Raw genomic sequence first — 40386 nt, 5'->3', positions numbered from 1 at the left:
CAGACTCGTAAGAAACAAATAACTCTGGAACCGGCGCCAGATTGCTAAGCATCGTCATGTCAAATTTCTCGCTGTACAAAATATATTTAGATTAGGGACCAGAACTGAAAGCCGTTCAAAGGCTACAGTCCTGAAAACATTGCAAACGCCTTTTTGAAGTCGCTTGAATTAGTTGTAGTACCCGCCGTATTTATACCCCTGTTGGGTGCCTTCGTAGAAGTTCAAAGTACTAACCAAGTTTGCTTCCGGCTTTAGAGCTCCTGCCAAGTGGTGATAAGCCGCCCGAAGTTCCATCTGGCTGGTTTCTCCGAAACGGACACATAAAACAGCTACATCAGCGAGGGGAGCGATGTATCGTGTGTCGACCACTGGAAGTAAGGGCGCAGAGTCTATGACAACGGCATCAAATGTCGCACGAGATTCAGCTATCAGATCATGAAACCTCTTACTCTGCAGCGGCGCATCAGTCGGAGAATTGGCGCGATGGCTACCAAGGATCAGACCCAGCTTACTAATATGATCGAGGACGTAGAACTCTCCAACGGCGTCTGGGTTCTCGCCGGATTGCATTTCTTTGGAGAAACCATGATTTTTATCTGTTCCTCCATGCATCAGATAATCCATCAAGCCATATTCAGGTTTTTCGCCCAGAAATTTCTGAATACTTGGATTACGTAGATCTGCGTCGATCAGTAGGGTTCTTTTCCCTGCCTGGGCATAGGTGCGCGCAAGTGCAAGAGCGGTTGTAGATTTTCCTTCCGCAGGCACTGCGGATGTTACCAAGATCACCTGCGCCTCGCCTGACTGCGTCACAACTCCATGATCAACACTGGCACGAAGTTTACGGAACGCCTCTGAAAATTCAGACATAGGTTCTTTGACGACCCGGTCAGCGATAGAATTGGTGCCGTTTTGGGTGCCTACCTTTGGAACAGCTGTGCTAACTTGAAGCGGCACGATATTGCTCAGTTGCGACGAAGACGTCACGCCACCAAAATAAAACTCCTTTAACAAGGCGACACCTGTTCCAAGTGCGAGCGCGCCTAAGATAGCGACGGCCAAAACCAGTTTCTCGTTCGGAAAAGAAGCTTTGGAAGGTACAATAGCTTCTGAAACCAGACGGCTGCTGGCCATCTGCAAAACAGCCTGGGCCTCAACATCCCGAATTCGGCTTATCAACTGATCATACTGGCGCTGAGCGATTTGGGCCTCTTGTTGAAGTTCGTAAACATCGGCGAGCGTTTGGGCACTCAGTTCGCCTTGGAACACCTCTCCCTGAATGGATTCGATGATTTTTCTACGGGAGTCCTGCGCGAGCGAAACCTCACTTTGCAGATTTGCGACGGCAATTTGACCTCTGTCTTTGATTTGCAAATTAATGGCCGCCAGGCCTTCCGCCAAATCAAACGCCTCGCTTCCACCTTCTGAAGCACCGTTTAAACGCGTTGTGAGCGCGGACCTCTGTTCCAGTAGAGATTGCAAAGCTGTATCACCCAAATTGTCAGCCAGCGTTGACCAATCGTTTTGTTCAATGCCAAAGCGGACGAGCGCTAGACTGTCTTCTCCAGATCCAAGCGATAGTGTTGCCGCCCTAAGTTGGTCTGCCAAATTGGAAAGTTCACCTGAACCTGCCTCGGAGGCAAGGCGGTCAGCGTTTTCCTCAATGTAAACTTGAAGTGCCTGATTGTTCAGGGTCAAGCTCTGGCGGGCTTGTTTGAGTTGCGACTGAAGGATGTCGCGGGCCGCCAAAGATGAATCAACACGGTCCGTAATCTGCGCCTGAATGTAGGATCGTGCATGTTGGTTTGCGACACTTGCGGATAAGTCGGGACTTTCAGTGGTGAATTGGATGGCCACTAAGAAAGTTAGCCCTTTTCGACGAACCGTCAGCGCATTGCTGAACTTGGTGAGTGTCTGCGCGAGCAATTCATCACTGGAAGGTGCCGGTGGCATTTCAACCCCAAATGCAGCCCGAAATTGATCAACAATTCCAACGCTTGGTCCGAATTCGACACTCTCCTGTAGGTCCGCTTGGGCGATCGTTTTCAACGCCAAACTCGGGGATTTGAGGATCTCTACCTCTGTCTCAATTCTTGTTGATTCATTTGACGAACTCATGAGGTTCGACATTGTTGGGTCCAGCAAATTTGTTTCTTGCGGGTCAACACGGACAAGCGCAGTAGCAGTGTATAGCGGGGTTGTTTGCACTATAAAAAGAAAGGCACAGGACATCACGACAAAGCCGAGAAGCAAAATCAACCGAGCCTGTCTTTTCAGAATCGCAAAGAAAGCTGGCAAATCAAAAAAATCATCGACCACTTGGTTCATAAAATCGTGTTCCTATTACTCATATTACTGTCTTGTTTGTCTTAAACGATGTGCAAAAATAAAATTTTTGGCCTTCAGCTGCCATAAATGGCATGAAACGTTCAGTTGCAAGCTGCCTTGTTTGTGAGTCACCTACATTTCGGCTGATCCGTGTTCGCAAAACATCAGCGATACCGAGCCTCATGCTCATCAATGGTTAGGGTTACCCCTGGGTGGTGCCACAGTCTTCGGTTGAGTCACAATTTGTGGGTGAATGGATTGAGAAGCCACAACTTGCCGCCAGAAACAGCACTAAGTGCCTTTACATAAAATTTGTCTCCTATTAAATAAGCGTAACTATCTGGATTTCACGAATCTATTTGTACATCATCCTGCGCATTGGTTCGCAATAAGGGGTGAATATTGGAGAGTTTAAAATGCGAATTTTGCAAACCGCGACCGTTGTCACCGCACTCGCGCTGAGCTCAGGCTTTGCTAGTGCACAGACCAGCAACATTGTAGATTTCGACAGCTTGCTCACAACGTGTTCTAACAGCGGTCCGACATGTGTCTCTCAGCTTCAAGCTGCTTTGGCGACAATTAACGCGGCGAAAGCCACGCTTTCACCTGCTGCAGTGGATGGTTTGCTCGGTTCATTGGCAACCGTTGCGGTTTCTGCTGCGCGCACGCACACTGCAGTCGCCACTGAATTGGCCGGTGTTTTAGAAAGCGCCGCAAGTTCGGCGTCGCCCACTCGACAGGCTGCACTATCAAATATTGCTAACCAAGTTAGCTCCGGGGCTGCCAACGAGGTAGACCTATCTGGTGTTGCGGGCAGCCAAACCGGGTAACTCGCCTAGACACATTGTGATACCCCGAGGGCGATCAATTGGTCGCCCTTAATTGTTATCAGGTCCGTCGAATGGCGCGCAGAGTTCATAAACCAATTGCGTAGCGGTCGCGGATAATGATTTGCCATAACCTGAGACCATTTTTCGAACTGTGATGGCAGCATCGTCAGCCCCTTAGTTGCGATTTGCGGTCCGTGAAATCCAAATCGTGCGCCCGGCGAAACACAGGTGTTTGGCAAGCCCAGGTAGAGAGTACAGGCCGAGTTACAATAGCCCACCCTGATTTCAACCTTTTGGCCCCGGCTTCTAATGCTTTCAATTTCACTGACGCGCGCCGCAATACTGCCGCCGCCATCATTGGATATGCGGATCGTCGTAGAGGCCGAAGCAGCTGGGGTAAATGCCAGTAAGGACATGGCAGCAAAGGCAAAAAGGTTTCCCAGGCGGCTGCGGACTAAACCGCGCCGTCCGAAACCGCGCAGACGGTATCGTTTCATAGCAGACTCACAAAAATGACGACCCAAAGGCCGATGTTTCGGTCGATTTTCAATTGATGAGCGCTGGAATTCTTCTTCAGCGAGGGGCAAGTAGGCCCCGAGGCCGGTTCACCTCAGCGGGTGTGTCCGTGCCCTAATGGCTACAGAGAGTTTGGGGCGGAGAAGGTTTAGAATTGTGCAACCATTGTGACCAAAGGGTAAAATTCTAAGCAACCATTTGAATCGTCAATTGGTTGCTTTTTGGATGGAAAGTCGTATTAAACTTACCGAATTACTCCAAATTGTATTGCGACTTATGATCAAACCAAACCTCTTCTGGATAATGGTTGCTGTGCCTTCGATCCTGATGGCCGCAATGTCACTGTATCTGGTCAGCCCGGAAATGCAGGCGCGTAGCGACATTGAGACTGCGCCAGCATCAGTCCTGCTAAGCACCAATCTCAAAGAACCTGAATTTGTGGCGCGGACATCTTTAACCGCTCAAATTCGACAGCTCAGCAAATGTGATGATATCTTGTCCTCCATTCTCGCAAGAGCCGCTGGAGTTCAACCTGTCGCCAAACTTGCAAAGGCCTGTGAGGACCTCGCGAACCATGTTCTGCGCGGAACTCCGACACTTTCAATTGCGCATCTTGTTCGCGCACGGGGATTGCAAAAAACGGGCTTTTTGCAGCAAGCAGAGGAAAGCTTTCTGTCGGCTCATCTTACGGGAACAAATGAGGGATGGCTTGCATCACGGCGGCTGCGATTTTTCTTTGAAATAGGGCTTTCAGACACCTTGGATGTTCAACATGCGGCAGCGAAAGATGCGTTAACTGTGCTTCAAGATGAGAACTATCACATTCTGCTACCCCGTCTGTATTCAGATTTTCCGGACTTTCGAGACTGGCTATCAACCGCTGTACAAGACGGTGAAGTTCGTTATCTCAAGCGTTTCGTTCGGTTGACCAAAGAAAGACTGGCAATGACGGTAGGGGTGGCGGAATGATTGACTTTGCAAAACTTGAACCTCGGCTAATCGGCCAAGCCCAGACTAAACAGCCGGTTCAAAAAGTGACGCCCTCAACGGTTTCAAATGAACTGGTGTTCGAGACCATCACTATTCAGGAAAGCGGTCTTAGGAGATCAGCTAACGCCGCCGCAAAGCTGAATGATATTGCCGCTGTTTTTGTCGTCGTATTCCTCTTGGTTGGTCCCGTCCCGATAGGAGCAAACCACCCATTGGCATGGCTGGGGTTCGCTGCCGCAATTTCTGTTTTTGTCGGACTATATGCTTTATCGATGTTTTACATTGATCCGGGTCGTCTCTCCCGCACAGGTCGCTATCGCGCCATTGTCGGCCTCGGGGTAGGGCTGATCTTGTTCTGCGCCGCACAGCTCTTACCCTTCAGCTTCAGCAGTTTGGCCGAACTCCCAGAGCGATTGCTGCCAGACAGGTTAACGGTTTCTGCACCTGCTACAGCACTGGGGGTGATACGAATATTTTCCTACGCTCTCCTATTTGTTCTGGTGCTTGAGATCTCCGCGAATACCAATCGGGCGGCCTGGCTACTGAAGTGCATGTTTTATATCATCGTTGTGCACGCTGCCTGGTCGTTGATTTCGCTTTCTCTCTTAGGCGACACGCTGCTGCTGTCACCTAAAACCGCCTATGAAGGGTTTGCTACCGGGTTTTTTGTGAACCGAAACTCGTTTGCTACATACTTGTCTATGGGATTGATGATCGGGTTCGGGAAAATGTTATTCCTTTTACTTGGCCCTACTGCTCGATCGGCAAAAAGACCAACATTGATACGTCGCCTTTCAATGGACTTTTTCATCCAAGCCTCGCTTTCAGGCGTTATCCTGGCGGCTCTTCTGGCAACGGGATCCCGGCTAGGTGTTTTCTCAGCACTTTTGGGGGGACTTTTTCTATTCTCGTCAATGCTATTGAAGGCGAATTCATTGCCACGTTGGAAGGTTGCTGCGGTGCTGCTTTCAACTGCTGTCGTCGCTTGTTTTGCAATTGTGATGGCAGCCCCAAATCTTGCATCTAGATTGGTTTTCTTTGAACACAGCATCGGGCTTAGGGTCGAACTCTACCGGCAAACTTTGGAAATGATCTTTCATCGACCTTGGTTTGGCTACGGGTTAGATAGTTTTGCAGCAGCTTTCGAGTTGTTCCACAAACCGAGCTTGCTGACCGGGTTTATTTGGGACAGACCGCACAGCACTTACTTGACGTTATGGGCTGAATTGGGGGTGGTCGCTGGTAGTATTCCGTTGGTGATTTTAGGTCTGTGTTTCGTTCGGATGCTGTCCCAGATCCGTGTGAGAAAAAACACCTATTTGCCTGCAACGGTCGCATCAGCAGTTGTTGTTGTATGTGCTGTACATTCCTTAGGGGATTTCAGCTTGGAGATGGCGGCCAACGCCTATCTGTTTATTGTGCTGACCGGTGTCGGGATTTCTGAAAGAGTTTGAGATGAAGCTATTTCGTCGACGCCCAAAGAATATTGTAGATCAAGCACGGGTGCTAAGTCTGGCGCAGTTTCCAACCGCGATTTACGCCATTGGCGATCTTCATGGTTGCCTGTCTCTCTATGATCAAATGGAAGAGAAAATCGTTAGGGACTCCGAAGGTTTGGAGGGTCAGAAACTAATTCTTTGCCTTGGTGACGTGGTTGATCGAGGCCCGGAAACGGCCAATTTGGTTGACCGTCTGATCGGGCCGGCCCCAGACGGTTTCCAGCGGCTTGTTTTGCGCGGAAACCATGAAGAAATGATGCTGCGATTTCTCGATGCCCCCAGCAGGAATCAAAACTGGCTGTCCTTCGGTGGCGCGGAAACATTGCGTTCCTATGGAATCTCTCCTGAAGGCGAGGGTGGTTTCGAGGGCGATGGCTTCCTTTTGCCGCCCAAACTCCAACTGGCAATTCCCGAAGCCCATCGAAAATTCCTAGGAGGACTGCCGCATGCGCTGGCCTGTGGCAGATTTCGTTTTGCCCATGCGGGATATGAGCTTGAATTACCCGCAAAGCAGCAAACTTGTGAGCGGATGATCTGGGGGCCGCCTGAAAGGTCTGACAGTTATGTGGGGGAAAACACTCTGGTGCATGGGCATGTTATTGTACCAGACGTTGAAGTATCGCGCGCACGTATAAACTTGGATTTGGGTGCCTACGAAACAGGACGGCTTGCCGCGATGCGTTTCTCGCGTTCTGATCCTGAAACCAAAATTTTGTGCGTTGGTTGAATCGCGCCTTATGTGGCGACTAAGCCAATGTACTTGGTTTAGTACACGGAACAAGCGATCAACTCGTCACTAGAAGAACCCAAACACCATGCCCATTTAGTTGGGCGGTTGCCCGCCACATTGATAGCATTTGGCTTCGCCTGCTTGTCTTCAAATTGAAGAGGGGCTTAATCAAGCGTTAATGATTTGTGTGCGACGTTAATCATTAGAGCTCTACACTGGTTGGGAGGGTAGTAATGGTTGTTGGCATTTTGGCTTTAGCGGTGATTTTCGGTGGCACAGCAGGAATTGTTGCTCTTGTCGCCGGGCACACGCTTTTTACTGCTCTTTTGATTTACACCGGTTTCGGATGTTTCAGTGTTCTCCTGATCGCAAGCTTGATTGTTGCAGATTGTGCTCTCCGGAGTTCTCGATTGGGCAGCCCTAATTAGGTAGAACCTTTCCAGTCAGTACCCGTTGTCCCCACCGTGTCCTGGGATGAAGGAGTACCTAGCGGTCCGACCACCTCAGCCGTGACCCATGCAGTTCTATCCCTTTTGCCGATCACCCAGTGATGGACGGGCCAACTTGGATGCCAGAGATCGCAGTTTTTGGGGGCCTTAAAATCATCAGACGACGATGGTTGGGTCTGGGATTGTGCTCACTTAAGGGGACGCTTTCGGAAGCTCGACCCATCCTTTTGCACGGATCCAAATCCAGCATCAGTCTTTGATGAGTGCACACCCGCGTAAGCGGAGGCGAAACTCTAAAAACTCAGCAACAGATTGTTTCTCCAGTCTGGACAATTCAAGTAAAATTCGATATTCACTCTTCCATTGGTGGAATTCTTTGGAACAGTCTGATGAGTACCTTTTCTTTATATAGTGCCCTCTATTTGATTATTGCCGTCTATGCTCTTATAATGACCTATTTGGAGCAGAAGCGACACGCAGATACCAATCCCGTTTTTGTTTTTGCTGGATTCGGCCTCTGCTTGGCTTGGCCCTTGCTGATTGTGGCGGTCATTTATTCTTTGATCGGATCAGAGGCCGACGAAAGTCGAAATTGGTTGGAATAAGCTACTTAGCGTTGCAGCGATGGTTTCGTGTATTCCTGAAACCTTATCGCGCGCTCGATAGCCTGTTCTTCGCACGTCCATTTTGAATGACCTTGCAGCTGCAGGCGCGTGCTACTGTTTGCTGGTTCGTTTGTTCTAAGCAGACGGGTGGGGCTATGTTTTGGTCAAGAACCGATTACGATCCAAATTAAGATAGCTTACATCAACACTCGCAGTTCAATACACAGGTATTGGAGATGATGTAACTGTAGCAATTGTGCGTTTACTCAACAGTTTTCTCAAGCGAGCACCCGTTGGCAACAACTATGTGGGCCACTGTCTCGCTTTCTAAATGCTGAGCTTGCTTCGTGCTTTAGAAAAGTTTGTCGGTGCTCAGTCTCAATCAATTGGCTGCACTTTGATTTAGCAGTGCCAACATATGGAGAGTGACATTCCAAGTTGTGACCGAGGCAGGGCAGGGACAGCGTGCGCTAAGAAGGTGTTTCCAAATCCCTGCATCAGGATTTTCAAAGTTTCCCCTCCGATGTTTAGCTTTCCATAACGCCAAATGGTCCAGGCAGGGCACATAACTGTGCCTCCACCAGACCAAAAGAAAGATACTAAACTGGGTAGTTTCCGCAGCTATCTACGAACAGCTACATATCCCGAAAAGGTAACCTTTTCAGTGATTAGCAGCCAGTTCCCTTCAGCACAACTTGCACTGTTTTACGAAGAAGGCCCAGGTCATTTAGAAACGAGATTTCGCGATTATAGTCGGCGTCAAATTTGGCCCGGTCGGCGAAAGTTGATTCATTGCGTGAAGACACTTGCCACTTGCCTGTGATGCCTGGACGCAGTTCGTAATAGTCTGTTCCTGGGTATTGTTCTTTTTGCGAAGGCATCATCGGACGCGGGCCGACAAGGCTCATATCCCCAATGAGAACATTCCATAGCTGCGGAAGTTCATCCAGCGACGTCTTCCGAATAAAGTGGCCGAATCGAGTGATGCGAGGGTCATTGGTCAGTTTTTGTTTGCTGGTCCATTCAGCCAAAGCTTCGCTGTTTGTCGCCAAATATTCCTCAAGAAGACTATCCGCATTAAAAACCATCGAGCGCAGTTTCCACATTTTATAGTGGCGGCCATTTTTGCCTACTCGTTCCTGCACATAAAATGGATTGCCCCCATCTAGCGCCACCAAGGCAGCAAGAATCCCGATGATTGGTAAGGCAACAAGGGCCGAAATCAGGACTAAGGAACAATCAAAAAATCTTTTGAGAGTGTTTCTATAAAGGCCACCCTGGAAGTCGTTTGCAGCGTAGTAACTGTCAAATGGCTTACGGGTTTCAACATTTTCAGTATCAAAAGAACTCATAGGTATCATACCTCGGTAAGCATTATTCAAAATAGTTCTGTCGTGCAGTGCAAAACGCAAAGCAAAAAAATTGTTTTATAAAGAGGGTGATTCGCAGCAGACCCTATCGGTCTTAAATCAAACTTTACTTAACTTGGCTAGGGTTTGTGTTTCTATCACGGTATAGATCTGCGCTAATTGAGTACCAATTCAATTTTTTGGGTGATCATGGCGGTCACCAAAAAGCTCGCTTCGGTTCACTCTGTGGTAGATCTATCTAAGGTTGTTGTTCACATTGCAGGCGGGCTGCTGTTTTGGCGAGAACTTTGAAAGTGGGACTGCTGCACTAATCTGGCTAAGTTTGCTTTTTGGTGGGTGGAAAAAAATTGGACCGGAATTAGCCAAGCATACGAAAAGAATCTCCGTTGCGTGGGCGCATCAAAACTAACCATGCGCTAACTTTCAACTTGGAATGTACAAGTAGGGCTGGTCAAAACGATCTTATTCTCGATGCGGGGTCATTGTTCCCCGCGCGTCGTGTCTGGTCTATTTTGAACTTGTGAACCGGGTCACCCTGAACACTGCTGGCGGCGTGTTGTTACAACATCGCCAAGCCTTTTGATGTAGGAAAGGCTGTTCCCCAAGCGAGAAATATTGCGCGACTAACCGTCGCGCAACTTGTTAACTGATGCCAAATTAGATTGGGCTATTGCGGAAGAATTTCCACCTCAATGGCCGTAATTGTTATAGCCTGTCCAGTGGCTTCGGGGTCGGGCAACACGCCGACGAAATCGTCATTGCCGTTTTTTAACTTCGGTACTGCATAGTTAAAGCTCAACGAGCTTTCACCCTTTTGAAATTGCATGCTCTGCCAACCTGAGTTGCCAACATCGGATGTGCTGTAAGCAGCGCTGAATAGTCCTGGATTTTCAGCTTCGATTGTAACCGTTACTTTAACCGTATCTCCACTGGCTGCTTCTTCAAATTTCTTGCCAAGAGCGACAAAAATACCTGGGCGACCTCCAGGGGAGACCTGTTCAGGAGCCCCGCTGATTTTTGCGCCGTTATCCATCGGGGAGATGGTAAAACCTGTGTTGTCCGCTGAGAGAGCTTTAGAAAGGTCAGCTCCAGCAAGCTGTCGTGACACACCATCGAAGTCCGACTGTTCAGCGCCAGGCATTACCAAAACCATACCAGGGAAGATTAAATCGCAGGTAGCGATCACAGCAGTGTTTAGGTCGCAGATTTCCTGCCATTTTCCAGAGTTGCCGAGCTGCACGGCCGAAATCGCACGAAGAGTGTCTCCATCCTTAACTGTGTATTCTTGTGCAGTCGTCATGGAAGCGTAGGTCAGGCAAACCAGCCCAAAGGTGAGCTTTTTCATAGAAATATTCCTTTTTTTGGAACAATTGCTGTGGAACAGTCTTTTCCAAAATTGAGTATTTTTCGGGTAAGGGTACCCGTATATATTTCACGTTCAAAGGTCCATTCAAAAAAATTGAAGCTAACCTTTTCCGTACATTTCGGAAGGTGGTTCGTTGAATTGGTCGAAGGACTGCGTTTTAGTCTGCCGTAAAGCTGTACGATCAGTTCCGCGATCGTACAAACTATGTATGCAAAGCCGTTCGTGGCAATTTTGAGCTTCATCAGCTTCGCCTTTGAACATTGCATAAAGACTGCATCAATAGCCAAACAAAGCAAAGTCCAAGCCCTGCAAAATGAGAGGTGTTTTGATTTTACGCCGGGCATGTTCAAAAAAGGCCATCGTCATGGCATAGGCCACAATGATCCAAGATAGCGCGATGTATAGAAATTGTGCTCAATGGACTAAATCAACTCAATCTACCAATGGCAGAGTTGATAAAGAAGTCCGCAGGGCTTGTCCAGACTATCGAAACAATCCGTTTCGATTGTAGGCATAGTAAGGTCTTTGACCCGGCTACATGAAACCTTACGCTCCTCAGCCGCTCTTTACGTTTTGCGCGCGTCCGGGCGCTCAGTAGACCCCCTCATATGCCGCACAGCGTTCACTCTCATCCATATCTTGTATCACGCTCAATTCGCCCTTCTTGTGGGCGACATAGACTGGCGCGAACTCCTTGGGGAACCAACCACAGACAGTTTCATTGCCTTCAAACCGTTCCAGCGCTTCTTCCAGTGATTGCGGCAGGCGAACGTATCCTTTGGCCGCGAGTGTACTGGGGGACAGCAAAGATAGATCTTCCTGAGTAACGGTAGGGGCGGGCAGGTTGTCTTCTATCCCTTGGCAACCGGCATGAATAATTGCAGCAAGCGCTAGATAGGGTGAGGCAGCCGCATCTGCTGCGCGATATTCAAAGTTATACTGACGGGCAATTTTTTCCGGATCATCAGAGGTGACCGGGCAAATGCGAACCGAGGCTTCGCGATCGCGAAACCCTAGATTGTTGTAAGCCGCGCTCCAGCGATGGGGCGTCAGGCGCAGGTAGGACACTGCCGAAGGCGCAGTTAGCGCGATGATACTGTCGAGGTATTTCAACACCCCCGCAACAAAAGAGGCTGACAGAGCTGACATGCCTGACGGACCGTCGGCGTCCCATGTGGCGGGCGCACCGTCGCCATCAAGAAAGCTCATGTGAATATGTACACCGTTGCCCACACCGGCGGGATCACGGATCGGCGTGAAGGTGATGCTTTCACCGTGGTGGCGTGCGGTCATTCGGGTCACTTCGCGCAGGATTACAGCATCATCCGCAACACGCACCCCTTTAGATGGGCCGTTGGTGACTTCGTATTGGTTGGTGCCGTATTCCTTCATGAAGGTATCATTTTCCAAGCCACCCTGTTCAAGACCGGACATCAGTGTCTCGCCAAAAGCCCGACGTTGGGAAAACCCATTGAGGGAATATCCTTGTGGACCGGGTGGCACCTCACCGTGAAACTGAAACTCATGTTCGAAGGCGCCAAGCAGGCTGACGCCGCCAACCTGTTGCAACCGGTCCAATGCCGCCTTGAGCAGTGAGCGCGTACAGAGATCCCAAGGGGTGCCAGCCAGATCGGTGATGTCACCCAGAACAAAGCGTTCAACAGGTGCGTTATCGTCAAATTCCAGATCCACGGCGGTAGTGGCGTCGGGGACTAACAGCAGATCCCCTAGTGACCCATACGGACTGGGAGCGATGTGATCAAAGCAGGTGATCATGACGTTTGTTGGGGTCCAGCCAACGCCCTTTTTCATGCGGCTGTCCAGCTTGGACAGGGGAAAGGCTTTGCCTCGGGTGATGCCAGCAAGGTCCGATGTCGCAGCAAATACAAGCGGGTCAGTTTTCTTCATTGGTATCTCCAAACTCAATCCGAGAGGCGTCCCATGCTTCGATGCGCCCCTTTGTTTGATCCCAGTTGTTTTCCGCGACCCGCGTGACAATCGCCTCCATCAACGCCAGTGCGCCGGTGTAGCTGTCCCAGAGCGTTCCGCTATCAATGGGCACAGTCAAAACTTCGTTGGCATTTTTTGCAACCGGCGATAGCCATGGATCTGTCATCAAAACGATTTGCGCATGTCGCTCACGATGGGCCTTGTTTGCAAGCTTCGCGAGGCTGACCTGATAGCGGCGAAAATCGACCACCAACAGGATATCGCGAGGGCGCATTCGCAGCAGATATTCGGGCCAGACTTCGGGGTCGGGTGGAAGCTGGAAAACTTTGACACGGACTTGGCGCAGATGGCGGGAAATGTACGACGCAATCGTGTCGCTCATCCGCCCGCCAATAATGTAGATGCTGCGTTTTGGGTCGCTGAGTAGGCCGCAGACCTTTTCAAACTGAACTTCTGTGACCGAAGCCTTTGTTGTTTCCAGAATGTCCTCGGCGCGATCAAGAAATCCGGCCAGAAAGGCGCCCTGCACCGGGGCGCTGGTCTTCTGAAGATCAACTGGCGACCGCTGCCCCTCCTTCAACTCTTCAATGAGTTGACGCTGGAATTCTTGAAAGCCCGAGAACCCCAGTTTTGAGACAAACCGCGAAACTGTTGGAGGAGAGGTCTTGGTGTTCGAAGCCAGTTCCTGAATCGGGAGTAATCCGGCAAATGGATAGTCCATCAACAACAGCGCACTCAGGCGTCGTTCTGTTGCCGTGAATTCGGGTGACATGTTTTCGAGGCGGGTTTTGACGTCCATGATCTCTCCTTATCCATCATTTGGCCGCTTTGAAAGTTTTTTGTCAACAATGAAAAAAATGTTGACTGTGAAAATATTTCATCAATGCTGGGATCATCCAGAAAGTGGGATTCTTGATGATAACGTCACCGCCGAAACACATAGTAGCCTCTATCCTTGGCATTGTTGCCCTTTGCATTGGGGCAGCTTTGGTTGCAAGCGCACTTGGTTCAGCAAGTGAGCGTATTCTGACGGTCTTTTTCATATCTTTGATCGCAGTTGTGGGCATGGGTGTTTATTCTGGAAATAGCGGCATTCTGAGTTTTGGGCATCTGTCGTTTATGGGGATTGGCGCTTATGCTTCGGCGCTGTTGACACTACCTGTGCAAATGAAGGTTGCAACCCTGCCCAAATTGCCCGAATGGCTGGCAGGGACCGAGACCGGGCTGCTCACAGCTATCACTGTGGCAATACTGTTCACGTCAATTGTTGCCTTCATAATTGGGCTCGCTCTGAACCGGCTTGAAGGATCGGCAGCAACAATTGCGACGCTTGGACTGCTCATTATTGTGCATGGGATTACCATCGGCTGGCGGGATGTAACGCGTGGATCACAGTCGTTCTTTGGCGTGCCGCGCGACACCACGCTCTGGTCGGCAGCGATTTTCTGTATTCTGGCGCTGATTGTGGCGCGGCTATATCGAGATTCTGTTTCCGGCCTAAGGCTGCGGGCAGGGCGTGAAAATGCCATTGCTGCAAGTGCGGTTGGTGTACATATCCGTCGTGAACGTCTGATCGCTTGGGTTCTGAGTGCTGCCATCATGGCGCTATCCGGGGCCTTGATGGCGCATTTTCTGGGCGCATTCAGCCCCAAGAAATTCTATTTCACGGATACGTTTCTTTTGCTAGCGATGCTCATTGTTGGTGGCATGACCACCGTAACGGGGGCGATTACCGGGGCGCTGACAATCACTATTGTGACCGAAGTTTTGCGCCGGTTTGAAGGTGGGTTTTCTGTCGCAGGTATGGAGGTCCCGGCTGTCTTCGGCACCACTCAAATAGGTATTGGCCTGATCATTCTTTTTGCGATGTTCCGCAAACCCGAGGGGCTTGCCGGTTTGAAGGAACTGGAAGAGCGCTTCCTGACTGGACACAGTGTTAAACCCAAAAGCAAAGACACACATGTGACCGTTGCCTCCGCAGACCCCACACCGCTAACAGGGGATAATCTGACAATGCGTTTTGGGGGGCTGGTCGCCGTCAACGGTGTATCAATTGAGGTTAAACCTAGCGAGATTGTCGGACTGATTGGGCCAAATGGGTCCGGTAAAACAACATTACTGAATATGCTGTCGGGGGTGTTGACGCCAACTGAGGGCAGCGTTCAGCGAGGGGACATGGTTTTAACCAACGCAGCGCCGCATGATGTTGCCAACCATGGCATAGCCCGAACCTTTCAGAACATTCGCTTGTTCAATGAACTGACTGTCTATCAAAATGTGCTGACGGCGGCGCTGTCGACCCTTGACGGCAAACGCGCAATCGAACGCTGTGAGGCTGCGATTGTTGCAATGGGTGTTGCACAATTTGCAGAAAATGACGCCAACACTCTGTCTTACGGCGATCAGCGACGGGTTGAAATTGCCCGGGCATTGGCCTGCGAACCTTCACTGGTGTTTTTGGATGAACCTGCCGCAGGCATGAACCGCGAAGAGACCGATGAGTTGATGAAAACCCTGCAGACCCTGACCAGTGAGCTAGGGCTGGGTGTTTTGATCGTCGACCATGATTTGAAACTGATCAACCAGCTATGTGACCGCATCATCGTCCTGAATGAGGGCATGCTGATTGCCCAGGGAACACCCGCTGAAATCCGAAAAAACCCGGCCGTTATAGAAGCCTATCTAGGTCATTCATGACCCAACCAACCGACCAATGGGAGATTAAGATGAAACGATTTTTGACATTGACCGCCATAGGCGCGCTGCTGGCAGCACCGGTCATGGCTGACACCCTGCGCGTAGGTCTGGCGACCGCGCAAACAGGTGGTCTTGCGACCTATGATTCACCGGTGATCGACGGAGTCCACATCGCAGTGAACGAAATCAATGCCGCAGGTGGCATTGGCGGAACAACCATGATCGAGCTGATTGAAAAAGATGTCCGCTCTGACGCTGCGCAAACCTCTATTGCTGCGCAGGAACTGGTAGATGCGGGCGTTTCTGTCCTGGTGCTGCCCTGTGATGCAGATCCATCCCTGGCAGCGATTGGTATCGTTTCTTCGGCACAGATCCCGGCGATATCAACTTGTGCCTCATCGCCGACACTGCCGATGATTGGTGGGGATTACATGTTTGCCAACTTCCCGGGCGATAACGTTCAGGCAACGGTTTCGGCCGCTTGGGCGCGCGAGCAAGGCCATGACAGTACCTACATCATCTATTCACCTGACAGCCAGTACACGACTATGCCGCTGTATTTTGCAGAAGTCTTTGAGAAATCTGGCGGCACAGTTTTGGGCCAAGATACTCACTCTATCGGCCAGCAGGACTTTTCAGCGATTGCCACCAGAATTGCATCTTTGGAAGATCAGCCCGATGTGATTATGACCTCAGCATATGAGCCCGACTTCCCATCTATGCTCAAGGCGCTGCGGGCCGCTGGTGTTACCAGCCAGATCATCGGCTCAGATGGCATCGACAGCCCGACGACATTTTCGTTGGGTGATGCGGGCGAAGGTGTGGTCTTTACCACGGCTGGCCATGCGCTGGATGGCAACCCACTGGCTGATTTCAACACCAAGTTTGAAGCAGCAACAGGCAACAAATCCGAAACTGTATTCAACGCAGTTGGTTATGACCTGATCAAAGTTGTTGAAGCCGCGGTTCTTGTCACTGAGGGTTCAACTGACCCGCAAAAAATCCGCGATGCGATTGCAAATCTTGAAGGTATTCAGGGTGCGACCAGCACAATCACCTACAAAGGCACCAATGGTATGCCAGTGCGTCAGGTGGCGCTGATCCAGGTTAAGGGTGGAGAGCGTGAGTATCTTGGCTCACCCAGCCCGGATGCGGCGATGATCCCCGCCCCACGTATGCAGTAAGGAAACAGCCATGGCACCCCTTCTATCAGCACAGGGACTCCAAGTCAGATACGGCGCAGTAGAAGCGGTGCGTGGTGTAAGTTTTGAAATTCAGCAAGGCGAGATCGTCGCCTTGCTGGGTGCAAATGGTGCCGGAAAGTCCTCTATTCTAAAAGCCATTGTTGGATTGGTTCCAACCGCATCAGGCCAGGTCATGTTTGATGGCAGGGACATCACCGGTGCCGCACCAGAAGGGCTTGCCCCAGCGGGTCTGACACTGTCACCCGAAGGGCGCCGCGTTTTTGGGACACTCAGTGTTTCAGACAACCTGCGTATGGGGGCGTTTGGCCTAACAGATAAAGACGAGATAGCTGAGGCTTGGGAGCGGGTTTACGATCTGTTTCCAATCTTGAAAGAACGCAAAGATCAATATGCAGGGACCCTGTCCGGTGGGCAGCAGCAGATGCTTGCGGTTGGTCGCGCCTTAATGTCGAACCCACGGCTGTTGTTGCTGGATGAACCTTCGCTGGGGCTGGCGCCGCTGGTCATGGATCAAATCTTCGAGCTCATTGCCAAACTTAGGGATCAGGGTGTGACCTTGTTGGTGGTCGAACAGAACGTCGCCAAAACTCTGCAGGTTGCCGACCGTGGATACATATTGGTCAGTGGTAAAATTGTCGAAGCAGGCAATACCAGTGAGCTAACTCAAAGCAGCAGTATGCAAGACGCTTATCTGGGAGCGAACTGAGACATGGAACTTTTCCTTCAACAGACGGCTAATGCATTGGCACTGGGTGGGACATATGCCCTGCTGGCGCTGGGATTGGCTGTGGTGTTTTCGATCATGGGCTTGATCAACTTTGCCCATGGTGAGTTGATGACCATTGCCGGCTATGTACTGATGTACTGTGGTATTGCCAGCGTGCCCTTCGTCATCGCAGTTCCGTTGGCAATAACGGCCTCAGTCCTTGCCGCTGTTGCAATGGAGCGGATCGCCTTTCGTCCCGTTCGCAGTGGATCTGGTGCTACGATGCTGGTGACCAGCTTTGCGGTGGCCATGATCCTGCAGGTACTGTTCCAAAACCTGATTTCAGCTCGCTCACAACCGGTTCTTCTACCCGCTTTACTGTCTGATAGCGTTCGTGTGTTTGGGCTGGTGATCGGTGTAAACAAGCTGGCCGCGATTGCGTCGACAATTGTCATGCTGGTCTTTCTGGACTGGTTCATGAAGCATCAGAAAACCGGTGTTGCGATGCGGGCCGCCGCCGAAGACTTTGCAGTTGCACGATTGATGGGCATTCGCGCCAATACGGTGATTGCCGGGGCTTTCGCCCTGTCGGGCTTGCTGGCAGGTGTTGCAGCCGTACTTTGGGTTTCACAACGGGCCTCGGTTGATCCGCTCATGGGCTTCATGCCCGTATTGAAAGCATTCATCGCGGCCATTCTTGGCGGGTTGGGCAGCCTGCGCGGCGCTGTCGCAGGAGGCTTTCTGCTGGGGTTCATTGAAATCTACCTTGCCGCGTTCCTGCCTCCTGAAATGCAGGAGTTCCGTGATCCGATCGGGCTTGGCATTGTTGTTTTGGTTCTGCTGATCCGACCCAACGGCTTGATCCCGTCAGCGACATTGAAAGCCGAAAAAGTATGAGTTGTGGTCCCAATGTAGCCCCTATGGAGGCTCTGCTTGGTAAGGGCGAAGCAGGACCGGTTGAAATTCTCAACGGTGACAGCAGCTATCCTGTTGTTCTGGTTTGTGAACATGCCGGACGGACAATCCCAGCGGCCTTGGGAGATTTGGGTTTGTCCCCTGAGGCTTTGCAGGCGCATATCGCTTGGGACATCGGAGCCGAAAAGGTTGCCCGCGCTGTTGCGGCCCAACTCAACGCGCCGCTGATCCTGCAACGTTACAGCCGGTTGGTTATCGACTGCAATCGGCCCCCCCACAGTGAAAACGCCATGCCACCAATCAGCGACGGGATTTTGGTGCCTGCGAACAATAACCTGTCGCCACAGCGCAGACAGTCTCGGATTGCAGAGATTTTCACCCCGTATCAGAATGCGGTCAGTGCCCAGATCAGACGATCTTCTTGCGCGATGGTTCTTTCCATCCATAGCTATACCCGCACCATGGCTGGCCATAAACGACCCTGGGATGTTGGGTTTTTGTACCGTAAACATAGTCAAACATCGCAAGACCTTGCTGCAGAATTTGGCGCATTTGTTGCTCCCGAAAAGATCGGTTTAAATCAGCCCTATCAAATAGATGATGAGTTTGATTGGTTTGTGCCGATGCATGGCGAGGCATCCGGGCTTCCTCACAGCCTTATTGAAATATGTAATGATCTGATCGCCACAGCTGACGGGCAACAAAAATGGGCCGACTGGCTTGTCTGTGCAATCACCCGTTCACTTAAGAAAGACCACTCATGACCCTGACCCGCAATGTGCCGCTCCAACTTGACCAATCCGCGATGCTGTTCATCGACGTGCAAAATTTTGCTGCCCATCGCAAAGGCGCTGAGTTTGACGGTCTAAGTGATGCTGAATTTGACGCCAAATATGGCTGGTTTTTTGGGCAGATGAAATCAACAATTGTCCCGAATATGCAACGGCTTCAGGCTGCGTTTCGCAAGGTTGGTGGCGAGGTGCTTTACACCACAATTGAGAGCCTGACCAAGGATGGCCGCGATCGCAGTCTTGATTATAAGATCACCGGTTTCAATGTACCCAAGGGGTCTTGGGACGGCAAAATGATCGACGAGTTGGCACCGGGCGACGATGAGATTGTCTTCCCCAAGTCGTCTTCGTCGGTCTTTGTTTCCACGCATATCGATTATGTTTTGCGCAATCTTGGCGTAAAGCAGCTGGTGATCAGCGGCATCATTACCGACCAATGTGTCGAGGGCGCTATTCGGGACGCCTGCGATCTGGGATATCTTGTCACTCAGGTTACTGATGCCTGCATGACATACAGTCAGGACCGGCATGATCATTCGCTGAGAACGATTAAAGGTTATTGTCGACAAGTGACAACGGATGAACTGGTCAGCGAGCTTCGCTGACCAGTTCATCATTCTCGCAGCTTCGCGCGCTAGTTTACGACCAAAAACTCGATCCGCCGGTTTTTGGCCCGGTTTTGTGCTGTGTTGTTCGGAACCAGAGGCTGTGTCTCACCATACCCGGTCACTTTCATACGGGCCTCAGGTATACCTTTTTCGTGCAGGTATTCCGACACTGCGTCTGCACGCCGCTCACTGAGCCGTACGTTTTGAGAGGCTTTTCCGAGACTGTCGGTATGGCCCCCAATTTCAATCACGAGGTCAGGACACCGACTAACGACATCATACAGTGTGTCTAGCAGGGCAGTAGAGCTTGGATCTAGCCGTGACCCGGCAGGGGCAAAATTAATGCTGCCAGTTTTCGATAAGATTTCGAACCGACCGACACAAGCGGCCCTGTCGAAATTACCTTCGGTCTCTAAGGCGGCCGAAGCGGCAACTACGGGCGTTGGTTGAGGCAGGGCTGTGCCAGGGGTGGTCCGGTCAAAGGTCAGGTTCAGACTAACAATGGCCAGAGGGGTGATGGTCACGCCAGCTGCTTCTTCCAGTTTGGCCCGTCCGGCTTCGAGACCGAAGTCTTTCATCAGAATTGGAATTGGTTTGACGGTCGCAACGTTGATCCGGTCATTGCTTATTAGCGAAATGATGACTGGCGCGCTTAGTTCGGCTTTAACGCCGTGCAAGGAAAGCGAAAATGGTAATGTCACTTCTTTGCGGCGCAGATTTGGTAAGTCTGCCAATTCAGCGGCGTCGAGATGCGTTGTAATGACAGCTTGAGGGTGCAGGAATGTTTCAAAAAACAAGAACCGCATTCGTACGTTGCGCAAATCAACCGCGGTATCGACTGAATCCAATGCAATGGTTAGCACCGCTGTGCCGTCTTCGCTGATCTGACCATTCACCGTGGCAAAACTATTGGTTTCGGCAATGTGACCTTTCTTAATCGACATGTAGGTGATGTTCGATGCCACCTGATCCAGTTGCCACCCGTTTTCAAATGGGCTTTGTGCCGACAAAAAACCGGGTAGGCACATCAGTACGAGAGCTGACAGGGAAGGGAATAATCGCATAGCAAAGCCACTTTCAAAACAATTAAACGGAACTTTGGCACTAAGGCCGAAGCATAAACTTCGTGTGGTTTTCCCATACTAACAGGAAACTTGCACCTTTAGGCAAGTATCGCGATAGTTTGCTAACGGTTTTCTGCTAAGCTATGCCTATTGCGGCTAGTTGGCTGGTTGCTTAGTTGGAGTGTGAGCGTGAGACGAATTTTCTATATGCTTTGCCTGTTGGCACTGCCACTGGCTTGGGGTGTCAAAGCCAATGCTGAAGAGCGGCTTGCCCTAATTTTCGGCAACTCCGCCTATGGTTCTGTTTCACCTCTGGATAATCCAGTGAATGATGCCCAGTTGATGGCGGATGCGCTGGAGCAGGTGGGGTTCAAAGTAACATTGCTGAGTGACGCCACCCAGCTGGAGATGAAAAGGGCCATTGCCCAGTTTGGCCGCGCCCTGCGAAAGGCCGGCAGTGATGCGACCGGGTTGTTCTATTATGCCGGACATGGCGTGCAGAGCTTTGGCAACAATTATCTGTTGCCTGTGGACGTCGCACTAGAGGACCCTGCAGATCTCGATCTAGTTGCAGTTGAGGCGCAGTCGGTTTTGCGCCAGATGGCGTCAGCGCGCAATCGCACCAATATCGTAATTCTAGATGCCTGCCGCAACAACCCGTTTGGCGATATCCCCGAATTGAACGATAACGGCCTGGCCGAGATGAAAGCGCCGACGGGTACGTTCCTGGCCTATGCAACCGCCCCTGGGGGCGTCGCGTTAGACGGACTGGAAGGAAATAGTCCCTTTACCCGGGCTGTGGTGGACCAAATATCTGTACCCGGTCAGCCTGTCGAACAATTGTTTAAACAGGTGCGTCGGGCTGTATTGAAAGAAAGCAATGGATTGCAGACGCCCTGGGACGCCTCGTCGCTCGTGAGCGATTTCTTGTTCATAGATCAACCTGAGCCCCCTAAGCCAGCCGCAGCAGGCGAGCTGCAGGTGTGGCAATCGGTGCAAGCAACGCGTGATCCGGTGCAATTGACCCTATATCTACGGGGCTATCCTAATGGCGAGTATGCGGATGAAGCACGCACGTTGCTGGCCGAAATCATCGAAAAGGAACTGGCGCCGCCACCCACTGATCCTGTCCCACTACCGGGTGAGGCAGAAAACCAACTGTTCCAGTCCGCTCAGGCGGATGGCAGCATAGCCGCCTATGAGGCGTATCTTCAGGCCTATCCAAATGGGACTTATTCTGAAATGGTTCGGGCCGAAGTAATCTCTCTGAGTGCCGGAACCAGTACCGACCCAGAGGCGGGCGGCGAAGATGAAACGGAGGTTGCTGAAGAACTTGATAGCTCAACATCGACCCCAGATTCGCCCGAGGCGGGGCCAATTACTTTTGCCAGCCCACTGGTGTCTGATTTGGGTCCTGTGTCTGGAAAATCGCTAGCGGAATTGATTACGGGTTCACCTGAATTCCCCCCCATTGAAGGCCTGCCTGAAGCATATTGGAAGGGGCAGGCCTGTTCCAATTGCCATCAATGGAACCGCGAACGCCTGTGCACGCAGGCCAATGCCTATCTTAACCTGACAATGCAGCGGTCTCTGACGAAGCAACACCCATATGGGGGAGTTATGAAACGCGCCCTGAAAAGCTGGGCCTCCGGTGGTTGTCAATAATCCGTCTTTTTGTCGTGGGCCGCTGATATTTTAGTTTGTGTGGTCACCTCTAATTGCGTCATCGGGAACGCCGGAACAGGTATGATCTGGCCGTAGGGGGAGCATCTGCCCCCTTATTGCGTCGTGGTGGACACAAAGAAATAGACCCATTCCCCTTTGAAATCGGGATGTGCAGCACGCGCTTCGCTGACACGTTCAGACAGCCACGCCAAATAGGGCGCGGCCTCTTCACTAATCGGGCGTAAATCCGAATACAGGGGATGTGATGCAGCAAAAGCAACGGCAATTTCCTGACCATAGGGCGGTCCTACAGTGATCTGTAGACCCGGATCTGAAGCGGCTTTGGCGCCTACCCGCAAGCGGTTTTGGGCCGGGGTTAGCGAAAGAGGGGCTGCAGCGTTAGGAGATAAGTGCAGCACATCTCCTCCTGCATCAAAGTAATCGACATATACATAGGCGTCATAGTCTGGTGCGGTCAGATCAAAAAAGAGACGATCGCCGCCAACGTAATCCAGCACTCGGGCGTGGGTGTCAGCGCCAATTAGCCGGGGGTTGGTGATTTGGTCGGTACTCTGGGGCAGTCCGACATTTGAAATTCCTGCCAGCGCACCACATTGCGGGCGGGGTAGAATTTTCATTTGATCCGAGACTTGAATGTCAGCTCCCATTTGCGCTTGTAGGGCTGCCAGAACCGGGGCGCGCAATCCGGTTTCTGGGAGATGGCCGCGCAGATTGAGTGTTGCAGTTTCAGGATCAAACACGACTTGCAAACGCGAACATGGCACCGCAGCCAGAATCCCTGACACCCCATCGCGCAACGGATCACCCGCAGCGCTGACGTCTCCGGGCTGCATAAAGCTCTGGAAAGCAGCCAGCGACACTGGATCGGCCTGACCAGCCCCTTCACCAGAAAATGCCAGCGCGGCCTTAATGTGGGGCACATCGGGTTTGGACAGGGTGGCAGTAACCGGGGCAGGGGGGTGTTCAGTCAAAGCGGTTGCATCCGGGGATTGTTGCAAGCTTTGTGTGCTCGTGGGTTGAGTATTGTCCAATGACTGTGCATCGGGGGCAAGTACCGGTGCTGCATCTGCCAAGGTAGGGGTTTGGGCTAGCGGTACGGGCGAGGGTTGGGCGATCGAGGAGGACTGCAAAACTGGCAGAGGCACGGCTTTCGTCAAAGAAACTTCAGGCGTAGCCGCCGCTGTTACGTCTGCAACCATCGCTTCACTTACGACAAGAGGTGTTACCGCTGGCGCTGTTGCAATAACTTGATCACTTGGAGAAGGCGCGGGGGGCAGTGTGGCAGGGGTCGGTGCTAAAGGTGTAGCCTGCGGAGCAGGATCTTTGGCTGCGTTGAGCGTGGTACTGGTGGGGCGAGCGGGTTCGATCTGGTCGCTTTGGGGCACCATCGAAGAAGCTGTCGATTTAGGAATTTCTCCAGTCGCAAGCCCTTCTCCTTGGGTGTCAGCCTGGGCGGCTGGATCCGCTGTTGGAGCTTGCGGTACTGCCTCGCTGCGCGGGATGCGGTAGGCTTGGAGCTGTAGTTCGCTTTGGGGGCTGGGTTGGTTTTCAACAATATCAGGCCGTAACGACCATAGCAGCAGCGCCGCAAATCCCAAGTGAGCCAAAGCCGAGCCTAAGATCCCGCCAGCCCATATGCCGGGACTAAACCTCACTCGTCACGCTCTGGTGTAACGACCAGCACGACATCGCGCACGCCCAATTGTTCAGCCTGTGTCACATAAGGCAGAACATGGCGCAGTTCGGTGGCTCGATGTGCGTTGATACGTAGGCGTAGGTCGGGTTGCTGTGCCAGCTGGCTGGTCAGTGCGGTTGCCAGGTCTTGCGTGCTGACTTCGTCGCCATCCAACGCCAGAGAACCATCTGCAGCTACGGCCAGGGTCACGCCCCCGGCTGGCATGTCGCGCCCTGACTGCGCCATAGGGGGGCGGACTTCAAACGGGGCGGTAGCGTCCATGCGTCCGATCAACATGAAGAAGACCAGTAGGAAGAATACCACATCGATAAGGGCGATAATCGTTTCAGATTGTGCTGCGCGAGGGGGGCGGCTTAGTTTCATTGGCTGGCCTCCAGTCTCAACACACGCAGGCGTTGCACACCAGCCAATGCTGCGCTGTCCATTACCGAAATGAGGGCCTGCATAGGGGCCGCACCTGACGGTAAGATCAGGACTTGTATCAAAGGCTCACGGGCAATTTCAGTTGTCAGATGGTCTGTTACCGCGTCAGCGCCGAGCTGCCGACCGCGCAGCACGGCGTGGCCATCAGCACCAATGCGGATCATGATCGAGCCTTCGGGTTGCGCACTCACGGTCGTTGCTACGCTGTCTGTATCCGGTCGCAAAGCCGGGATCATATCGAGGTTCAGATAGGTCGAAGTGACCATGAAAAACACTAACAAAATCAACATCACGTCGATCATTGGCACCAATGAAATCAGGGCGCGGGGCTGGGCTTGCCGTTTGAGGTTCATCGCACCGCCTCCTAGGCTAGCTGGTCTCGTTGATCAGCAGCAACTGCCCAACCGCGCTTTCTATGTGCAACGCTGCGCCTTCAATTCGCGCAGCAAACAACCCAGCAGCAATGGCGGCAGGAATGGCTACTAATAGCCCGGCAGCCGTAGTCAAAAGGGCTTGCCAGATACCACCCGCAAGCACGGAGGCATTTGCCGCACCCTGTGCCAGCTCCAACTCCTGAAAGGATTGGATCATTCCTAACACAGTGCCCAAGAGGCCCAGCAAAGGCGACACCATGGCAACCAGTTCCAGCAACCGAATCAGGCTGTTCATCTGCGCGACTTCTTCATTGCCCCGCCGCAGTAATTCGCCCTCTAGGCGGGGGCCTTTTAGGCCGCTGTTCAGTGCCTGCATGGCATAGCTCATCACCCGGTCGGCCGGAGAGCGGCCATCCGATACCGACGCCATTGCCGCGTGGCGATCGCCGCCCTTCCAATGCTCTAGGGCAGCTGTGCGCATATCTTCGCCTGAACGCACCCGCCACAACTGCGCCAGTTTTACGCCAATAAGCGTCAGCGACATCGCAGACATAAGCGCCAGCAATGCGATTACCGGTCCCCCGGTGCCCAGCAGTTCCCAAATTGCGGTCATCGCTATTTCACCAACTGAGCTGCGGTTTTCGATCCCAGATCAAGGATGGGAAAGCAATCCATCTGTTCCTCGTTTTGTGGCTGGCATGAGGTCACGTCGTGGAGCAGTATTTCCGATATGTTTCCGCAAGAGATTTCAGGGATTTCGAACAGTTTTAGCGTGGTGCGTTGCACGGGTAATGGCGCGGCATCGATAGACAACAAACGGTCAATCACGCCCTGCCCATCCAGAATTGCCAATGACATTTCAAATCCAGAGAAACTTTTGCCGGTCTGGTTACGAAACAGAAAAAACGCCCGACATCCGCCGCCTTCAATTTCTTCGACCTTGTTCAGTTCGACCTGCAATTGGCCGGTTTCAGCCTGCCCAGTCAAAGGCAGTGCCGCCAATAGAAAGACGGCAACCATGTGTTTAAATGTCATTCGGATCTCCGGTTTGCGGTTTTTGTTCAGTTGATCGTTGCCAGTGCTTTTTCAATTCGGTCCATCATTTTGTTTGCCCCGTTCATGTCACGAGACTTCAGCAATTGGGCAGCCTTGTGCACCGCGCGGTCCAATTTGCTGCGTGTCGAGCCAGGGGTGCGCGCAACATTGGCACGCAGGGCCTGCGCTCGTTTTACGCCTGCGCCCAAACTCATACGGTCCCGACTTTGTTGCGCACGGGCTTGGGTGCGTTTGTCATTTTCAATGGTCTTGCCTATTTTGGCCAAGGCCATTTCGATCATGGTAATGAGCGTCTCTGCCTCTTGCAGTTTGCCGTCGTTGACCAGCTTTACAGATCTGGCCAGCGCGCGTTTCAGCTTCATTTCCAATGGGCCAGGGGCCAGAGCGATGCGAGGATGGATTCTCTTCAGACGTTTCACCAGTTCCTGTGCAGATTTGCCGCTCTCACCCGGCGGGGCCAGATCTGACACCTTGTCGTCGATAACCACACCATCTGACTTCTCTGGTTTGAGGCTGTCCAGAAGGTTGCCGCCTTTGTCGTAGAATAGCACGTTGACCTTAGGCTGATTCTTGCGCAGAAATTTTTTCAGCCCGGTGATTGTTTTGGCGGATACCTTCTCGCAAATCATCTCCATTTGTTCTGAGCGCACAACATAGGTGCCCCATATCATCGGTGGACCGCCCCCTTCGTTTTTTAGTGGAGCACGCAGGGCTTCGGGCTTTTTACCCGGCTCGACCATCAATAATGGATCGTTCTGTTTGTCCAAACAAAAGCCAAAGCACATCCGCTCACGGGCGCCTTTGCGCACCATTGACCTAACATCTTCGCCCAATACGCGGCTTGCGACCATAACGAGGTCTCCACAAAAACAGGTGAATCTAATTGACTTTAACAAAACGATAAGGCTCACTTGGGGTCAAGTTATTGTTTATTGTTTCGCAATCCAGCTTCTCCAGAGGTGTATTTCTCTACCCTGACGGCAAAGCTTGGACTGCGAAGACCAATTTTCTGGAGGTCGCTTGCATGGATCCGACTGTACTATTGCAGTCCAAAGAGGATGGCGCCCCAAGTGGCGAGAACCTCGAATATGATCCGACGTTCACGGATATGGAACTGGCCGCTTTGCCCGGTGAGGAAATTGTTCTGGGTGACACCACTACCGAAGCTTCGGATCCTGATTACCGCGAAGTTCAGAAAAATGCGCTGCTGGTTTTGGAGCGCAGTCACGATATTCGCGCAGCAGTATTCTTGTCGGATGCTATCCTTCATTCTGAAGGGTTGACCGGTTTTGCTGACGCCACCACCTTTCTGCGTGGCTGTCTGGAGCAATACTGGGAGACCTGCCATCCCGAGCTGGACGAAGATGATGGTGATCCCACAATGCGGATCAATGCAGTGCAGGATCTTTGCGGCCAGCCTGACGATATGGCAGGTCCCTCACCGGTTTATCGTAGCCTGCGTCGTGCACCATTAAGTGACAGCCGAGGTTTTGGCCGGTTTTCGCTGCGCGATATTGAAGTTGCAGAAGGAGTGGTGCCCGCGCCCAGCAATATGGAGAGCGTGCCGGATACCGCCACTGTCAGCGCGGCATTCCAAGATAGCGATGATGCTGAACTTGCTCTACGCGTGGAAGCGATCGAAACTTCTACAACCAACGTCAAAGCAATTTCAGCGGCCTTCGATGAACATACGCCTGGGCAAGGACCTGATCTGAACCCCTTGGTTAAATTGCTGCAGCAAATGGGCAAACGTTTGCGTGAATATGCCAGCATGGAAGAGGCTGAAACAGATGAGGGTGTTGAAGCCGAAGGAGCAGAGGCGGGTTCCGAGGCTCCCGTTGTGATGGCGGCAGCCGGGGGCGGTACGACGGGAATCAATTCGCCTTCGGATGTATCGAATGCCCTGGATCGAATCATTGGCTATTATCGCCGCGCGGAACCGTCCAGCCCGGTACCTGTCTTGCTGGAACGGGCCAAGCGATTGGTGGGAGCGGATTTCCTTGCCATCATTACCGATATGGCTCCGCAAGGCATCAGCAATGTCCACTTGATCGGGGGCATTGACGACGACGACTGATTTTGCCGCCTGCACCCAGTTTCAGTGGTGCGGTGGCGTAACGATTGACGAGCAAGGAGTACCAGATGGCCGGCAGTTCACAGAAATTCATAGCGCGAAACCGGGCGCCCAGAGTTCAAATCGAATATGATGTCGAACTTTATGGTGCAGAAAAGAAAGTTCAACTTCCATTTGTGATGGGAGTGGTGAGCGATTTGGTTGGCAAATCCGAGGTTGAGCAACCGAGCGTTGCCGATCGTAAGTTTTTGGAAATTGATGTCGACAACTTTGACGACCGGATGAAATCAATGGCGCCAAGGGCGGCATTTACGGTGCCAAATACCCTGACGGGTGAGGGCAATCTCGCGGTTGATATCACCTTTGAGAGCATGGATGATTTCAAGCCAGCAGCAATTGCTGCCAAGGTCGCGCCGCTGCGTGAATTGCTTGAAGCGCGGACTCAGCTGTCTAACCTGATGACATACATGGACGGTAAAACTGGTGCTGAAGATCTGATCGCAAAAATCATTCAGGACCCAAGTCTGTTGAAAACCCTCGCGGCGCAGGCAGCGCCGGGTGGCAGTAGCGACGCTGAAGAGTAAGGAGGGTAACAATGGCTGAAGAACAACTCGAAGCAGAAGCCGCTGGTGGTGAAGAAGCATTTGGCTCCAGTGAATTTGCCAACCTGCTGCAAAAAGAATTCCGGCCCAAATCGGACCAAGCCAAGACAGCGGTGGAATCCGCGGTTAAGACGCTGGCCGAACAGGCGCTGGCCAATACCGGGTTAATCAGTGATGACGCGCTGCGCTCCATCGAAAGCATCGTTGCCGAGATCGATAAGAAGCTGACCGAACAGGTCAATCTGGTTCTGCACAATGAAGAATTTCAGCAGATGGAAAGCGCCTGGCGCGGTCTGCATTATCTGGTCAACAACACCGAGACCGACGAACAGCTGAAAATCCGTGTGATGAGCATTTCAAAGAAAGAGATGCACAAGACCCTGAAAAAATTTAAAGGCACCGCCTGGGATCAATCCCCGATCTTCAAGAAGATCTACACCGAGGAATTTAGCCAGTTGGGCGGTGAACCCTATGGTGCCCTGGTTGCCGACTATCACTTCGACCAGTCGCCACCGGATATCGAATTGCTGGGTGAAATGTCCAAGATTGCAGCTGCATCCCATGCACCTTTGATCACCGGCGCAAAACCCTCGCTGTTCCAGATGGACAGCTGGTCGGAACTTTCGAACCCACGCGATTTGACCAAGATCTTTCAAACGCCGGAATACGCCGCATGGCGCAGCCTGCGCGAAAGTGAAGATGCCAAATATGTTGGTTTGGCCATGCCACGCTTCCTAGGTCGTATGCCCTATGGGTCTAAGACCGATCCGGTGGAAGAATTTGCCTTTGAAGAGGACACAGGCAGCGCTGACAGCGGTCACTATTCCTGGGTCAATGCGGCCTACGGCATGGCAATGAACATCACCCGATCATTCAAATCCTATGGTTGGTGTTCGCGTATTCGCGGTGTTGAAAGCGGCGGAACATTGGAAGGCCTGCCTTCACATACTTTCCCGACCACCGATGGTGGGGTGGATCAAAAATGTCCAACTGAAATTGCTATTGATGATCGGCGCGAAGCAGAGCTTGCAAAAAATGGCATGATGCCTCTGCTCCATCGAAAGAATACAGATGTGGCTACGTTCATGGGGGCGCAATCGCTGCACAAGCCCGCTGAATACGATGATCCCGATGCCACTTCGAATGCTAACCTTGGTGCGCGACTGCCTTACTTGTTCGCCACCTGCCGGTTTGCACATTATCTGAAATGTATGGTCCGAGACAAAGTTGGATCATTCAAAAGTCGCCAGGCCATGGAATCCTGGCTGCAGGATTGGATCAACAATTACGTTGATTTCAACGCCGAGATCTCCTCGGAGAACGAAAAGGCGCGCAAGCCTCTCGCCGCTGCCCAAGTGGTGGTGGAAGAGGTCGAGGGCAACCCGGGCTATTACAGCTCTAAGTTTTTCCTGCGCCCGCATTACCAGCTCGAAGGCCTTTCTGTCTCGCTGCGGCTGGTATCTAAGCTGCCCTCGGAAAAAGGTGCCTGATTTGACACTCATCAGGCTAACCCAGAAAAACACGTAACGAGTAGTTGAATTTGAAAGGATAGAAAAATGGCTGCTAACATGTTTGTCGACATTTCGGACATTGACGGCGACGCAATGGAAGATGGACACAAGAAATGGATTGTTGTGCAATCTGCAAGTTGGAATGTTGAGCGGGCGGTTGAAATGACCGACCTTGGCTCGACCCAACGGATGCACGCGAATTCCAATTTTGGTAAACTCGAGCTGACTTCACAGATGGGCAAGGCGTCAAATGACCTAGCACTGTCTGTTGCAAACGGCACCGTGCGTCCGGAAATCAAAATGCATTGGTGCCGGTCAGGTGACAGTGCATCTGATGGTTTGTTGGTCTATTGCATCTGGAAACTGAAAGATGTTGTGATTGACACCTATTCGCTGTCAGGTAGCGAAGATGGTATTCCAGAAGAGACCTGGTCATTGGCTTATGCCGGAATTGAGATCGAGTACAAATCGACCGATCAGAAAACTGGTAAGCTGACCACTGAAGGTACCTTCAAGTGGAATGTTCAGACCGGCAAAGTCGAATAGTCCAGCATAGCTGCTCCGGGCGTTTTACGCCCGGAGACATCTGGCGCTGTGAATTAAACGACGGAGCGAATTGCAATGACACCCGAAGAGCATTTGAAATCCGGTGACCCCGCTGCTGCGCTTGTGGCGCTGCAAGACTTGGTACGCGCCAATCCCTCTGATGCCAGATTGCGCATCTTTCTGTTTCAATTGCTTTGTGTGTTGGGCGATTGGAAACGTGCCATTGCACAACTGAAACTCAGCGCTGAACTTGATGAAAGCGCAACGATGATGGCCAAGGCCTATCGGGAGGCAATCATTTGCGAAGTTTACCGGGAAAAGGTTTTTGCCGGTGAGAAAGATCCGCTGATTTTTGGCGAACCAGACGAATGGCTAGCGTTGCTGATTGAAGCACAAAAGTTATCGGCCCAAGGTAAAGTGCGAGAGGCGGCAGACCTGCGCGCCCGCGCCTTTGATGGGGCCCCCGCCAGTACCGGCGAACTAAATGGTGATCGGTTTGAGTGGATTGCAGATGCCGATATGCGGCTGGGTCCAGTCCTTGAGGTCATTGTAAACGGGCGCTATTTCTGGCTGCCCTTTGCACAGATTAGTACGCTGGAAGTCGAAGCCCCAAGTGATCTGCGAGATGCAGTCTGGACTGCGGGTACCCTGACTTTGTCGAATGGTGGTGAACTTGCGGCGCTGATTCCCACTCGATATCCCAGTTCGACGCAGGCGGATCCTGCATTGATGCTCGCGCGGGCTACCGAGTGGACCGATGCCGGGGACGACACCTTTATTGGCACAGGACAAAGATTGCTGACCACCGATCAGGCTGACCTTGCGCTGATGGACCTGCGTACACTGAAAATGGATGGGTCTGAGGAAGACGATGGCTGACAAGACACTAGCCGAACGCCTGCAGCCCTCATTGCTGGACCGGCTGAGCGATCAAAACCCAGGAGATTTGAAAGAAACCCGAGATTCGCGTGTTATTGATTTGAACCGACTGCGTGAAATTATTCAGCGGGATTTATCTTGGCTGTTGAACACCCATAATGCCGAGTCTCACTTTGATGTTGAACGTTATCCTGCAGTGGCGCGATCGGTACTTAACTACGGCTTGGCAGAAGTGACGGGCGAATATTCGACGAACCAAAAAGCCGAAGCCATCCGCCGCTCGATCGAGCAGGCCGTTACGGCCTATGAGCCGCGGATTATTGAAGGGTCTGTAGACGTGCTTTTGCGGAGCGAGACTGATGAGACCGAAATGACTGTTGGTCTGGATATTCGCGCCGATATGTGGGCGCAGCCGATGCCGCTGGAATTGTACCTGCGCAGCAAGGTTGATCTGACCACGGGTGAAGTCGCTGTGGAAAGGGGTGTGTAGCGTGGATACACGTCTTCTTGAACACTATGAAAACGAACTAAACTACCTGCGCGATATGGGTGGTGAATTTGCAGAGGCCTATCCCAAAATTGCTTCGCGTTTGGGTATGGAAGGCGTCGAGGTTTTGGATCCCTACGTCGAACGTCTTCTCGAAGGAGTAGCGTTTCTATCAGCGCGAGTGCAGTTGGAATTGCAGTTGCAATATCCCAACTTCACCTCAAACCTGCTGGAAATTATCTACCCTCACTACCTTGCGCCCACCCCGTCGATGATGATTGCTGCGTTAACCCCCGATATCACCAATTCAGCTGTCAAAAGCGGGTATATGCTGCCACGCGGTTCAGTGCTGCGCAGTCGATTGACAGAAGGTGAACAGACTGCCTGCGAGTTTCGTACTGCCAGTGAAATGACTATGTGGCCCATTGAAATCACAGAGGCCAACTATATTGACGGGCGTGGTGAATTGGTGGCCGCTGGGGTGGCAGGCGGTGTTGATGCCCGGGCTGGTATAAGATTGCGATTGCGACGCTCAGATGGCGAAGCAATTTCTGACTTGGCGATGGATAAGCTGACGGTTTTTCTGGGCAATGCAGGCGGCAACAGTTGGCCGCTGCTGGAACTGCTGAGTACTCAGGTACAGGGCTTGGTTGCTCGGTCCACTGATCGACGCGCAGATTGGCATATTTCTTTGCCGCAGGGCCGGGTTGTTCAGCGCGGTTTTGATCCGGAAGAGGCGCTGTTACCTACACCAAGACAGGTGTTTGATGGCTATCGTCTGTTGCAAGAATTTTTTGCAATGCCCGAAAGATTCCGGTTTGTCGAATTGCAGGGGCTTTTACCAGCGTTGCAGCGGGCAAAGGGCGCAGAGGTCGATATATATATCCTGCTTCGCGAAGGCATGAGCGAAGTTGCTCAAGTGGTGACGCCTGAGGTCTTTACCCTAAATGCTGTGCCAGCTGTGAATCTCTTTGAAAAACGCTGTGACCGGGTTCAGATCACGGCCCATGATACTGAGCATCACGTGGTTCCCAATCGCACTGCTGGTCTGGATTTCGAGATATACAGCTTGAGTTCCGTTGCTGGCATCAGTGGCGAGGGGGAGGACGATGTGGTATTTCGTCCGTTTTATTCCGCCACGGATTTCACTGCCGCGGGTGAAACATTTCCAGCCTATTACACGCTTAAGCGCAGGATGCGGCAACGTTCAGAAAAGGAAAGACTGCGCGGGGTGCGCAGCTCTTACCTTGGGTCAGAAACCTATGTGACATTGGTGGACCGGGCGCAGGCCCCGTACTCACCACATCTGGAACAACTGGCTGTTAAGGCGTTGTGCACCAACCGTGACTTGCCCATGTTGCTGGCCACGGGTGATGCGAACGTATTTCACCTGCCTGAAGGCGGGCCTGTTACTTCGATCAGTTTACCGGTGTCACCTACACGGCCGCGTCCAACATTGGCTCAAGGAGACACCGCCTGGAGGCTGATCTCTCATCTTAGTCTAAACTACGTTTCAGTTACTGAAACTGGCAAAGGGCATTCTGCGGAGGCTCTGCGCGAGTTGGTTGGGTTATACGCACCACTGGGCAATAGGGTGACCGAAAAGCAGCTTGAGGGCATCGTTTCTATTTCAACCCGGCCCATTGTGCGCCGGATGAGCGACGAGATCCTATCGACTGCTGTACGCGGGTTGGAAATTACACTGGGCTTTGATGAGAGCTTTTTTGAAGGCAGCAATATCTATGCGCTTGGCGCGGTGCTGGAGCGTTTCTTGCGGCGCTATGCTAGCATAAATTCATTTACCGAAACTGTTCTTACAACCGAAAAACGTGGGGAAATTGCCAGATGGCGACCGGAAACAGGTCTGGGCCGGATGATCTGAGCCATTTCGACCAGCTGGTCGAATCCCCTGGAAAGCACCATGTTTTCCAGGCGCTCAGAGTGTTGGAGGCGCATTATGCCGATGCTCCGCGTTTGGGCGAAAGCCGACGACCGCGCCAGGATAAGGTGCGTCTGGGGCAAGAGGCAGAATTGGCGTTTCCGCCAAGTACGATTGCCGATTTCAAGCCTCCACAGGGTGATCAGCCTGCGCGGTTGACCAATCGCTTTTTTGGTCTGTTTGGCCCTCAGGGTCCATTACCACTGCATTTGACCGAGTATGCCCGCGACCGTAAACGCAATCACCGCGATCCAACTTTGGTGGCTTTTGCTGATATGCTTACGCATCGACTGATGGGTCTGTTGTATCGGGCCTGGGGACAGGGTCAGCCATCGGTGAGTTTCGACCGGGCTGACGACCCGATGGCGCGTCAGGTGGCGGCATTGGGCGGGTACCATGGTGACCATTTGCAAAATCGTGACGAGATGCCTGACATGGCCAAGCTGCATTTTGCCGGCCACTTAGGACAAGCCGCCAAAAACCCCGAAGGGCTGGTGTCCATTTTGTCAGCGTTCTTTGATGTGCCAGTGCAACTACAGGAATTCATAGGCAGTTGGCTGGAACTGGAACCGGATGACCGCTGGCAGTTGGGCTATGCGGGAGGGCTTGGGCAGTCCACCAGCGTTGGTGACAAAGTATGGAGCCGGAGTTCCAAATTCCGGCTGCGGATCGGTCCCCTGACTTTGGCGGACTATGAACGATTGCTGCCCGGAGGCGCAGCACTGACCCGCCTGCGGTCGATTGTGCGCTCTTATGTTGGGGATGTGCTGGATTGGGATGTCAATTTGGTGCTGGCCGGTGATCAGGTGCCACGCGCCAGTCTGGGGGGCAGCACTCGGTTGGGTCATACCAGCTGGATAGGCAGTCGGCCTGACCCCGATGCAAAACGACCAGATGTAGATGATTTGTACCTGTATCCCGGCCTTGGGTCTGCACAGGGTGAATGAGTAGAGGAAGGTATTTGACATGACTGAGATTAGCCGCGTTGCCCTGTTTGGTAAGTTGAATGTATTGGGGTATCAAGCTGTTGAAAGCGCTACTGTGTTCTGCAAAATGCGGGGCAACCCCTATGTAGAACTGGTGCATTGGATGCATCAGATCCTAGCCGGGCAAGACAGCGATTTGCACCGGATTGTTGAACATTATGATCTTGATCCCGGTAAGATTGCCGCTGAAATGACGCGGGCGCTGGATATGCTTCCACGTGGGGCCTCGACGATCTCAGATCTGTCGGACCACCTGATGGACGCGATGGAGCGAGGTTGGGTTTGGGGGTCGCTGTTGTTTTCGGCAAATCAGGTGCGTAGTGGTTATCTGTTGCTGGGAATGCTGAAAACCCCGGCCTTGCGCAATATCCTGTCGTCGATGACGCCCGAACTTGCACGCATCGGGGCGGATGATCTGGCAGACAACTTTGTATCAATCACCAGTGGTTCGCCCGAAGAAACTATGGGGGCGCAGGATGGTTCGACCACAGGCGGTGGTGCGGCTCCGGGCGAGGCGTCAGACGCGATGGCGCCGGCGGCCATGGGCAAGGGTGAAGCACTGGAGCAGTACTGCACTGACATGACCGAGCAAGCCCGTAATGGTGAGATTGATCCAATTGTTGGCCGGGACGAAGAGATCCGCCAAATCGTCGATGTGTTGATGCGCCGTCGCCAGAATAACCCGATCCTGACCGGTGAAGCGGGTGTTGGTAAAACTGCGGTGGTCGAGGGCTTTGCTCTGCGCATTGCCCGTGGTGACGTGCCACCAGCACTGCATGATGTTCGGTTGCTGATGTTGGACGTGGGCCTGCTGCAGGCCGGGGCCAGCATGAAGGGCGAGTTTGAAAATCGTTTGCGTCAGGTGATTGATGAGGTGCAGTCCAGCGCTACGCCGATTGTGATGTTTGTTGACGAAACCCATACTCTGGTCGGGGCAGGGGGGGCCGCTGGTACTGGCGATGCGGCTAACTTGCTGAAACCGGCATTGGCGCGTGGTACCCTGCGCACCATTGGCGCAACCACCTGGGCTGAATATAAAAAATACATTGAAAAAGATCCGGCCCTGACCCGTCGCTTTCAGGTGGTGCAGGTGGATGAGCCCTCCATCCCCAAGGCGACCCTGATGATGCGCGGCATTGCATCGATGTTGGAAAAACACCACCGTGTGCAGGTGCTTGACGAAGGTATCGAAGCTGCGGTCACCCTGTCGGCGCGGTATATTCCTGCGCGGCAACTGCCGGACAAATCGGTCAGCCTGTTGGACACCGCCTGTGCTCGGGTTGCTGTTAGTCAGCATGCTGTACCTGCCGAGGTGGACGACTGTCAACGCCGGATTGAGGCTCTGACCACCGAACTGCTCATCATCGGTCGTGATGAAACCGCAGGCTACGAAGTCACTGACCGGCGCGAGGCGGTCGAGACTGCTAAAATAGCTGAGGAAGAACGGCTGGTTGGTCTGACCGAACGTTGGGATGCAGAAAAGGCCGTTGTCGAAGAGATCCTGGATCTGCGCGCCAAGCTACGCGAAGGCGCGGCGCCAGTGGATGCTCCTGCTGAAACTGAAGAAGAGGCCGGCGATAGCCCGTTGGACGACGAGGCGCGCGCTGACCTGATGCAGCAGCTCAAGGACAAGAATACCGAGCTGGAAACCCTGCAGGCGGAAAGCCCGTTGATTCTCCCGATTGTAGACCATCAGGCGGTGGCTTCGGTGGTTGGCGATTGGACCGGTATTCCGGTGGGTCGCATGGTCAGCGACGAGATCGAGACCATTTTGAACCTCGAAGAGCACCTGGCCAAACGGGTGATCGGGCAGGATCACGCAATGAAGATGATTGCGAAGCGCATTCAGACATCTCGTGCTGGCTTGGACAATCCGTCGAAACCCATTGGCGTGTTCCTTTTGGCCGGAACCAGCGGCGTGGGTAAAACCGAAACCGCACTGGCGCTGGCCGAGGTGCTGTATGGTGGCGAACAGAATGTCATCACCATCAATATGTCCGAGTACCAAGAGGCCCACACCGTCAGCAGCCTGAAAGGTGCGCCTCCGGGCTATGTCGGGTATGGCGAAGGCGGTGTGTTGACTGAGGCGGTGCGGCGCAAACCATATTCGGTTGTGCTGCTGGACGAGGTCGAAAAAGCCCACCCCGATGTGCACGAGGTCTTTTTCCAGGTCTTTGACAAAGGCGTCATGGAGGATGGCGAGGGCCGAGTGATTGACTTCAAAAACACTCTAATCCTGCTGACTTCAAACGCTGGTTCCGAACTGATCATGGATCTGTGTAGCGATCCGGATCTGCTGCCTGATCCAGATGGTATCACAAAGGCGCTGCGCGACCCGCTGCTAAAAATTTTCCCGGCGGCGCTACTGGGTCGCTTGGTCACCATTCCGTACTATCCACTTAGCCCTGACATGATTGCTAAGATCACAGTGCTGCAGCTGAACCGGATCAAAAAGCGGGTGATGGAGTCGCACAATGTGCCGTTCGAGTATTCGGATGCGGTGGTCGATAAGATCGTTGAGCGTTGCCAGGAACTGGAATCCGGCGGGCGGATGATCGATGCAATTGTGACCAATACGATGCTGCCCGATATCTCAGCCGAATTCCTGCGCCGCCTGATGGAAGGCAAAGAGGTTGAGAAGGTCAAAATCGATATTGAAGATGGTGAGTTCAGTTATTCATTCGATTGATTTCAGGGGGGTTAACCAATGCAGTTTGTTATGGAAGCGAATGGCTACAAAGTCGTTGAAAAAATGAAGATGACCAGCTCGAAGAAATATGTCGAGCTTAAGGGGGATGCCACTTTCAGCTGGACGAATTCTGGTCTGACAAAGATCAGTGACACCAGTAAAAGTTCCTACCTTGTGGTTGTCGGAAAGGCCATCCAGCAGGCCTATAAAAAGGCTCTGGCGGGTCTCATGAAGGCGATTCAAAAGCTTCTGGATGGCGTCGAAAAAGAAATGATGTCGATGGAGAAGGCCTTTACCAAGAAATACGCCAAGACTCCGCCAACTGGGAAACAGGTGGAGCAAGCCTCGGATGAGATGAACGCGTTTAAGAAAAACGAGTTGGTGAAAATCGGGGCGGAAGCGCAAAAGCTGTATCAGGATGCCATTGGTAAGTTGACCAAGCCAGCACACGAGGCAGGCTGCAAGAAGATCCAAGAAGGATCAAAGTTAAAGAAAGATCACGGCAAGCTGATTTGGACAATCATCAAGTTTGTCGTGGTGGCCACGGCCATCGCCTTTGCTGTCGTGGCGACCGTCGCCACTGCGGGTGCTGCGACACCATTACTGGTCGCGACCATTCTTGGGGCGGTGGCGTTATTGACCAAATCGGTATCCTTGGTGATTTCCACAGCCAAGGATATTGCGGAATACGCCAAGCAATATCGGGCCAACGTTCTGATCGCTGCAGAGGAAGTGAGCAATGCGGAAAAGGCGATCGACAAGGCGCTGGCTGCAATTGAGGCTGCTAACAAAAACCACGAGGCGATGACCCTTAAGGTGGGGCAGGTGAAACAGGAATTCGACACTGCTCTATCCAAACTCGACGGCGATAAAAGTGGCGATAAAACGATCAAGCAGGCGCAGAAGGACTTGAACAGCGGCAAGGCTGACCTCGTGAAGTTCGAAACCCAACTAGGCGGCAAGCCTGCCGATGTGCTGGCGGCCTTGAAAAAGGCCAAGGGTGATTTGGTCAAGGCACAGCCCAAGAAAGTGCCAAATCTGGATACCTCTAACAAATGGGCTGATTTCTTCAAAAATGCTGCTGACGTGACCTCCAGCGCGGCCAAAGCTTTCTGAAGCTGCAACAAAGGGAACCCTTGCAGAGTGCAACATCAAATGGAAGCCATAGGCATGAGAGACCGTGCTCGGGCCTTTGTCGAGCAGGATAACGTCAGGAATACGATCCTTGGCGTTATCATTTTCAATGCGATTACTCTGGGGCTTAGTACGTCATCAATGGTGACTGATCAGATCGGCGGGTTGCTGTCAGTGATTGACCGCGCCGTGTTGGCGATCTTTGTTGCTGAGTTGGCGCTAAAACTTTTTGCCTATGGCTGGCGGTTCTTTGCATCGGCCTGGAATATTTTTGATTTTGTTGTGGTTTCGATCGGCTTTTTACCTGACACACGGGGGCTGTCGGCGTTGCGGGGGCTGCGCGTGTTGCGCGCCTTGCGGCTATTGTCGGTGGTGCCGCAGATGCGAGCCGTTGTGCAGGCCTTGCTGGATGCATTGCCTGGCATGGGCGCGGTCATCGTGATGTTGTCCATTGTTTATTATGTCTTCGCCGTCATGGCGACGCTGATGTACGGCGCTACATTTGACGAATGGTTCGGGACCCTGGGGCGGTCCCTGTATTCACTGTTCCAGATCATGACGTTGGAAAGCTGGTCGATGGGTATTGTGCGGCCAGTGATGATAGAGTTTCCAATGGCATGGGCGTTCTTTGTCCCGTTTATCATCATAACTGCTTTTTCCGTGTTGAACCTGTTCATCGGTTTGTTGGTCAACACGATGCAGACAGCCGTGGAAGATGACGCCGAAGCTGAATTTGAACAGCTGCGCAATTTGGTACGGTCAGAAACAGATATAATCGATGAGCATGTGAAAGAACTGCACGGTGAAATCCGCGCGTTACGCGCTGAACTTGCGGCGGCAAGGGGAGAGACCGATGGCTGATAGTTCACAAAAATTTATTGCCCGCAATCGGGCACCGCGTGTGCAGATTGAATATGATGTCGAGCTGTACGGTGCCGAAAAGAAGGTGCAACTGCCATTTGTCATGGGTGTGATGAGTGACCTTGCTGGTAAATCCAAGGTGGCGCAGCCTGCGGTGGCGGATCGTAAGTTTCTTGAAATTGACGTTGACAATTTTGACGACCGGATGAGGGCAATGGCGCCCAGAGCTGCATTCTCGGTGCCTAATACGCTGACGGGTGAGGGCAATCTGGCGATTGACCTGACTTTTGAAAAGATGGCGGATTTTTCCCCGGGTGCCATCGCCGCCAAAGTGGATGCGCTGCAGCCCTTGCTGGAGGCGCGCAGCCAGTTGAGCAATCTGATGGCCTATATGGATGGGAAGTCCGGGGCTGAAGCACTGATCGAGAAGGTTCTAGGCAATACCAATTTGTTGTCAGCGCTGTCGTCAGATGTCCCCGCTGCGGATATGGAGGACGCGCTGGAAAGTCTGCGTGGTGTTGCGTTGGCAGAACCAGAAGTGGACACAAGCAGTGATATCCTAGCAAATCTGAGTGCGCAGGCCCCTGAAAGTTTACCAGAAAAAGACACTTCTGCATCTGCATTGGCCAGCCTTGCTGCTGTCGAAATTGCGCCTGAACCACAAGATATGAGTGCGGGAGTACTGGATGCCCTCTCTGCGCAGGAGGTTGCTGTAGAAGTTGACACCGCCGCGTCAGATGCTTTGGCCAGTCTGGCTGCGGTAGAGATCGACGCACCAGAAGAGGATGACAGCGCTGATGTGCTCGGCGACCTTGCGGCGCTAG

37 protein-coding genes and 1 pseudogene are annotated in these 40386 nt (G+C 52.5%); 25 read left to right on the top strand and 13 right to left on the bottom strand.

The annotated features are described in order from the left end of the window. Positions 1 to 168 precede the first annotated feature (168 nt). On the bottom strand, positions 169 to 2328 hold the full coding sequence (locus GO984_RS22455; RefSeq protein WP_157024773.1) for a GumC family protein: 2160 nt from the start codon (positions 2326 to 2328) through the stop codon (positions 169 to 171). Between the two features lie 416 nt (positions 2329 to 2744). Between GO984_RS22455 and GO984_RS22450 the strand changes: the two genes are divergently transcribed. Continuing rightward, positions 2745 to 3158, top strand: a complete 414-nt coding sequence (locus GO984_RS22450; RefSeq protein WP_157024772.1) for a hypothetical protein — start codon at positions 2745 to 2747, stop codon at positions 3156 to 3158. A 5-nt stretch (positions 3159 to 3163) separates the two neighbouring features. Here GO984_RS22450 and GO984_RS22445 read toward each other — a convergent pair whose 3' ends face one another. Continuing rightward, positions 3164 to 3655: a hypothetical protein gene (locus GO984_RS22445; protein ID WP_157024771.1), complete on the bottom strand. Its 492-nt coding sequence runs from the start codon at positions 3653 to 3655 to the stop codon at positions 3164 to 3166. Positions 3656 to 3884: 229 nt separating this feature from the next. On the opposite strand from GO984_RS22445, the gene GO984_RS22440 reads away from it, so the two are divergent. From GO984_RS22440 to GO984_RS23440, 5 genes are all read left to right on the top strand, one after another. Beyond that, positions 3885 to 4643, top strand: a complete 759-nt coding sequence (locus tag GO984_RS22440; RefSeq protein WP_157024770.1) for a hypothetical protein — start codon at positions 3885 to 3887, stop codon at positions 4641 to 4643. Then, a complete protein-coding gene (locus GO984_RS22435) occupies positions 4640 to 6118 on the top strand; it encodes an O-antigen ligase family protein (protein WP_157024769.1) in 1479 nt (492 codons plus the stop codon). The genes GO984_RS22440 and GO984_RS22435 overlap by 4 nt, the downstream gene beginning before the upstream one ends. Before the next feature lies 1 nt (position 6119). Further along, a complete protein-coding gene (locus tag GO984_RS22430) occupies positions 6120 to 6890 on the top strand; it encodes a metallophosphoesterase (protein WP_157024768.1) in 771 nt (256 codons plus the stop codon). Positions 6891 to 7126: 236 nt separating this feature from the next. Continuing rightward, on the top strand, positions 7127 to 7321 hold the full coding sequence (locus GO984_RS22425) for a hypothetical protein (RefSeq protein ID WP_157024767.1): 195 nt from the start codon (positions 7127 to 7129) through the stop codon (positions 7319 to 7321). A gap of 410 nt (positions 7322 to 7731) precedes the next feature. Beyond that, on the top strand, positions 7732 to 7947 hold the full coding sequence (locus GO984_RS23440) for a hypothetical protein (protein ID WP_167740478.1): 216 nt from the start codon (positions 7732 to 7734) through the stop codon (positions 7945 to 7947). 668 nt (positions 7948 to 8615) lie between these two features. Here the strand turns inward: GO984_RS23440 and GO984_RS22415 are convergent. From GO984_RS22415 to GO984_RS22400, 4 genes are all read right to left on the bottom strand, one after another. Next, positions 8616 to 9299: a sugar transferase gene (locus tag GO984_RS22415; protein ID WP_157024765.1), complete on the bottom strand. Its 684-nt coding sequence runs from the start codon at positions 9297 to 9299 to the stop codon at positions 8616 to 8618. Positions 9300 to 9984: 685 nt separating this feature from the next. Next, complete coding sequence (locus tag GO984_RS22410) at positions 9985 to 10662, bottom strand: LysM peptidoglycan-binding domain-containing protein (protein WP_157024764.1); 678 nt, start codon at positions 10660 to 10662, stop codon at positions 9985 to 9987. Between the two features lie 612 nt (positions 10663 to 11274). Beyond that, positions 11275 to 12591, bottom strand: coding sequence for a type I glutamate--ammonia ligase (locus tag GO984_RS22405; RefSeq protein ID WP_157024763.1), 1317 nt, complete (start codon positions 12589 to 12591; stop codon positions 11275 to 11277). Beyond that, on the bottom strand, positions 12578 to 13432 hold the full coding sequence (locus GO984_RS22400) for a MurR/RpiR family transcriptional regulator (RefSeq protein ID WP_157024762.1): 855 nt from the start codon (positions 13430 to 13432) through the stop codon (positions 12578 to 12580). Before GO984_RS22400 ends, GO984_RS22405 begins: the two co-directional genes overlap by 14 nt. A 116-nt stretch (positions 13433 to 13548) precedes the next feature. On the opposite strand from GO984_RS22400, the gene GO984_RS22395 reads away from it, so the two are divergent. From GO984_RS22395 to GO984_RS22370, 6 genes are read left to right on the top strand one after another with little or no spacing between them, the layout of a single operon-like run. Further along, positions 13549 to 15330: a branched-chain amino acid ABC transporter ATP-binding protein/permease gene (locus tag GO984_RS22395; RefSeq protein ID WP_157024761.1), complete on the top strand. Its 1782-nt coding sequence runs from the start codon at positions 13549 to 13551 to the stop codon at positions 15328 to 15330. 29 nt (positions 15331 to 15359) lie between these two features. Beyond that, the gene (locus tag GO984_RS22390) at positions 15360 to 16514 is read left to right on the top strand and encodes an ABC transporter substrate-binding protein (protein WP_157024760.1); all 1155 of its coding nucleotides are present in this window, start codon (positions 15360 to 15362) and stop codon (positions 16512 to 16514) included. A 10-nt stretch (positions 16515 to 16524) separates the two neighbouring features. Further along, a complete protein-coding gene (locus GO984_RS22385; RefSeq protein ID WP_157024759.1) occupies positions 16525 to 17241 on the top strand; it encodes an ABC transporter ATP-binding protein in 717 nt (238 codons plus the stop codon). A gap of 3 nt (positions 17242 to 17244) precedes the next feature. Beyond that, entirely contained in the window at positions 17245 to 18138 is an 894-nt protein-coding gene (locus GO984_RS22380; RefSeq protein ID WP_157024758.1) for a branched-chain amino acid ABC transporter permease, read from the top strand. Continuing rightward, the gene (locus GO984_RS22375; RefSeq protein WP_245231220.1) at positions 18135 to 18920 is read left to right on the top strand and encodes an N-formylglutamate amidohydrolase; all 786 of its coding nucleotides are present in this window, start codon (positions 18135 to 18137) and stop codon (positions 18918 to 18920) included. Before GO984_RS22380 ends, GO984_RS22375 begins: the two co-directional genes overlap by 4 nt. Further along, positions 18917 to 19552: a cysteine hydrolase family protein gene (locus GO984_RS22370; RefSeq protein ID WP_157024757.1), complete on the top strand. Its 636-nt coding sequence runs from the start codon at positions 18917 to 18919 to the stop codon at positions 19550 to 19552. Before GO984_RS22375 ends, GO984_RS22370 begins: the two co-directional genes overlap by 4 nt. A 29-nt stretch (positions 19553 to 19581) precedes the next feature. Here the strand turns inward: GO984_RS22370 and GO984_RS22365 are convergent, their stop codons facing one another. Beyond that, positions 19582 to 20619: an OmpA family protein gene (locus GO984_RS22365; RefSeq protein ID WP_157024756.1), complete on the bottom strand. Its 1038-nt coding sequence runs from the start codon at positions 20617 to 20619 to the stop codon at positions 19582 to 19584. Between the two features lie 189 nt (positions 20620 to 20808). Between GO984_RS22365 and GO984_RS22360 the strand changes: the two genes are divergently transcribed. Then, on the top strand, positions 20809 to 22284 hold the full coding sequence (locus GO984_RS22360; RefSeq protein WP_342448128.1) for a caspase family protein: 1476 nt from the start codon (positions 20809 to 20811) through the stop codon (positions 22282 to 22284). Positions 22285 to 22397: 113 nt separating this feature from the next. On the opposite strand, the gene GO984_RS23950 is transcribed toward GO984_RS22360, so the two are convergent. Genes GO984_RS23950 through GO984_RS22330 form a run of 6 tightly spaced genes read right to left on the bottom strand, consistent with a single transcriptional unit; the run spans position 22398 to position 26705 of the window. After that, a complete protein-coding gene (locus GO984_RS23950; protein WP_157024755.1) occupies positions 22398 to 23960 on the bottom strand; it encodes a DUF4384 domain-containing protein in 1563 nt (520 codons plus the stop codon). Further along, on the bottom strand, positions 23957 to 24364 hold the full coding sequence (locus tag GO984_RS22350; RefSeq protein ID WP_157024754.1) for an ExbD/TolR family protein: 408 nt from the start codon (positions 24362 to 24364) through the stop codon (positions 23957 to 23959). The genes GO984_RS23950 and GO984_RS22350 overlap by 4 nt, the downstream gene beginning before the upstream one ends. Beyond that, a complete protein-coding gene (locus GO984_RS22345) occupies positions 24361 to 24777 on the bottom strand; it encodes an ExbD/TolR family protein (RefSeq protein ID WP_157024753.1) in 417 nt (138 codons plus the stop codon). Before GO984_RS22345 ends, GO984_RS22350 begins: the two co-directional genes overlap by 4 nt. Before the next feature lie 16 nt (positions 24778 to 24793). Continuing rightward, positions 24794 to 25411 carry a MotA/TolQ/ExbB proton channel family protein gene (locus GO984_RS22340; protein WP_157024752.1) on the bottom strand — a complete coding sequence of 206 codons (618 nt, stop codon included), beginning with the start codon at positions 25409 to 25411 and terminating at the stop codon, positions 24794 to 24796. A gap of 2 nt (positions 25412 to 25413) precedes the next feature. After that, entirely contained in the window at positions 25414 to 25833 is a 420-nt protein-coding gene (locus tag GO984_RS22335; RefSeq protein WP_157024751.1) for a hypothetical protein, read from the bottom strand. Positions 25834 to 25859: 26 nt separating this feature from the next. Then, positions 25860 to 26705: a hypothetical protein gene (locus GO984_RS22330; RefSeq protein WP_157024750.1), complete on the bottom strand. Its 846-nt coding sequence runs from the start codon at positions 26703 to 26705 to the stop codon at positions 25860 to 25862. Between the two features lie 173 nt (positions 26706 to 26878). Between GO984_RS22330 and tssA the strand changes: the two genes are divergently transcribed. The 12 genes and pseudogenes from tssA to tssB (GO984_RS22270) form a co-directional block, all read left to right on the top strand. Further along, a complete protein-coding gene (tssA, locus tag GO984_RS22325; protein ID WP_157024749.1) occupies positions 26879 to 27931 on the top strand; it encodes a type VI secretion system protein TssA in 1053 nt (350 codons plus the stop codon). 65 nt (positions 27932 to 27996) lie between these two features. After that, a complete protein-coding gene (gene tssB / locus GO984_RS22320; RefSeq protein WP_138163481.1) occupies positions 27997 to 28512 on the top strand; it encodes a type VI secretion system contractile sheath small subunit in 516 nt (171 codons plus the stop codon). 11 nt (positions 28513 to 28523) lie between these two features. Then, positions 28524 to 30020 (top strand): type VI secretion system contractile sheath large subunit, encoded by a 1497-nt coding sequence (gene tssC / locus GO984_RS22315; RefSeq protein WP_157024748.1) that lies wholly within the window; start codon positions 28524 to 28526, stop codon positions 30018 to 30020. A gap of 66 nt (positions 30021 to 30086) precedes the next feature. Then, positions 30087 to 30587, top strand: coding sequence for an Hcp family type VI secretion system effector (locus GO984_RS22310; RefSeq protein WP_167740477.1), 501 nt, complete (start codon positions 30087 to 30089; stop codon positions 30585 to 30587). Positions 30588 to 30662: 75 nt separating this feature from the next. After that, on the top strand, positions 30663 to 31466 hold the full coding sequence (locus GO984_RS22305) for a type VI secretion system accessory protein TagJ (RefSeq protein ID WP_157024747.1): 804 nt from the start codon (positions 30663 to 30665) through the stop codon (positions 31464 to 31466). Next, positions 31459 to 31956, top strand: coding sequence for a type VI secretion system baseplate subunit TssE (gene tssE, locus GO984_RS22300; protein ID WP_138163477.1), 498 nt, complete (start codon positions 31459 to 31461; stop codon positions 31954 to 31956). Before GO984_RS22305 ends, tssE begins: the two co-directional genes overlap by 8 nt. A gap of 1 nt (position 31957) precedes the next feature. After that, the gene (gene tssF / locus GO984_RS22295) at positions 31958 to 33835 is read left to right on the top strand and encodes a type VI secretion system baseplate subunit TssF (protein ID WP_167740476.1); all 1878 of its coding nucleotides are present in this window, start codon (positions 31958 to 31960) and stop codon (positions 33833 to 33835) included. Continuing rightward, positions 33799 to 34839, top strand: coding sequence for a type VI secretion system baseplate subunit TssG (gene tssG / locus GO984_RS22290; protein WP_157024746.1), 1041 nt, complete (start codon positions 33799 to 33801; stop codon positions 34837 to 34839). The genes tssF and tssG overlap by 37 nt, the downstream gene beginning before the upstream one ends. Positions 34840 to 34858: 19 nt before the next feature. Then, complete coding sequence (gene tssH / locus GO984_RS22285; protein ID WP_157024745.1) at positions 34859 to 37567, top strand: type VI secretion system ATPase TssH; 2709 nt, start codon at positions 34859 to 34861, stop codon at positions 37565 to 37567. A gap of 18 nt (positions 37568 to 37585) precedes the next feature. Then, positions 37586 to 38683 (top strand): hypothetical protein, encoded by a 1098-nt coding sequence (locus tag GO984_RS22280; RefSeq protein WP_157024744.1) that lies wholly within the window; start codon positions 37586 to 37588, stop codon positions 38681 to 38683. Between the two features lie 54 nt (positions 38684 to 38737). Continuing rightward, entirely contained in the window at positions 38738 to 39562 is an 825-nt protein-coding gene (locus GO984_RS22275; protein WP_245231219.1) for an ion transporter, read from the top strand. Beyond that, a pseudogene (tssB, locus tag GO984_RS22270) lies at positions 39555 to 40031 on the top strand (type VI secretion system contractile sheath small subunit); the annotation flags it as partial. The gene GO984_RS22275 and the pseudogene tssB (GO984_RS22270), both read left to right, overlap by 8 nt. Positions 40032 to 40386: the final 355 nt, after the last annotated feature.

It is taken from the genome of Parasedimentitalea huanghaiensis (assembly GCF_009753675.1).
In the GTDB taxonomy this organism is placed as follows: Bacteria; Pseudomonadota; Alphaproteobacteria; order Rhodobacterales; family Rhodobacteraceae; genus Parasedimentitalea; species Parasedimentitalea huanghaiensis.
This window is presented reverse-complemented; position numbering and strand designations above follow the sequence as displayed.

Bases quoted from the DNA above. Each gene is read 5' to 3' on its own strand.
- GO984_RS22395 (WP_157024761.1), top strand. From the start codon at position 13,549: ATGATAACGTCACCGCCGAAACACATAGTAGCCTCTATCCTTGGCATT.
- GO984_RS22390 (WP_157024760.1), top strand. From the start codon at position 15,360: ATGAAACGATTTTTGACATTGACCGCCATAGGCGCGCTGCTGGCAGCA.
- GO984_RS22335 (WP_157024751.1), bottom strand. From the start codon at position 25,833: ATGACATTTAAACACATGGTTGCCGTCTTTCTATTGGCGGCACTGCCT.
- GO984_RS22350 (WP_157024754.1), bottom strand. From the start codon at position 24,364: ATGAAACTAAGCCGCCCCCCTCGCGCAGCACAATCTGAAACGATTATC.
- GO984_RS22275 (WP_245231219.1), top strand. From the start codon at position 38,738: ATGAGAGACCGTGCTCGGGCCTTTGTCGAGCAGGATAACGTCAGGAAT.
- GO984_RS22455 (WP_157024773.1), bottom strand. From the start codon at position 2,328: ATGAACCAAGTGGTCGATGATTTTTTTGATTTGCCAGCTTTCTTTGCG.
- GO984_RS22430 (WP_157024768.1), top strand. From the start codon at position 6,120: ATGAAGCTATTTCGTCGACGCCCAAAGAATATTGTAGATCAAGCACGG.
- GO984_RS22280 (WP_157024744.1), top strand. From the start codon at position 37,586: ATGCAGTTTGTTATGGAAGCGAATGGCTACAAAGTCGTTGAAAAAATG.
- GO984_RS22330 (WP_157024750.1), bottom strand. From the start codon at position 26,705: ATGGTCGCAAGCCGCGTATTGGGCGAAGATGTTAGGTCAATGGTGCGC.
- GO984_RS22445 (WP_157024771.1), bottom strand. From the start codon at position 3,655: ATGAAACGATACCGTCTGCGCGGTTTCGGACGGCGCGGTTTAGTCCGC.
- GO984_RS22305 (WP_157024747.1), top strand. From the start codon at position 30,663: ATGACACCCGAAGAGCATTTGAAATCCGGTGACCCCGCTGCTGCGCTT.
- tssA (WP_157024749.1), top strand. From the start codon at position 26,879: ATGGATCCGACTGTACTATTGCAGTCCAAAGAGGATGGCGCCCCAAGT.
- tssB (WP_138163481.1), top strand. From the start codon at position 27,997: ATGGCCGGCAGTTCACAGAAATTCATAGCGCGAAACCGGGCGCCCAGA.
- GO984_RS22310 (WP_167740477.1), top strand. From the start codon at position 30,087: ATGGCTGCTAACATGTTTGTCGACATTTCGGACATTGACGGCGACGCA.
- GO984_RS22380 (WP_157024758.1), top strand. From the start codon at position 17,245: ATGGAACTTTTCCTTCAACAGACGGCTAATGCATTGGCACTGGGTGGG.
- GO984_RS22385 (WP_157024759.1), top strand. From the start codon at position 16,525: ATGGCACCCCTTCTATCAGCACAGGGACTCCAAGTCAGATACGGCGCA.
- GO984_RS22365 (WP_157024756.1), bottom strand. From the start codon at position 20,619: ATGCGATTATTCCCTTCCCTGTCAGCTCTCGTACTGATGTGCCTACCC.
- GO984_RS22410 (WP_157024764.1), bottom strand. From the start codon at position 10,662: ATGAAAAAGCTCACCTTTGGGCTGGTTTGCCTGACCTACGCTTCCATG.
- GO984_RS22405 (WP_157024763.1), bottom strand. From the start codon at position 12,591: ATGAAGAAAACTGACCCGCTTGTATTTGCTGCGACATCGGACCTTGCT.
- GO984_RS22435 (WP_157024769.1), top strand. From the start codon at position 4,640: ATGATTGACTTTGCAAAACTTGAACCTCGGCTAATCGGCCAAGCCCAG.
- GO984_RS22340 (WP_157024752.1), bottom strand. From the start codon at position 25,411: ATGACCGCAATTTGGGAACTGCTGGGCACCGGGGGACCGGTAATCGCA.
- GO984_RS22415 (WP_157024765.1), bottom strand. From the start codon at position 9,299: ATGAGTTCTTTTGATACTGAAAATGTTGAAACCCGTAAGCCATTTGAC.
- GO984_RS22375 (WP_245231220.1), top strand. From the start codon at position 18,135: ATGAGTTGTGGTCCCAATGTAGCCCCTATGGAGGCTCTGCTTGGTAAG.
- GO984_RS22400 (WP_157024762.1), bottom strand. From the start codon at position 13,432: ATGGACGTCAAAACCCGCCTCGAAAACATGTCACCCGAATTCACGGCA.
- GO984_RS23440 (WP_167740478.1), top strand. From the start codon at position 7,732: ATGAGTACCTTTTCTTTATATAGTGCCCTCTATTTGATTATTGCCGTC.
- GO984_RS22370 (WP_157024757.1), top strand. From the start codon at position 18,917: ATGACCCTGACCCGCAATGTGCCGCTCCAACTTGACCAATCCGCGATG.
- GO984_RS22450 (WP_157024772.1), top strand. From the start codon at position 2,745: ATGCGAATTTTGCAAACCGCGACCGTTGTCACCGCACTCGCGCTGAGC.
- GO984_RS22425 (WP_157024767.1), top strand. From the start codon at position 7,127: ATGGTTGTTGGCATTTTGGCTTTAGCGGTGATTTTCGGTGGCACAGCA.
- GO984_RS22345 (WP_157024753.1), bottom strand. From the start codon at position 24,777: ATGAACCTCAAACGGCAAGCCCAGCCCCGCGCCCTGATTTCATTGGTG.
- tssH (WP_157024745.1), top strand. From the start codon at position 34,859: ATGACTGAGATTAGCCGCGTTGCCCTGTTTGGTAAGTTGAATGTATTG.
- tssC (WP_157024748.1), top strand. From the start codon at position 28,524: ATGGCTGAAGAACAACTCGAAGCAGAAGCCGCTGGTGGTGAAGAAGCA.
- tssE (WP_138163477.1), top strand. From the start codon at position 31,459: ATGGCTGACAAGACACTAGCCGAACGCCTGCAGCCCTCATTGCTGGAC.
- tssG (WP_157024746.1), top strand. From the start codon at position 33,799: ATGGCGACCGGAAACAGGTCTGGGCCGGATGATCTGAGCCATTTCGAC.